A 57,671-nucleotide genomic window follows, 5' to 3' on the forward strand; every position below is an offset into this window, starting at 1 on the left:
GCCCCGCAGAATCCCCAAGAAAAAATGTGGTGGAACACTAGGGCTGTAAATCAACTCTTGGATAGTATCATTGCTACCAATAAAGTGGACGAAAATAGGATTTACCTTACCGGCCTTAGTAGGGGTGGGGGTGCAGCTTGGGAAATGGCGGTCCAATATCCGGATAAATTTGCCGCTTTGGCCGTGGTTTGTGGAATGACTCCTGTGCCCTATGCCTCATGGATAAATAAAAATATGCCCATTAGGGTATTTCATGGTGATCAGGATAAGTCGATCCCCATATCGGAATCCATTGAAATGGTCGCTAAATTAAAGGAAATGGGTTACAATGTAGATTTTACCATTTACAAGGGTGTAGGTCATAATGCTTGGGACAAGGCCTATGAAAACAATGAACTTTACGATTGGTTCTTGGCGCAGAAAAAGCAGGTTCCAGTTGAAAATTAACAGTTTAATAGGCATAGAACTTTGTTTAATTCTAGGATAATTGAAATCAATTGTCGTATTTTTCAAAACTGAACAATTTGCCCAATACTTTAATTGTGGGCAGCAATAAAGATAGTGAAATGCCTTTGTTCAAAGGGCGTTATGCGGATGATGGGACCTATATTTATGTTTGTCAGGATCATACCTGCAAGCTTCCTGTAGCTACGACTAAGGAGGCTTTGGAGCAATTGAAGAATTTTTAAGGATAAGGTTTACTTTAATTAAGGGAAGGACTTAACACAACTGTTCTGGAAATCAGTCTTGGCTCCATGTTTTTCAATTAATGTCCTTGACAATGGTATTTTATCAATTATCCATGGTTTTGTGTCAAATTACATGAATTTTAAGGTTGTTCGGATAAAAAATTTTAATTTAATATCGTTTTAAACTTATATTGAGCTTCAAAATTAATTCTTCAAAGTATGCAGATAAAAGAATCATCAACTATTTATGATGTCATCATAGTTGGGTCCGGTGCCGGTGGTGGTATGGCCACAAAAGTATTGTCCGAGGCGGGGTTAAAAGTGGCCGTAGTAGAAGCGGGTCCATTTTTTGATCCCAAAAACCCGGAACAAATTACACAGTTGAAATGGCCGTATGAATCTCCTCGTAGAGGTGCAAGTACAACTAGGGCATTTGGGGAATATGATGCTGCATATGGCGGTTGGGAAATTGAAGGGGAACCTTATACCCAAAAAAATGGATCAAGATTTAATTGGTTTAGATCGCGTATGTTGGGTGGGAGAACAAATCACTGGGGACGTATCTCCTTGCGTTTCAGCCAACGCGATTTTAAACACAAGGATATTGATGGTCTTGGGGAAAACTGGCCTATAGGCTATGAAGATGTAAAACCGTATTATGATAAGGTAGATAAGTTAATTGGTGTTTTTGGATCTAAAGAAGGTTTGGAAAACGAACCGGATGGATTTTTCCTTCCTGCTCCAAAACCGAGATTGCATGAACTGTATTATATAGATGGAGCCAGGAAATCCAACGTTCCGGTAATTCCTTCCAGGATGTCCATGGTTACAAAAAAGATAAATGAGGATCGCGGGGTATGTTTTTATTGCGGACAATGTAGCAGGTCTTGTCAGATATATGCCGATTTCTCATCAGGGAGTTGCTTAATCTTCCCTGCGCAAAAGAATGGAGGCCAAATAGACCTTTTTGTTAACGCAATGGTGCGGGAGGTAACTACCAATGAGGAAGGTAAGGCCACTGGGGTACTTTATGTAAACAAGGAGGATCGTAAGGAGTATGGATTAAAAGGAAAAATTGTTGTCCTGGCTGCATCTGCCTGTAGTACTGCAAGAATCCTGTTAAATTCAAAGAGTAAGCAACATCCGGCCGGACTGGGCAACAGTAGCGGTGTGGTAGGGAAGTACCTGCACGACTCCACAGGAGGTGGAATGACAGGATTTGTTCCTGAACTAATGAATAGAAAGACATATAATGAAGATGGTGTAGGAGGGATGCATGTTTATACCCCTTGGTGGTTGGACAATAAGAAGCTAGATTTCGCCAGAGGTTATCATATAGAAATATGGGGAGGAATGGGAATGCCAAGCTACGGTTTCGGATTTAACCCAAATGCCTTGAATGAGTTCTTTGGTGAAAAAGTTGGTGGCTATGGCAATGTCCTTAGGGAGGATGTAAAGAAATATTACGGAGCAATGATCGGATTTGCCGGTCGTGGCGAATCTATAGCCTTGGAAAGTAACTATTGTGAAATTGACCCAGGAAAGGTTGATGAATTTGGTATTCCAGTTTTGCGCTTTAATTATAAGTGGTCCGATCACGAACGTTTACAAGCCAAGCATATGCAAGAAACCTTTGCGGAAATAATCCACAATATGGGCGGACAGGTCATAGGTAAACCGGCAGGAAAAGATAGCGATTATGGTTTGCTTAATCCAGGGGAAATAATCCATGAGGTAGGTACCACCAGGATGGGAGATAATCCTAGAACTTCTGTAGTCAATAAATGGGAGCAAATGCACGATGTGGATAATGTTTTTATTGTTGATGCGGGACCCTTTGTTTCCCAAGCGGATAAGAACCCTACTTGGACCATCTTGGCCTTGGCCTGGAGGACTTCAGATTATATAATTGAGCAATTGAAAAAACAAAATATCTAGTATTATGGATAGAAGAAAAAGTATAAAATCCATTATTCTTGGTGGTGTAGCAGGTGGATTGGCAATAAATGGATGTAAGCCCGGAACAGAAGGGGAGGCTGGAGCTGCAGAGGCCCTGGTACAGGAAGAAAAGCATTTCGGGAGGACCCCGGAGGAAAAAGAGTTGCTGAAAAAACTGTACGCAGAACAGTTTTTTAATGAACATGAAATGGCTACTTTGGGTGTTTTATGTGCTTTAATTTTGCCCTCCAACGGAACCTATGGTAGTGCTACCGATGCTGGAGTGCCAGATTTTATTGAATTCATGGCCAAGGATATCCCTGCTTATCAAACTCCGCTGCAAGGTGGTCTAATGTGGTTGGATCATAAAAGCAATAAAGATTACGGAGTGGAGTTTAAAACGGCTACCGAGGCACAGCAGAAAGAGATTTTGGATGCTATTGCGTTTCCGGACAAGGAAAATCCAACATACGAGCAACAATTCTTTTCCCTGATCCGCAATTTAACCGTTACCGGATATTATACCTCCAAGGAAGGTATTGAGGATTTGGGGTATAAAGGTAATTCCCCCAATGTATGGGACGGAGTGCCGGAAGATGTTCTGGCCAAGCATGGAAAATCCTATGATCCGGAATGGATCGCCAAATGTGTGGACCAAAGTAAGCGTAACGATATGGCAGAATGGGATGACGAAGGTAATTTATTGACCTAGAGCCTATTAATTTGCACAAGGAATATAAGTAATTTTATAAAAGATGAAGAAATTACAGCTCCTATGGTTATTTTTAATCGCCATGGTTTTTTTCGGAACTACAAATGTTATGGCCCAAGAGGTGGGGTTACAATTGTACAGCCTGAGAAATCAGTTTAAGGAAGATATTCCAAGTACCTTAAAATTGATAAATGACTGGGGTATTACCATTTTGGAAGGAGGAGATACCTATGGGATGCCGGAGGAGGAGTTTAAAGGCCTGCTTGTCAAAAATAAATTAAAGGTGGTCAGTATTGGCGCTGGGTTCAACGATTTGGCCAATGCGCCTGAGGAGGTTGTGAAAAAGGCCAAAAGTTATGGTGCCACCTATGTGATGTGTGCATGGATCCCACACGATGGCAATAATTTTGGTATCGTGGATACCCAAAAGGCTGTTGAGGTGTTTAATAGGGCTGGAAAGATTTTAAGGGATAACGGATTAAAATTGGCGTATCACGCACATGGGTTTGAATTTAGGCCCTATAAGGATGGGACCCTATTTGATTATATGGCGCAGAATGCCAAATATTTCGATTTTGAAATGGATGTTTATTGGGTGCATCATGGAGGTGAGGACCCCCTTAAATTGCTTAGAAAGTATCCTTCTAAATTCATTTTATTGCATTTGAAAGATATGGAAAAAGGTACCAAAAAAGATGATACCGGCCATGCAGATGTGGAAACCAATGTGGTTTTGGGAACAGGAGAGGTAGATATAGCAGGTGTTGTGGCCGAAGCCAAAAAGTTGGGCATTAAGTATATGTTCATAGAGGACGAGTGTTCCAGGGTTGTGGATCAAGTTCCTAAAAGTTTAAAGTATTTGGAAGGTTTAAAATAATCTAGATTCCATTTATTGATATTGACCTTTAAGGCCTCCATTAGGAGGCCTTTTTGTATTTTCCAAAGGGTACCAGACAAAGGAATGGGACTGTAATTTTAAATGTCCCTTCCAAGGATTTGTCCCTTCTAATGACATATTATCAATTATTGATGGTTTTATATCAAAATACATGAATTTTCAGGTTGTTTGGATAAAAAATTCTAATTTGATTTCGTTTTAAATCTATATTGAAGTTCATAATTAATTCATTCCAATATGCAGATAAAAGAATCCTCAGAAATTTATGATGTAATAATCGTCGGTTCGGGTGCAGGTGGCGGTATGGCCACAAAGCAATTGGCCGATGCCGGCCTTAATGTGGCGGTCGTAGAGGCTGGACCATTTTTTGACCCGGCCGACCCCAAAACCATGAATCAGTTAAAATGGAATTATGAATCTCCCAGAAGAGGAGCCGGAACCACTAGGGCATTTGGGGAATTTGATGCTGCTTATGGCGGTTGGGAAATAGAAGGAGAACCATATACCCGTGAGCCTGGTACCGAATTCGATTGGTTCCGTTCGCATATGTTGGGAGGGCGTACCAACCATTGGGGGAGGATTTCCCTGCGTTTTGGGCCAAAGGATTTTAAAGGGAAGACCAGGGACGGTCATGGTGAGGACTGGCCTATAGGTTATGAGGATGTAAAACCTTATTATGATAAGGTAGATAAACTAATCGGGGTGTTTGGCACCAATGAAGGCCTGGAAAACGATCCGGATGGATTTTTTCTTCCTCCGCCAAAACCAAGATTACATGAAATTTTCTATATAAATGGGGCCAAAAAGGCGGGAATACCTACTATTCCAGGAAGGCTTTCCATGCTTACCAAAAGAATTAATACGGAACGTGGTGTGTGTTTTTACTGCGGACAATGTTCCCGTTCCTGTTCCGTATATGCCGATTTCTCATCAGGAAGTTGTCTTATATTCCCTGCGCAAAAAAGCGGGGGCCGAATTAAATTATTCGTCAATTGTGTAGTGAGGGAAGTAACCACCAATGAAGAGGGAAAGGCAACAGGAGTATCATACATTAGTAAGGACGATAGAAAAGAGTACAAATTAAGGGGCAAGGTTGTGGTTTTGGCGGCTTCCGCCTGTAGTTCTGCCCGTATTCTTTTGAATTCGAAAAGTAAACAACATCCTAACGGATTGGGAAATAGCAGTGACCTCGTCGGTAAATATTTACACGATTCCACTGGGGCCAGCAGAGCTGCCTTTGTTCCGGCATTGATGAACAGAAAAGTATCCTATAATGAAGACGGAGTAGGTAGTAACCATGTGTATTCTCCTTGGTGGGGGGATAACTCCAAGTTGGATTTTCCAAGAGGCTATCATATTGAAGTTGGTGGAGGCATGAAGATGCCTGGTTATGGTTTTAGTTTCAACCCCAATGAGTTCAATAAATTCTTTGGGCTCAAAGTAGGGGGTTATGGGGATAGCTTACGGGACGATGTAAAAAAATATTACGGATCTGTACTAGGTATTGCAGGAAGGGGTGAAGGTATTGCCCGTAAGGAGAACTATTGTGAAATAGACCCTACCACCGTGGATCAATTTGGTATTCCCGTATTGAAGTTCAATTACAAATGGTCCGAATTTGAGAAAAATCAGGCCAAGCATATGCAGGACACCTTTGAGGAGATTTTTCACAATATAGGGGCAGAGCCTTTAGGGGAAAAGCCGGGCAAAGATCGCGATTATGGGTTGGAAGCTCCTGGTCGTATTATCCACGAAGTTGGAACCACTAGAATGGGCAATGATCCCAAAACATCGGTCACAAATAAATTCAATCAATTGCACGATGTGGAGAATGTCTTTATAGTTGATGCGGGACCATTTACCTCCCAAGCTGATAAGAACTGTACTTGGACCATTTTGGCATTGTCTTGGCGCGCCAGTGATTATATTATAGAACAATTAAAAATGCAAAATATCTAGACCATGGATAGAAGAAAGAGTATACAGACAATAATTCTTGGTGCGGGCGCATCTGCATTGGCCTTTCATGGCTGCAAGACAGATGGGCCCGATACAGCAAAGGAGGCCGTAGCTGCTGCAGAAAACACCCATTATTTTGGCCGTACCCCCGAGGAGTTGGAGCTGATTGAAAAATTAAATGCAGAACAGCTCTTTACCGAACATGAGATGGAAACCATAGCAGTATTGAGCACAGTGATACTTCCTCCCAGAGAACCTAATGGAGGACCTATTGAGGCAGAGGTCCCAGAATTTATAGAGTTCATGGGCAAGGACATCCCTGAGTTACAGCTGACACTTAAAGGAGGGTTAATGTGGTTGGACCATAAGAGCAATGCCGATTTCGGAACAGAATTTAAATTGGCCACCTTGGACCAGCAAAAGCAGATATTGGATACTATCTGTTACCATGATCCCAATAAATCCTTGGACGTGCAACCTCTAGAAATACAATTTTTCTATCTGATGCGCGGATTAACGGTTTGTGGCTATTATTCCTCCAAAGTAGGGGTTGCCGAACTGGGTTATAAAGGAAATACACCCAACGTGTGGGATGGGGTTCCGCAGGACGTGCTGGATCAGCATGGGGTGAATTATGATCCCGAATGGGTCGCCAAATGTATCGATCAGAGTACCAGAAACGAAATCGCTACATGGGACGAAAAGGGTAATCTTTTAACATAGGTCCTTTAGAAATTGGTAATAGGGAAGAATCAGTAGTTGTTTGCAATTCCTATTAGATATAAAAAGCCCCTGTTTCGGGGCTTTTTTGTTTATTTGTTGTGGGGAAGCATATTTACCCTGGGGAATAAAAAGAATAACAATTGGCTCTGGAATATATGAATGGGAAACGCACAGTTTATAAGGGAATGGCACTTTTGGCAATGGCTCTTGTTTTTGGTTGTAAGGAAGTAGCTGTAAACAAGAATATAAAGAATGATGTTGAAACCGAATTGGAGGTTGGGGATTCATTAATAATCGATGTCGGAAAGAAAGAAGAAGAAGAGCCAATACCCAAATTAAAATCCCTTGAAGGTTTGGCCGATACCCTATTTGTAAGGTTGGCCGATTATAGTGATGATTTTGTGTACGACCTGCGCTATGCTACCGAAAACAATTTTTTAAAGGCCAAGGTCTACGATTGTGCGGAATGTTACACTAGGGTTAAAACTGCCAGAGCACTGCTTTTGGCCAATAAGGAATTCATGGACAAAGGATTTAAAATAAAGTTTTTCGATTGCTATCGTCCAAATGATGTACAATATAAAATGTGGGCCATAGTCCCCAATCCCCAGTATGTAGCCAATCCTGTTAAGGGGTCCATACATAACAAGGGTGGCGCGGTGGACATTACTTTGGTAACCCTGGAAGGGAAGGAGTTGGATATGGGGACCGATTTTGATTTTTTTGGAAAAAGGGCTTACCATGACAATTTGGATTTGCCCAAGAATATCCTGGATAATAGGCTGTTGTTAAAGGAAACCATGGAAAAACATGGATTTTGGTCCATTAGAACAGAGTGGTGGCATTACAATTTGGGTACTGCCTCCAATGATAAAGTGGCCAATTTTAAATGGGATTGTGATTGAAGGTGTTTCAAGGATTCCTCGATTACTTCCGTATTTCATGTCCTTTGTAAAAAGGGGAGTTGAGATTTGCCTCCAAACCTTGTATATGCATTGACCTGTACTTCATTAGGCTACCAATCCCTTCCGTCTCCTCGGCCCATAGCCGAGTATCCACCTTCCCTTATCCAAGGGAAGGAGCCAAAAATTATTAAACTTATCACAACAATAAATATTAAAAACTGCTCCTTCCCCTATTTAGGCCTGTCCCGCGTTTTCCGCGGGAGGATAAGGTGGCTTCGACAAAGGAGAAGACGGAAGGGGTGAGAAACGCAAACCTTTCTATTCATCGGGATGATTCGTCGCAAAAGCTCTCTTACAAGCCGTTAGGCAGGCCTATCCATTGAAATACGGGCTCACTTTTATATTAGTGATTTTGGACAATTTTTTAAAAACGTGAGTTTAGAATGACTGTTTTGGGTTACTATGAACTGAGTTGTTTTGTTGTAGCTTTCGAATACGTATCACGAGGGAAGTCTCATATTTTGCAACATTCCACTACAATCTTTTCACCCCGAGGATTAGTGGTAAAAAACAGATACGTTTCTCCGCCATCCTTAATTTTAAATTTTTTCCTTATTTCCGCCACGCTTATCGGAAAATTCCGCACGGTAATATTTGCTTTTTTTATCTCTAGTTTTTGTAATTCTTTTTTATTGAAAGGAATGGTCTTTACAACTTTGAACCTCCTGCCCGGAAAATCCAATAATTGATCGTGAGTGTATAAATGTGAGTGATCATGTAATTTATACATATTGAATCTATCTCCAACGGTCTTAAAGGCCCCCGACTTTAGGATGGCCGAATTGGGCTCGTATAAATACTCTAAGGGATCGGAGTAGTTGGAGATCGCTAATTTTTCATTTTCATGGGAAAAGCTGAACTGTTCCATTGCCGAGCCGTTTAGGTTTACCGTTTTTACCAATACCTCTTTTTTATAGCCTTCTTCCAATATCCAAAGGATTTCCTTTACTTCATTTTTAACCGCCACAATATGAATTTCCTTAACAAAGTGCAACTCACTAAGACCGGCGGACAGGTCTAGTAGAGGGGAGGTTTTTATCATTATTTTCCTCGCCTTGGCCAATATGGTTTCTAGATTATCTGGGACACTCGGAATGCAATCCGACAACAAAAAAACCTTTCCTTTGGCATCATGTCTACGGGATGGATCAATAAATACCCAATTGAAATCAATTTCTGAATTTTTTAGAAAATCTATGCCATCCATGGCATGGGTATGGATGTTGGTCCGTCCTAAAACCTTAAAATTATATTCGGCTATTTCAGATAGGTCAGGGTTCATTTCGCAATGATGGACCTGTTCTATACGAAGGCTAAAAAAATAACTGTCAACCCCAAAGCCGCCCGTCATATCCAAAAGTGCTGTTCCACTTATTACTCCAGCTTTATATTGGGCCGTGGTTTCGGAGGAGGTCTGTTCAATATTTAGTTTGTTGGGGTAGTATATATTGCGAGTGCCATACCAAATAGGAAGCTTGTCCTTGCATCTGTTCTTGGCTTCAATTTGTTCCGCGATTTCCTTATTGGTAACACCTTCAATATTTAAAGGTTTTAACAAAAGGGCAATAAGCTCGGTCCTTAAATTTTTAATTATAAAATCCTGAATTTCAGATGTTAGGATATTCTTGTTCAAGGTGGGATTATAAATTTTTTGTAAGGGATTTTACAATTTTATTCTCGTTGAAAAATTCCTTTAAGATTACTTTTATGGCCGTATAGCCAGGTACTGCTATGATCATTCCGGTGACCCCTAGAAGCAGGCCTCCGATGATGATGATCAGAAAAATTTCCAAGGGGTGCGACTTTACACTGTTGGAAAAAATGAAGGGTTGTGAAAAAAAGTTGTCTACCAATTGGCCAATAATGAATCCAATCATTACATAGCCGGTTTTGGGTAAAATAACGGAACTAAAATCGGCTCCCACGTTACTGGTCATGGTTAAAACCGCCATTAATATCCCTCCAATAATAGGGCCTATATAGGGAATAAGGTTGAGAAGGGCACAGAGAAAGGCGATTACTATGGCATTTTCGATTCCAAAAATGAAAAGGACAATGGAATAAATAACAAAGAGGATCAGGATTTGGAACACCAGGCCAACAAAATACCGGGAAAGTAAATTTTTGATGGTTTCCATGGAATGTTGAAATCTATTTTCTTTGTTATCAGGGATCAGGGTAAGTATGGATGCTTCAAAAAGCTTACTGTCCTTTAAGAAGAAGAAAGCTATAAAGAGTACTGAAAACAGTCCTACGCTGAAACTCCCCAATATGCCGATTATGGAGTTCAGGAAATCTGGAAGAATCCCAAAATTAAGGTTAGAAAACAAATGTGAATCCTTAATGCTTTGTTCCAAATCCTCGGATTTAACCCCAATATATTGCAGGAGCTGGCGGTAGAGGTCCTCCAAATTGGTCTGTAAGGCATCTATGTTGAGTAAGGACAGGTTCTGTCCCTGTTGAATAAGCAGGGGTACAAATAAGGCAATAACTCCCGCAACGACCCCAACAAGGAATATCATAGTTATTATAACAGCTACGGTATTATTGAATTTTAACTTCTGACGAAAAAATAAAACAATGGGCCGTCCTATCAAGCTGGCTACTGCCGCTATGGCGATGTATATTAGAACCGCGCTAATTTTATATAAGAAAGCCAGTAGAAGTACAATGGCTACAATAATTCCAAGAGCCCTTAATATACCTTCTGCAATGGTCTTTGATGTCATATCTTAACTTTTAAAAACATAGGAGATTATATTGGCCCCCATTTGTAAAGCCTTTAGGCGTACCTCCTGGGGGTCGTTATGTACCTCGGGGTCTTCCCATCCGTCCCCAAGATCGCTTTCAAATGTAAAAAGAAGGATCAGGCGGTTTTGCTCGAATATGCCAAACGCCTGTGGCCGTTTGCCATCATGTTCATGTATCTTGGGCAATCCTTTTGGAAATTGGAATTGTTGTCTAAATATAGGGTGGTCTGCTCCTAATTCCGTGAGTTCCCTGTCCGGAAATACTTTGGCGAGTTCCTTGCGCAGGTAGGGTTCCATCCCATAATTATCATCTATATGCAAAAATCCGCCTGCCAATAAATAGGTTCTTAGGTTTTCTGCTTCCTCCTTGGAAAAAAAAATGTTTCCATGCCCCGTCATTTGCAAAAAGGGATATTGAAAAATATTGGGGCTGCCCACTTCCACTGTTTGTGGCTTGGGGTCAATGGTAGTCCTAAGTTGTTGATTGCAGAATTTGATTAGGTTAGGGAGTCCTGTTGGGTTGGCATACCAATCACCTCCGCCTCCATATTTTAAAATGGCAATTTCCTGGGCATGTAAATTTTTGGTCAAATAAAAATTGAAAATCAATAATATTACAACTAGCTGCTTCATATGCACTCGGATAATTACGGTATTCAAATTTAAGAATATTAACGGGTTAAAAAACTAAAAGGATTATGTATAACATTCTATGGTTTGGCAAAGAAATTTAATTTTAAATAAAAGTATGCCTTGCCAAGGTATGCCTCAATAGTGCATTACAAGTTAACTAGGGCAATGGTGGTACAGGCCACAATGGCTGCTGTTTCTGTACGCAACCTGGTGTTTCCCAAAGCAACCGCTCTAAATTCGTTGTCCAAGGCCAATTTTATCTCTTCCGGAGAGAAATCGCCTTCCGGGCCAATTAATACGGTTGTGTTTTTTTTGGCAGTGGCACAATGGGACAGTTCCTTTTTTTTATCTTCTTCGCAATGTGCTATGTACAATTCCCCACTCTTGGGTTGGGTCATGAATTCTTTAAAGGAAATGGGAGGATTTAATTGTGGTAGGTAGGCCTGTAAGGATTGTTTCATGGCAGCTTGGATCACCTTCTCCATTCTGTCCATTTTAATGACCTTTCTTTCGGAATGCTCACAGATAATGGGTGTGATTTGATGAACTCCAATTTCTGTAGCTTTTTCCAAAAACCACTCGAAGCGGTCGTTAAGTTTTGTTGGCGCCACTGCCATATGGAGTTCATACGGTTTTGGCGGCATCTGGGTTCGGGAAATTATTTTTGCCTTACATTTTTTATGGTCGGGAACAAGTATTTCGGCTTCAAAAAACATGCCCTTGCCATTGGTGATCTGTAAAATATCGCCCGAATTTTTTCTCAGTACTTTGGATATATGCCGACTTTCATCAGCCGGAAACATAAATTGGTCCGTGTTGTTTTCTAATTCGGGATGGTAGAAAAGTTGCATGGGCTAGTAGTGAGGTTTATAGTTTGTTCAATTTTTGTTTGGCGTGTTCCAGCCCTAATTCAATGTAATTTAATAGCTGTTCCTCGTTGGCAATTCCTTCCTGGGAAACATAGACAAATTCTTTCATGGGGCGTTTTGCAAAATCCATGGGACTTACGTGTTCGGAACTCATAACCCCATCCATTTTGCTAGAAATGACCCTTACCATAAGATTTTCCTTTATAATACCTACGGTCATTTTTCCACAAAACAAAAAGGCAATTCCACCAAACATTTTTTTTTCGGTAATATTCGATCGAACGGACTGGGGCTGCAAATCAAAACTGGCCCTAATTCGTTGTGCAAATTGTTCGTCGTACGCCATAATATTTTAAATTTTCAAGATACGAATCCAAATAAAATGAATTACCCAAGTACTGCACAATCTCGGAATGGAGGAGCAAGTATTCTGTAATCATGCACCTTGTTATTTGATTACATATCTCGCCTTGGCGGTAATACTTTGATCTACAAAGTCCGTTTCTTTGTATTTCAAATATCCTACAATGCCTATCATGGCGGCATTGTCCGTGCAATATTCAAATTTTGGGATATAGGTGGTCCATCCCCATTTTTCCTCTGCTTTTTTAAGGGCCTGTCTAATGCCCGAATTTGCAGAGACTCCACCACCGATAGCTATTTGTGTTATTCCGGTCTGTTTTACGGCCTTCTTTATTTTATCCATTAAAATATTGATGATGGTATATTGGATAGAAGCACAGATATCGTTCAAGTTTTCAGAAATAAAATTTGGGTTGTTTTTTGTTTCCCGCTGAATGAAGTACAGAATACTCGTCTTTAGGCCGCTAAAACTAAAGTTTAGCCCATCTACCTTGGGTTTGGGGAAAGGGAAGGCTTTGGGGTTTCCCAACTGTGCATATTTGTCTACCAAGGGTCCACCTGGATAAGGAAGTCCCAATATTTTTGCGCTCTTGTCATAGGCTTCCCCTACCGCGTCATCCAAGGACTCCCCTAAAATTTCCATGTCAAAGTAATCCTTTACCAGTACTATTTGCGTATGTCCTCCACTAATGGTCATTGCCAAAAAGGGGAAGGAAGGCATTTTGTAATTTTCTTCCTCAATAAAGTGCGATAAAATATGGGCTTGCATATGGTTTACCTCAATTAAAGGAATGTCCAATCCCAAGGATAGGGATTTGGCAAAGGAGGTTCCTACCAATAAAGATCCCATAAGTCCTGGTCCGCGTGTAAAAGCTATGGCGGATAACTGTTTTTTATCGATATTTGCTTTGGCTAATGCTTGGTGCACCACGGGGACAATATTTTGTTGGTGTGCCCTTGAGGCGAGTTCGGGAACAACCCCGCCATACTCCTCATGTATTTTTTGCGTGGCCACAATATTGCTTAGTGTCCTATTGTCGCTCAATACGGCGGCAGAAGTGTCATCGCACGAGGATTCAATGGCTAAAATATAAATAGTTTTATTATCCACTTTGTTTGGAATAAAATTTGAATGTACAAAGGTAAAACATAAAGCCCTATCAAAAAATTAAGAAAAATTCTGGTCAGAGTATTTTTGGTGCTCGTTCTTATTTGCGTTTTGGGCAGTGTTATACTTTCCTTGCCATTTGTCCAGACCCGTTTTGCCAAGTATGCCACTACAGAGATCAATAAGGAATTTGGCACCAATATTAATATTGATCGGCTAAGGATTTCCCTAATCTCCTGGGATACCTCACTTAAGGGTGTTTATATTGAGGATTACAAACAGGATACGCTGTTCTACATAGACAATTTAAGTACTTCTATCCTTAACGTACGTAATTTGGTGAACGGTAAATTGGAGTTTGGCGATATAGCTATTGAGCGACTCAATTTTAAGCTTAGGACCTATCAGGATGACAAGAACACCAATCTAGAGGTGTTTATTGATAAGCTGGACAGTAAAAAACCCCGTGCCCCAGGTACGCCTCCGTTTTATTTTTCTTCCGCTGATGTAGAAATAAGCGATAGTAAATTTAAGCTCATAGACGAAAATAGAGAGACCACGGAGATGTTGAATTTTGTGGATCTTAATATCTCCGCTTCAGATTTTACAATTGTTGGGCCGGACGTTACCTCCAATATTCAGAAGATGTCCTTTAATAGTAAAAGGGGAGTGGTGGTAAATGAAATGGCCACCGAATTCAAATATACAAAACAGCAGATGCGTTTTGATTCCCTGAGTATCAAGACCCCCCAATCCCATTTATTGGGCAAGGTGATATTTAATTATGAACGGGAAGATTTTAAGGACTTTTTGAACAAGGTGAAAATTGATGCCGAATTCGTAGAGTCTACAGTGGCCTTAAATGAAGTGAACTTACTATATAATGAATTTGGAAGTGATATAATTGTTTCATTCTCCACCATTGTTGATGGGGTGCTGAACGATTTGAATACAAACGACCTGTTTTTGACAACAGATAATACGGGAATTCGTGGGGATTTTAATTTCAAGAATCTTTTTACGAAGGATGCCGGTTTTGTGCTAGAGGCGAATATGAAGAATGTCACTTCCAGTTACTATGAACTCAGGGCATTGCTACCTAATATTTTGGATGTCCTGCCTTCCTCGATTCAGAAATTGGGCCAGTTCACGGTAAGGGGTGATGCCCTTATCACGGAATCTTCAATAAATACAAAAGCCAATATTAATACCCTCATTGGAAGTAGCTACGTGGATCTGGAACTTACCGATATTGATCATATAGACGATTCTTCCTATAAGGGTTTTGTCTCCCTCATCGATTTTGACCTTGGAAATCTAATTGATAGAAAAGATGTAGGCATAACAAACCTGGATTTTAATGTGGAAGGCAAAGGAATGGTTATGGAATATTTAAACACCGAGGTAATAGGGCAAGTGTATTCCATAAATTTTAATGGCTACGACTATAAGGATATCAACGTATCTGGTATAATCAAAGAGCAGCTTTTTGATGGTTCCCTATTATGTAGGGATGAAAATATTCAATTTAGTTTTAAGGGCTTGGCCGATTTTGCAGAAAACAGGAATAATTTCAATTTTATCGCCTCGGTAGATTATGCCGACCTTAAAAAAATAAATTTTATAAATGATAGCGTATCCATTTTTAAGGGGGATATAAATATGGACATTACTGGTAATTCCTTGGACAATATTGTAGGGGATATAAAATTTACCAAAACCAATTACCAGAACAAGAACGAAACCTATTACTTTGAGGATTTTAAGGTCTCTTCTACCTTTGAAAATGACAGTACCCGAATTATCGATATTAATTCTCCGGATATTATTACCGGTTATTTGAAGGGTAATTTTAAAGTCAAGGAACTCGGTAGGTTGCTGCAAAATTCCTTGGGAAGTATATACACCAATTATAGACCTTTCAATATATCGGCAAATCAGAGATTGGCATTTAATTTCAAAATCTACAACAAGATTGTGGACGTGTTTTTTCCAGAGGTGAAGTTCGATCCCAATACCTTTATTAGGGGAAACATCATTGCCGATGAAGGAGATTTTAAACTAACCTTTAAATCGCCCAGTATAGTTGCTTATGGTAATGAATTGGATAGTATAGACGTTAAGATAGACAACAAGAACCCCTTATTCAATACCTACGTCTCTATTGGGGATCTGGCAACGCCCTACTATGATGTAAAAGATTTTAATCTGATCAATACTACCTTAAAGGATACCCTGTTCTTTAGAACAGAATTTAAAGGGGGTAGCGAATATAATGATAGTTACAACCTCAATTTCTACCATACCTTTAACAAGGAGAACAAATCCGTTATTGGTCTTAAAACTTCCGATATTAGTTTTAAAGGCAACAAATGGATACTCAACAAGGATGGAAACAGTAAGAACAAGGTAATAATCAACAAAACGCTCGATAGCATTTCCATTGAGGAAGTGGTAATGAACAATAATGAACAGGAACAAATTAGGTTACGGGGGCAACTGGCAGATTCAACCTATAAGGATATCGAGCTGCAGTTTAAGATTGTTACCTTAGGGAAGATTACACCTGCTATAGACAGTCTTAAGTTGCATGGGGAGGTGAACGGTACCTTGAACGTTTTGCAGAAGGATAATGTTTACCTGCCTTCCTCCAATTTAAATATCAAAAATTTTGGAATCAACAATATTACATTGGGAGATTTGGCCATTGGTATAGTGGGCAATAGGGATTTAACCGATTTTGTGGTGAACACTTCCTTGGTGGATAAAGGGTTCGAGAAGCTCAGTGTGGTCGGGAATATCTCCAATAGGGAGGAGATTCCGCAGGCAAATCTCATAGTAGATTTCAATAAGTTTAATTTAGAGCCTTTTAGTCCGTTGGGAGAAGGTATTATTACCAATATAAGGGGCTTGTTACAGGGTAGTGCCATTTTGAAAGGGCCAATAAATAATCCTAATTGGAGCGGCGTACTGTCTTTAAATGATGCCGGTATTGCCATTCCCTATTTAAATGTGGATTATAGTTTTGCGCCATACTCCAGGGTAAAGTTATCGGACCAGACCTTTAATTTTCAGCAGATCAAACTTACCGATGTGGCCATGAATACCAAGGCAACCTTGGATGGTACCATAACACATAGGTTATTTAGGGATTGGAGTTTGGATTTGGATGTAGACACCAATAATGATCGTTTTCTAATTCTTAACACACCATTTAAGGAAGAAGTATTGTACTATGGAGCTGGGTATTTAAATGGTACAGGTAGAATATTTGGACCTACCAATGCTCTTACTATCAATGTGGATGGGGAAACGGCAAGGGGCACTTCCTTAAAAATTCCAATTAGTGATGTAGTCAGCGTTGGGGATTTTTCATTTATCAATTTTGTAGGTAAGAAAGTCGAGGATACGGAAAAGGGGCAACGGGTTTTAAAGGAGGTAGAGGGTCTTGAGTTGGCCTTTAATCTGGATGTTACCCCGGATGCCGAGGTAGAAATTGTTGTAGATACCAAAACAGGCAGTTCCTTAAGGGGTACAGGTGCGGGAATTTTGTTCATAGAGATCAATACCAACGGTAAATTTAATATGTACGGGGATTTCGTGGTAGTTACAGGACAGTTTCGCTATAAGTTTGGCGGTATTGTAGATAAGACCTTTAAAGTTAAACCTGGAGGTAATATTACCTGGGAGAGGGAGCCCTTGGCGGCACAATTAAATATGGAAGCCGTTTATTCCTTAAATGCAAACCCCGCGCCACTCTTGGATAATCCGGGATATACCAGACGTATACCCACCGATGTAGTGGTAAGGCTAACCGGAGAGTTGGAAAGTCCGGTTATAGATTGGAGGATAGAATTTCCAGGTACCAATTCCATTGTTAAATCCGAATTGGAATACAGACTGCAAGATCCTACCATTGCCGAAAAAAATGCCCTTTTTCTACTGGCACAAGGCTCTTTTGTAAATGAACAAACAGGTATAAATCAACAAGCGGTTACAGGGAATCTTCTTCAATCTGCTTCGGGAATACTCAATTCCTTATTGGCGGGCGACAACGACAAATTAAATTTTGGATTGTCTTATGAACAAGGTATTTTGGATAGAACCACAGATATACAGACAGAGAATAGATTAGGGGTAACCTTGTCTACCCAGATCAGCGATAGGGTTTTGCTTAATGGAAGGGTAGGGGTACCGGTAGGGGGAGTGTCGGAAACCGTAGTTGCCGGAGACGTGGAAGTGCAGATCTTACTGAACGAAGAAGGAACCCTTAGTGCCAAAATATTCAATCGGGAAAATGAAATCCAACAATTTCTGGCAGATCGTCAGGGATACACCCAAGGTGTTGGACTTTCCTATCAAGTAGACTTCGACAGTTTTAAAGCGCTATTGCGTAAAATTTTAAGGAAGAATTAGGAGCTTTTTATGGGTCTTTTTAGTTGTTTTGGATAATTTCCAAATAATCACTTTTCCTGAAGAATTGATTATGAATTTAACAATTTCCAAGAAATTATTCAACGAAAACGTTGGAGTGGTCCGTTGTTGTCAAATTAAAGCCAAAGTCGGGTAATTATTGAAATAAGTTTGCTAGTTTTGTTTTTTTAAAATTTTTATGGCTTCAGCAATAAAAAAGATTGGTGTTTTTACATCAGGAGGAGACTCACCGGGAATGAATGCTGCTATTAGGGCAGTAGTGCGTACATGCGCCTATTTAAAGGTTGAATGTGTTGGTATCTATAGAGGATATGAAGGCATGATGGAAGGTGATTTTAAGGTAATGGATGCACGTAGTGTAAACAACATTATAAACAAGGGAGGTACAATACTTAAATCTGCCCGTTGTTTGCCTTTTAGGACCAAGGAAGGACGTCAAGTGGCTTACGATCAATTAAGAAAAGCAGGTATAGATGCATTTGTTGTTATTGGTGGAGATGGTAGCTTTACGGGTGCTTTGACCTTTAATAAGGAATTTGATTTTCCGGTAATCGGAATCCCTGGTACTATAGACAACGATATTTTTGGCACTACCTATACCTTGGGATTTGACACAGCGTTAAATACGGCTGTTGAATGTATCGATAAAATTAGGGATACGGCCAGTTCGCACAATAGACTGTTCTTTGTAGAGGTTATGGGCCGGGATGTTGGTCATATCGCTTTAAATGCAGGTGTTGGCGCGGGAGCGGAAGAGATTTTGATTCCAGAGGAAAACCTGGGTCTGGAAAGATTATTGGAATCTTTGAAGCGCAGTAAGCAATCCGGAAAATCATCAAGTATTGTGGTGGTAGCGGAAGGCGATAAAACAGGTAAAAATGTTTTCGAACTAAAAGAGTACGTAGAAGAGCATCTTCCCATTTATGATGTACGTGTATCCGTTTTGGGACATATGCAAAGAGGTGGGGCACCATCTTGTTTTGATCGTGTTTTGGCAAGTAGAATGGGTGTTAAGGCGGTTGAAGCATTATTGGAAGGAAAAACAAACTTAATGGTGGGTATACAGGATAATACAATTACCCTGACACCGATCAGTAAGGCAATAAAAGGACATACAAAAATTGATAAGGAACTTATGAGGGTTTCCGATATCATGACAACGTAATTTAAACATTAAAAACAAAAGGAAATGTCAAACTTGAAAATAGGGATTAACGGTTTCGGTAGAATTGGGAGATTGGTCTTCAGGGCTACCGTAGAAAGGGATAATGTAGATGTAGTTGCTATTAACGATTTGCTGGATGTAGAACATCTTGCTTATTTGTTGGAATATGATTCGGTTCATGGAAAATTCAATGGTACCGTTGAAGTTAAGGATGGTAATTTGGTAGTAAACGGTAAAACGGTTAGGATTACTGCTGAAAGAGATCCAAAGAATTTGAAGTGGGATGAGGTTGGTGCTGATATCGTTGCTGAATGTACCGGTATTTTCACTACTTTGGAAACTGCACAATATCACATAGATGGCGGTGCCAAGAAAGTGGTTATTTCAGCTCCTTCCAGCAATGCACCTATGTTTGTAATGGGTGTTAACCATAAGGAAGTTAAAGCATCCGATAAGATTGTTTCAAATGCTTCTTGTACAACCAACTGTTTGGCTCCAATGGCAAAAGTATTGAACGATAGTTTTGGTATAGAAGAAGCTTTAATGACTACTGTACATGCAACAACAGCTACTCAAATGACTGTTGATGGTCCTTCCAAAAAAGATTGGAGAGGTGGTAGAAGCGCCCTATTGAACATTATTCCAGCTTCAACAGGTGCTGCCAAGGCGGTAACCAAGGTTATTCCATCATTACTAGGAAAACTAACAGGTATGGCATTTAGAGTGCCAACTGCCGATGTTTCCGTAGTGGATTTAACCGTGCGTTTGCAGAAGGAGACTTCTTATGAGGAGATCAAGAAGGCATTTAAAAAGGCTTCTGAAGGGGAATTGAAAGGAATTTTAGGATATACAGATGAAGCAGTTGTTTCCCAAGATTTTATCGGGGATGCCAGAACTAGTATTTTTGATGCTGGAGCTGGAATTGAATTGAATTCAAAATTCTTCAAGGTTGTTTCTTGGTATGATAACGAGTCCGGATATTCCAATAAATTGGTTGACTTAGCGCAATACATCCATAAATTATAGTCTTATTGGGTAATAATTAAAAGAATCCTGAGATTAAGCAATATTTTGTTTATTTTCAGGATTCTTTATTAATAATCTTGTTATATGATATTGATTGTAGATAGTGGTGCAACAAAATCGGATTGGATTGCTTTGGATAATAAAGGCAACCAATTGTTCATGACCCAAACTTTAGGATTGAGTCCTGAAGTATTGACGCGTCCTGTGATCGAAGACCGTTTGGCCAATAATTTTGAACTTTCTAAGAATAGGGAGGAAGTTACCCACTTGTATTTTTACGGTGCCGGTTGTGGTACCGATAGAATGAAGAAGTTTTTAACAGAGATTTTTAATGATTTTTTTCCCAATGCCAAGGCAGAGGTAAAGGAAGATACCTATGCGGCCATATTTGCCACAACAAAAATAGGGCAGCATGGAATAGTTTGTATTTTAGGTACGGGTTCCAATTGCAGCTATTATGACGGTGAGAAATTGCATCAAAAGGTTACCTCTTTGGGGTATATCCCTATGGATGATGGTAGTGGTAACTTTTTTGGAAGGAAATTGATAAGGGACTATTACTTTAATAAAATTCCAATGGATTTGGCTACCAAGTTTGCAAAGGAATACAATTTGGATGCCGATGTAATCAAGGAAAATCTTTACAAACAACCCAATCCAAACACCTATTTGGCCACTTTTGCCAGATTTATTGTAGAAAATAAAAACCACCCCTATTGCAGAGGGGTAATAGATAAAGGCTTTCAGCAGTTTGTGAACAACTACATTATGCAGTTTGAATTGGCCACAAAGGTACCCGTTAGTTTTGTTGGCAGTATCGCATATTACTTACGTGAAGAACTGGCTACAGTAGTAGAAAGAAACGATCTGATCCTAGGTGTTATAAGGCAAAGACCCATTGAAGGTCTGGTTGAATTTCACAAAAGCTCTATTTAATAGCTATCATAGATATTTCAACGTTTACAAATTTGGGAAGATTGGCAACTTCAACAGTTTCCCTTGCTGGAGCGGTATCCGCATCAAAATAGGCGCCATATACTTCATTTATTTGTGAAAACTGGTGCATATCCTTTACAAAAATCGATGATTTAACAACATTTTCAAAAGTCATTCCTGCCTCGGTAAGAATGGCTTTTAAATTTTGCATGGATTGCTCGGTTTCCTTTTTAATATCTCCTGATACCAAATCCCCAGTTTTTGGGTCTATAGGAATTTGCCCTGAGATATACAGGGTGTTTCCTGCTAGTACTGCTTGGTTGTATGGCCCTATTGGGGCAGGTGCGTTTGTGGTGGTAATTATTTTTTTCATTTGTTTATAATAGGTTTTCGTTTTAAAATTATTTGCCTCCATTGGCTTGTAGATCTATCAGGCACTCGGTACCAAAACTTGGGATTGCCCCGTTTTTGGCCGTTAACATTTTGGCCATCCCCCATCCAAATTGGAGTTCTGCGCGCATAAGGCAATTCTGTTCGCTACAATGACTTTTGGCATCAGGGTCTTCATGTTCGTTTACAGACTCTGTACCTAAGTTTACCAATCCAAACAAATGTCCTGCCTCGTGGTTTAAAGTGGCTGTTTCCACGGTAGAAGTGCTGATCAATGAACTCCTTGAGGCCAAATTTCTAATGGTAGCTTCGTAAATAACCATAGAAGTATTGCGGTAAACGGCGCCAAGGGTTACCAGGTCCTCATCGGGATTGTCATCGCTGGCAGTTGCATCGGTAAAATAAATATAAAGTCCTAAGGTGTCACCATTGTTGTACACAGTTCTATTTTCTTTTTCCAAATCAAATATTTCGTCAATGGATAGGCTATCCTTTTTTGGGGATTCCAATTCCTTGTAAATAATGCTTATGTTATCTTTGTAGGAACGCTCGTTCAGTAAGTCTATAAAATTGGAAACGGCCGTTTCTGTAGGCGCAAAATTTGTTACATAACCAATTTCGATTACCAAGTTTTTAAAATTGGCGTCAGAGAGCAGATCATTGGCACTATCGCCAGGTCCTTTTAGGTTGGCCGTTTTATCGACCTTTACGGTATCGCTTTCGTTGGAGTCCTTGGAACAACCTAGGAACAAGGTAAGGGCCAACAAAAGCACTAATGATAATTTCTTCATTATTGTCAGTTTTTATTAAAGGACAGTCTCTTTTTAGATAACGACAAATATTACGTGGTATTACCCTATTACGGTAAGTTTGGCTAAATAGTCGTAATGTTTTCCTTTGCTTACAAGCTCACAAGCTAAGTTATTTGCATTTGCCGCACGTTGCAAAGTGTTATAATCCAAATATAGCCAATCCAAGGGCTCGCTTTTCTCGCCTTGATATTCCATTTCAAAGGTGACTTCCCCGTAGTAATTTTGGTCATCTGGAATCCAATAACCCCCATCCTCATCTTCATCGTACATATAAATAATATCGCTCGAATCCAGGAGTATCTGGCCCTTAGGTTTTAAGAGCGATTTTAAGTGTGTAAAGAACAGGTCTATGTTCTTTAATTTCCCAACTATCCCAATCCCGTTCATGAGCATCAAAAGGGTATCGTATTTTTGAAGTTCAAAATCCTGTATACCTTGTAATACAGTATGTTCTATGCCCCTTAGTTTACAGGTTTCAATGGCTCCAGGAGATTGGTCCAGGGCTGTAACCGTTAGGCCCTTTTTTTGTAAATAGAGGCTGTGGCTGCCTGCTCCACAGCCAATATCCAGGATATTGCCCTTGCAGAGCTTTAAGGCTTTTTGTTCCAGGTAGGGCATTTTTTTAAAGTCCCTAAATAGGTAGGGGATGGGTATTATATCCTCCTCATCCAATGACGAATAGGTCTTGATGTCTTCAGAATAATTACCGGATTGGTAATCCAAAAGCGCCTTGCCCAGAATGTCCTTAGCCATTTAAATTTGTTATTTACATGCAAATGTGGGACTTTTAACCAACTTTTAAAAGTTTATTCCATAATGGATGAGGTAATAAAGCAACTTCCCAAGCTGGCACAGGAAAAACATAGTGAGAATAAGAAATTCTTTGGTAAACTTCGGAAAAAACCACCAAAGGATTTGGACTATATCATGCAGGACCTGCACGAGGCGGAGTTTAGGAAAACCGATTGTTTAAAATGTGCCAATTGTTGCAAGACTACAGGTCCCCTGTTTACCAATACCGATATAGAGCGTATAGCCAAACATTTTCGAATGAAGCCCCAGAAATTTATCGATCAATTTTTGAGGATGGACGAGGATAATGATTATGTGCTACAAAGTGTTCCCTGTACTTTTTTAGGAGCAGATAATTACTGTTCCATTTATGAGGTTAGGCCCAAGGCTTGCCGTGAATTTCCGCATACTGACAGGAAAAAATTTCAGCAAATAAGTAATCTTACCTTAAAGAATGTAGCTATTTGTCCGGCGGCGTATAATATAGTGGAAGAAATGAAGAAAATAATTAAGTTAAAGTAGCTAAATTCAAAAATAGGCCCTGATTTCCAATAGGTAACTAACAAATTACTTTTTGTCCGGTAATTATATAACTACAACTATTTTGTAAATTTAGACTATGGAAGCCATTTACAATTATTTTGAAACTATCCCTCCCGCACACCGAAGTATCATATTGGTTTCTGGGATTGCCTTTTTTTGGATATTGGAGTATGTTATTCCCCTATTCCAGTTAAAGTATAGTAAGCTGAGACATGCTGGCATCAATATTTTTTTTACCCTGACTACTATCCTTGTAAATTTTCCATTGGCCTTTTTATTGCTGAAAACCAGTGATTGGGCCATAGCAAATAATTTTGGGGTGTTACAATGGTTGCCTGTTATGCCATTATGGCTAAAGGTGGTGTTGGGTGTAATGATGCTGGACTTTCTTAGTGCCTGGTTGGCCCATTGGGTAGAGCATAAGGTAAAGGTGCTTTGGGGCTTTCATTTAATTCATCATACAGATCATGAAGTAGATACTACGACTGCCAACCGGCACCATCCGGGAGAAAGCGTGGTACGTTTTGTGTTTACTTGTTTCGGCACTTTTGTGGTAGGGGCACCGGTTGCCATCATTATGATATATCAGGCCCTTTCGGTTGTTTTGTCACAATTTAACCATGCCAATATTTCACTGCCCAAAAAGGTGGATGAGGTGTTGAGTTGGGTCATTGTTTCTCCAGATATGCACAAAGTACACCACCATTATAAATTACCCTATACGGACAGTAATTATGGCAATATATTCTCCATTTGGGATAGACTTCTTGGAACCTTTATGAAATTGCCAAATAGTGAAATTGTTTATGGCGTGGATACCTACCCCAATGAAAAGGAAAATTCTGATATAGGGGCTTTATTGAAAATTCCGTTTAAACCGTATAAATCCCCGGAAAAAATGGATGTAAAATCCACTGGTCAATTGTAAATTAGATATTTGGCCCTTATTTTCTGGAATTGATCAATATCTTCTTGCCAGGTTTTCTTTATTTCCTCCTGGGAAAGTCCGGCTTCAATCTGTCTTTGTAAGTCTTTAGTACCGGCATGCTTGGTAAAGCCACTTGTGTTAAAAAACAAGCTCTTGTCCTTGGTGTTTTTGTATGCATCCAATATATAATCCAAATTCACAGTATTCATTTTAGGGGTCTCCGATAGGTCCTTGCCATAACATATTTTGCCATTCTGTTTTGGGTCTTTGGATCCAAAATTCGGAGCAGGGGTATATTTGAAATTGTATTTGGTACTGTCCATAAAGGAGGCGCCGTAACGTTGAAACTGAAACTCCGTTCCACGACCTGCATTTATATTGGTCCCTTCAAATAATCCCAAACTGGGGTAGAGATAAATAGAGGTGTTGTTGGGAAGGTTGGGGGAGGGCCTAATGGGCAATATATAATCTTTATGATGATTGTAATTTTCCATCGGGATTACGGTCAGGTCCGCTACAACTTTGTTTTCCAACCATCCTTCTTTGTTGATCATATTGGCATACTCCCCAATGGTCAGGCCATATACCAAGGGAATATTGGTCATTCCCAAAAAGCCTCTGTGTTCGGTTTCCATGGTAGGACCATCCACGTAATGCCCGTTTGGGTTAGGCCTGTCCAATACAATTATGGGAATATTGTTTTCTGCACAAGCCTCCATAACCAATTGCATGGTAGCAATATAGGTATAGAAACGTACCCCTACATCCTGTATGTCGAACAGTATAACATCAATATGCTGCAATTGTTCTTTGGAAGGCTTTCGGTTTTTTCCATATAGCGAAATTATGGGAAGTCCGGTTTTTTCGTCCTTTCCGTCGCTTACCTTTTCCCCGGCATCGGCTTCTCCCCGAAACCCGTGTTCGGGAGCAAATACTTGTTGGATATCTATACTATGCGCCAATAGGGAATCCACAATATGGGTGTAGGTTAGAGGTTGGGTGCCCTTGAAGATAACACTGGTCTGATTGGCCACAATTCCAACTCTTTTTCCTTTTAACAATGGTAAATAAGTTCCAGTTCTGTTGGCTGCAATGATTATAGGCAGGTCAGTAGCAAGGGTATCCTGTTCAACTACGGAATTAAGCTCCTTATTGTGCGTTTTGGTGTGGTTTCCGCAAGAAGAAAGTGTAAAAAACAATAATAAAACTGTATTTTTGAAAATGGAAAAAACTGCCATAAATTGAATTTAGAATTTTTTATTGCCAAACGCCTTGTTACAGGTAAAGAGCATAAAATTAGTATATCTGCACCAATAATAAAAATAGCTATTGCAGCAATTGCATTGGGGGTGATAATGATGTTGGTGGCTATTTCTACGGGGGTTGGTCTAAAACATAAAATACGGGAAAAGATAGCAGCCTTTAACGGCCACATCCAGATATATAACTACGACAACAACACCTCTGATGTGTCCATGGTGCCTGTTTCCCTTGATCAGGAGTTTTATCCGGAATTTAAATCTGTCAGCGGTATACAACATATTCAGGGAGTAGCTACCAAGGCCGGAATAATTAGAACCGAAGAGACTTTTGAAGGTATTTTGGCCAAAGGTGTTGGGGCAGATTATAATTGGGATGTTTTTAAAGAGTTTTTGGTGGATGGCGCCCTGCCCAATTTTGAGGGGGAAATTAATAGTGAAACATTGATATCCCAGGTTTTATCCAAACGTTTAAATTTGAAAACCGGGGATTCCTTCGTTGCCATTTTCTTTAAGGAGGACGATGCATCCAAAATGCCCAATCAAAGGAAATTTACCGTAACAGGTATTTACGACAGTGGTTTTGAAGAGCTGGATGGCTCCTATATTTTTATAGATCTGCGCCATATTCAACATATGAATAAATGGGCCGATAATGAAGTGGGGAATTTTGAGATTTTTGTTGATGATTTTGATGAAATGGACAATAAGGCCAAGGAAATTTATGGGAAGACCTTGTCCAATCTCGATACGCAGACCATAAAGGACAAGTATTACAGGATTTTCGAATGGCTTGGTCTTTTCGATTTTAATATAGCCTTGATCATTGGTATAATGGTTATCGTTGGAGGTATCAATATGATAACCGCCCTGCTCGTTTTAATATTGGAGCGGACCCAAATGATTGGTATCTTAAAGGCCCTGGGGTCGTCCAATTGGAGTATACGGAAGATATTTTTATATAATGCCACCTATTTAATAGGTGTAGGACTCTTGTTGGGCAATATCATAGGTTTGGGCATTATAGGATTACAGTACAAATTCCGTATGTTCAAATTTCCCAACCCCAAGGAGTATTATATAGATTATATTCCTGTACACCTTGATGTGATGACGGTAGTGTTGCTCAATATTGGTGTTTTAATTTTATGTTTGTTGATGTTGCTACTGCCATCCTATATAATAACTAAAATTTCTCCGGTAAAGGCCATACAGTTCGAATAGAATTTTGTAATTTTTTTTTAAGTCTTGAATCAATAACAAAGTGATAACTTCCCTCCTAAAAAGTAAAAGTAGATGGTGAAACTAAAACTACATGATCAAATAGTGAAAATAGATAAAGGGGAATTGGTAGGCTACACCCTTGCCGGCCACGAGTTTATTCACCAAAAAGGTAGCCCAGGATGGCGAAACTCGGATACAGAAATGTTTCCCATAATAGGACCGACCAATAAGGCAAATTTTAGGGTCACGACCCCCAAGGGTGTGGCTGTGCAGGATCAACACGGTTTATTGAGGGAAATGGCCTACCAGATTGTTTCCCAAACAGATACCAAAGCTGTCTTTAGGAAACAGTATGTTTCCGGTACCCCAATTAAGAACTCTAAATATCCCTCCAAATCTACCGAGGAATATTTGTCATGGCCCTATAATTTCGAATTTACAAAGTCCTTTCAGGTTTTAGAAAACGGAATAAAAATTCAATTCAATATAACCGGTGAAGAAGGAATGCCCTTTATGTTGGGATATCATCCTGCATTTAAACTATATTCGGAAAATGTTTCCATAAGAACCTCTGATGGTACCATTGCCCTACAAGAGGTACTGGATGCGGGCAGTAGGGCCTTAGCGGTTATGGACTGTAATTCCGTTACCTTAATGGATAATGGGAAGCTTAGTATAAAAACGGAAGGTTTTGGGAATTTTATGTTGTGGACAGAGGTACCCAATATGCTGTGTATAGAACCAATTTCCTTTTATCCCTATGCGGTAAACCAGGAGGATTTACATAATGGATTTCAGGCTGTAAATACGTCTGAAAAGATTTTTTCCGTAATTATTCAACCTAACATTTGATACAATAAGAATGACAGAAGCATTACAATTACATTATGGTTATCTTTTTGAACCAGAGTTATTAGAGGAAATCAGGACGGTAGGTAGCTATAAAAAAGTTAGTCAAGGCCAAACTTTAATGGAAATCGGTGATAATATTAAGTCCATGCCTTTATTGCTAAGTGGAGCTATTAAGGTATTAAGGGAAGATGATGATGGCAATGAACTGTTGTTGTATTTCGTTGAAAAAGGGGATACTTGCGCTATGACTTTTTCCTGTTGTATGGGCAATAAAACAAGTGGCATTAGGGCTGTGGCCGAAACGGATACCGAATTATTGATGATCCCGGTGAGTTACCTGGAGACATGGATGGGGAAATACAAATCATGGCAGAGGTTTATATTGGACAGTTATAATGCCCGTATGATGGAACTTATGGAGACCATAGATACGCTAGCTTTTCTAAGAATGGATGAGCGGTTATTGAAACACTTGCAGGATAAGGCCAAAGTAACCCATGATGATGTATTGTACGCTACCCATCAAGAAATAGCCTACGACCTTCACACTTCAAGGGTGGTAGTATCCCGGCTATTGAAAAAAATGGAAAATGAAGGTAAGATAGAGCTTTATCGAAATCAAATAAAGGTGTTGGATCTATAGTTTTTTTTGTGTTTAGTACTTGTTATTGAGAAGTTTAAGTGTTAAACTTGTCTTGGTAAAAGTAAGGATTTATGAAGATCGGTTTTAGTAAGTATATCATAGCACTGTCCGTAATAATAGCGGGCTGTGGCAATCCTACCAAGAAAGGGGAGATAGATATACCCCGGCCCAAGGAGATTGCCAAGGTTGCCGCCCTGCCTAAGATTATAAAAACGCCGATAGGAAATCCAAATTCCAAAGAGAAGGAACTTTTGGGGAAACTTCTATTCTATGACCCCATTCTTTCGGGCGGTAAGGATATTGCCTGTGCCAGTTGTCATCATCCAGCTACCGGATATGCCGAGTTCCTGGATTTATCCATTGGTGCAAATGGTCAGGGGTTGGGAAGTAAAAGGGCATTTAAGGAACCCAACGAAATTCCCCAAATGAAGCGCAATTCCCCCACAATTTTGAACACGGCATATAATGGAATACACGGGAAGGATGATTATGATCCTGAAAATGCTCCCATGTTTTGGGACGACCGTGTAAAAAGTTTGGAAAAACAGGCATTGGAGCCCATTAAGACCTTGGAGGAAATGAAGGGTGTCCATTTTTTACAGTCTCAAATTTTGACTGAAGTGGCAGCAAGACTAGAATCCATTCCTGAATACAAAAATCTTTTTGCGGAGGCTTTCGGAGAAGATGCACCAATAGACAGTATTCATATTGGAATGGCCATTGCCTCTTTTGAAAGAACCCTAGTTGCTAATAATTCCCGTTTTGATCAATATATGGCAGGAGATGTAAACGCCATATCCCACTCAGAAAAAGAAGGCTTGGAACTGTTTAAATCGGTAGGTTGTATCAATTGCCATAACGGGCCCATGTTTTCCGATTATAAGTTGCACGTACTGGGAGTACCCGAAAACAAGAAGGTTCCAGAACCTGATAGTGGATTCCAGGAAAGTTTCGCGTTTAGGACCGCTTCCCTTAGGAATCTGCGTTTTACTGCGCCCTATATGCACAATGGTGCCTTTCAAAATTTAAAACAGGTGCTGGAATTCTATGAGGATATTTCTTTTGGGAAAACACGGAATCCGTCGGTATCCAAGGAAATGTTCGATCCGTTTGTAAAGGAGCTTCAACTCAGTGTTAAGGATATGTCCTTGATTATTTCTTTTTTAAATACCCTTAACGATGAAAATTTTGACAAGGAAATCCCCGAAAAGGTCCCTAGTGGATTGCCTGTGGGCGGAAATATTCAATAGTTGGTTGTTACGCGGTAATTAGTTGTATTTACAATCCTCCGGATCGGATTTTATGTAATATTTACGATAATTGGACGCTTTGGGATCCATACAGCCCTTGAGGTTTTTTAATTCTACTTTTCTAAAGTCTATGGGCTGTCCCTCCGCCTGTAAGGCTATAAAACCTTCCTTTAATAATTTACCGTCGATCTTCATGGCCGGATCATATCTGTTGGCAACACCGCCTCCTATTTGTGGTTTTGTGTATTGCAGTACCTCCTCCCCATTTACAATATGGGTCACAATGGAATCTCCCAAAACAATGGCCTCGGCGCGTACCCATTGATCTCCGAAATAGGTCTTGGAAGTGGAATTGATACAGTGTCTCGGGTCAATTTTACCTTCGTATACCACATCGGTTCCCGGGGAACACATGTTTCCGGTGGGCCGTGATTTTCCTTCTTCCAATCCGGCCAAAAACTGCATTTCTACAGAAATGGGCCAATCTTGCTCCTTGGGCATGGTCCTAGGATCTTGGGAATGGAACATTACCCCACTATTTTTTATGGTGTAACTTGGGGCTCCTGGGTGCAATTCCCCTACAAAACGATACTCTACCACTAAATGATAATAGGAGTAGGGGGTGTTGTAATATAGGTGGCCATACCGTTCATTAAAATCGCCCTCATATTTGTCATAGCGTACTTTTATGATACTATCTTCTACCCTAAAGGTGTCGCCATAATTGTCCCCAACTTCATAATGGTGAATTTTGGTGGTCCAATCGTTTATGTCCTTACCATTGAACATGGAAATCCAACCGTCATTTTTTTCTTCTGAAACAGATTTTACTGTGCTGCACTGGCAAAGAATTAAAGCTGCTATAAGACAACTTATGATCGAAGCGATCTTTTGCATATTTTAAGGATTTATTTGAATTGAGAGCACAAGATAAAATATTTAATGTTTATTAGTACCAACTTCAATTGAAGTAATGTGTGTAAAGGCTAAAATTCTGTAACCTTCGTTACAGAGGAATAAGGTATTTAATACTAAATTTGGTGAATGAGGAGATTTTTACCTTTCTTGGATTGGCTTCCAAAATATAACAAAAACCTTTTTGGAAAAGATTTGGTGGCGGGGATAACTGTGGGTATAATTTTAATTCCCCAGGGTATGGCCTACGCTATGATTGCCGGACTACCTCCGGTTTATGGTTTATATGCCTCCTTGTTCCCCATTTTGACCTATGCCTTTTTGGGTACTTCCAGGCAAATTGCCGTAGGGCCCGTGGCCATGGATTCGCTTTTGGTGGCTGCTGGATTGGGGACCCTGGCCATATCAGGAGTGCAAAACTATATTCTAATGGCATTGTTCCTGTCTTTTATGGTAGGGGCATTTCAGTTGATATTTGGTTTTTTACGTATGGGCTTTCTGGTAAATTTTATGTCAAGACCTGTAATTAGTGGATTTACCTCTGCCGCGGCCGTAATCATTATTTTTAGTCAATTAAAACACTTGTTGGGAGCGGATATCATTAACAGCAATAAATTTCACGAACTGGTTATTAATGCATTTCGGCACTTATCGGAAACCAATATTTATGATTTTTCGATTGGGATAATAGGAATTCTGATCATTGTATCATTTAAAAAATGGTTTGAAAGATTTCCGGCCATATTATTGGTTGTTGTGCTAAGTACCTTGGTGGTTTACTTTTTTAATATGGAAGCCTTTGATGTCCAAGTCGTAGGAGAAGTGCCTGTAGGCCTGCCATCTTTTAAAATTCATAGTTTTAGCATGGAAAAAATTAGCCAAATATGGCCTATTGCCTTAACATTGGCATTGGTCGGATATTTGGAGGCTATTTCCATTGGCAGGGCATTTGAAGAAAAAGACAAAGTAGAGACCATAGACCCCAACCAAGAGTTGATAGCATTGGGAGCTTCAAATATGGTAGGTTCATTTTTTCAGTCCTATTCGGTTACCGCAAGTTTTTCCCGTTCGGCAATAAATTACGAATCGGGTGCCAGGACTACAGTAGCCTCGGTGATAAGTGTTGTCATGGTAGCTCTGACACTATTATTTCTTACACCATTGTTTTATTATTTGCCAAAGGCGGCACTGGCCTCCATTATTATGGTTTCTGTTTTTGGATTAATAGATCTTTCCTATCCCAAAAAATTATGGAACCAAAGTAAGGATGAGTTTCTGGTTCTATTGATAACTTTTTTAATTACCCTGGCCGTTGGCATTGTAGAGGGAATTTTGATAGGGGTGTTATTATCCCTGCTTCTGATGGTATACAGGACTTCCAAACCTCATTTTGCAGTTTTGGGAAATATAAAGGGGTCCGATTATTATAAAAATATTAGTCGTTTTGGTGATGAGGCCGAAGTTCGTCCGGACCTGTTGATCGTAAGGTTCGATTCCCAACTTTATTTTGGAAATTCCGGCTATTTTAAAAGTGAACTTTTCAAGTTTATAAATGTCAAAGGCCGTTCTTTGAAAGCCGTGATTTTAAATGCTGAAGCCATTAATTATATAGATGCTAGCGCATCGGCCATGTTGATCAATGTTATTGAGGAAATCCACAACCGGAACATCGAGTTTTATATCGCCGGCGCTACGGGACCCATTCGAGACATAATATTTAGGAGCGGTATTATCAACTGTCTACATAAAGAATATCTTTTTGTCAAGATAAAGGAAGCTGTAGCTTACCATGATGATCCCAATACCATTCCCTTGCTTAGGGAGAGGGTGGCCCATCAGAATCAAAGTAACTAATGTTGCATTCGGGGAGGTCTATATTATTTACCTTTGTAAAGGTGATTTTTAGTTTAAAAATATTTTGATTAATTTTTAATCACCCCATAATAAAAATAAGAGTATTAAATGAGCCATAACAGTTTTTGGTACCTAAGGAAATATTTTAAGGTGAATTGCTCCAGATAGTTATCGGGATGGCTTATTAAAAATCAATAAATTTATACAGATGAAAATAGAACAGATTTATACAGGATGTTTAGCACAGGGTGCGTATTATATAGAAAGTAATGGAGAAGTTGCCATTATTGACCCCTTACGTGAGGTTGAACCATATATAAAGCGGGCCAAAGCGGATAAAGCTACTATTAAATATATTTTTGAAACGCATTTTCACGCTGATTTTGTCAGTGGGCATATTACCCTGTCCAAAGAAACAGGTGCCCCTATAGTGTATGGTCCCACGGCCAATCCTTCTTTTGACGCCATAATAGCCAAAGATGGTCAGGAATTTAAGCTTGGGAATATCACTATCAAGGCATTGCATACCCCTGGGCATACCATGGAAAGTACCACTTATTTGTTAAGGGATGAAAAGGGTAAGGATTATGCTATATTTTCTGGGGATACCCTATTTTTAGGTGATGTAGGTAGGCCAGATTTGGCTCAGAAGGCGGCCAATATGACCCAAGAGGATTTGGCCAGGCTATTGTTTCACAGCCTTAGAAACAAAATTATGCCTTTGGCAGATGATGTGGTGGTTTATCCCGCACATGGTGCTGGTTCGGCCTGTGGAAAGAATATGATGAAGGAAACCGTGGATACCTTGGGCAATCAAAAGAAAATGAATTACGCCCTACGTGCCAATATGACCAAGGAAGAATTTGTTAAGGAGGTTACGGAAGGATTATTACCACCTCCAAAATACTTTCCGCTCAACGTAAAGATGAACAAAGAGGGTTATGAGGATATAGGGGAAGTATTGGAAAGGGGTACTACCGCCTTGTCACCCGATGCATTTGAAGAAGCTGCCAATGCTACGGACGCGGTAATTTTGGATGTAAGGCATCAGGACGAATTTGTAAAGGGATTTGTTCCGAGATCTATATTTATAGGGTTGGATGGCAGTTTTGCCCCATGGGTAGGGGCTCTTATTGCCGATACCAAGCAGTCTATCTTACTCGTGGCCCCGGAAGGTAGGGAGGAAGAAGCAATTATAAGATTATCCAGGGTTGGCTTTGATGCCACGATAGGTTATTTAAAGGGAAGCTTCAAGGCTTGGAAAAATTCAGGAAAGGAATATGATACCATTACTTCCATTTCCGCCAAGGACTTGAAAGATACTCTCGATAATAAAGAAGTTCCTGTTTTTGATGTTAGGAAAGAATCGGAATATCTTTCCGAGCATATGGAAAATGCAAACAACACTCCTTTGGATTTTTTAAATGACCATATGGCCGAATTTCCCAAGGAGGATACTTTTTACGTGCATTGTGCAGGAGGATATAGGTCGGTTATAGCGGCATCCATTTTAAAAAGTAGGGGCATACATAACCTAGTGGATATAGGTGGAGGCTTTGATCAAATAAAAGATTCTGGCTATAAGGTAACCGATTATGTTTGTCCAACTACGCTTTAAAAGTGACATTTATCATATTTTATAGTGCTGTATGTATATATTTTAGCCTACTGAATCCAAAATAAGTACCTATGATTTTACAATACTTACCTTTAGTAAATTGGAGCAACGGAATTATAATGATTTCTGTTTTTGGCGCTGTTTGTGTCGGTCTGGTTACCGCCGTATTGATGTTGATGAACAGTGGTAAGAAAAAATAGGCTGGGTATTTCACTTGTGTGAAAAATCCAGCCCATTTCTTCAAATAGAAAGAGGGGTAAAAGAAATGGCCCTGTTCGGGTATTTTCTTAAATACCATGACAGGATCCGTTTGGTATCCATATTTTCTTTTTGGAGTTCCAAAAAATTTTCCAAGGCCTCAATATTATCTATCTGCTCGTGTCGTGGCAGGAATCCATAGCCCTTGTATTTGTTGTTGAGAACCAACACAAAGGCTTCTTCTTTTGCGTGTCTACCTTTTTCCTTGATTACTAAATTTTGGTTTTTGTCCATCAATGCCTCAATGGCGCTTTTTACTTTGTCATTATAGTCCATGGGCGATTCCGTTCCCCTGCATATTCCTTTGCAATTGGTAATACTGTAATGGGAGCAGCTGCTAATGTTTTCCTGTAAATGACAGAATTTAGGACATAAACCGTAGTTCTTGCATAATTCCTCCAAAAATAGCCTGCAGTCGGTTATGGTATTAAAAGTGGATATGGGGTTGGGTGTCAATTTTAATTTGTTGTATGCCAAGTGTTGTATTCCGTTTCTATCTTCATAGGAAAAAATGGCATATTCTGTAGAAGTGCGTTTCTGACTTTGATTATAAAGAGGGAAATGTTTTTTAATCGCGGCGGATTCCATTAAAAGGGCAATTAGCTCGTTCCCGGATAATTCAAAATCAATGTCGTGCGTGGCCTTGCACATTAAAATTTCTTTGTTGGCCTTGTCATAAAAATGCCCTAGTACCCGCTTTTTGATATTAACGGCTTTGCCCACATAAATTATTGTTCCCTTGGCGTCTTTAAAGTAATAAATACCAGGGGAATTGGGCAATCTTTCAAAGATTTCCTTGGATAACGATGGTGGTAATGTGGCTTCTTGCGAGCGTGCATTAAGAAAGGTTTTAAATACCTTTTCGGCCCCATCGGCCCTTAGTAGTTTTTTAAATAGAATTACCGTGGCCTGGGCATCCCCTTTCGCTCTATGGCGGTCCGTTAAAGGGATATTCAAAGAGCTGCATAATTTTCCCAAACTATAGGAGTTTAGGCCAGGGATAAGTTTTCTGGACAATCGTACCGTGCATAATTTTTTGCGGGAAAAATTAATTCCGATATTCTGAAATTCATTTTTGATGACGTTGTAGTCAAAATTTACGCTATGGGCAACAAATATAGTATCCTGCGTTATTTCCAATACCTTCGAAGCTATTTCGTCCCAAGTGGGGGCATTGCGTACCAAATTATTGTCGATTCCCGTCAATCCCGTAATAAAGTAGGGAATTTCACATTCAGGGTTTACCAGGGAAGTATATTCATCAATGATTTCATGACCGTCGAATTTGAAAATGGAGATTTCGGTAATCTTATTTCCTTTTATTCCGTTTCCGGTAGTTTCTATATCAATGACGGTGTACATGTAATAAGGTGCTGGAGGTAACAGAACCTTAAAGTTATAGGAATTTGATTAAAAAATGGGTCCCAACGGGTTAAATTTATTGAAGGGTGTTTAATTCCTTATGTTAGTCCAAATCCTTGATTACCTCTGTTAAAGCCTTATAAATGATTGGTCCTGTTTCTGGGCCCAAGGAATTTTCTTCCCCATAGGTGTCGCCTTCATCATTGTAGAGATACGGTTTTCCGGTATCCCATTCACTTTTAGGTATAATGTATCCAATTTCATCATTGGAAAGGCCTAAATAAAACTTGTACTTGTCGGGAATCAATTCCTGAAGTGGTGGTATCTCCATAGGCTGTATGTCAAACTCACGCCCTTCGGGAGCTTCTATGCCACCATATACAATTTCTGGGTATATTTCCCCAGGGATACTTAGGAATAGGGCGGGGCCTATGCGAATGGCGCCTACTTCGGTTCTGGATTTAAAATATTCCGGCATACCCATCTTGATCAGGCCAATACCACTGGCAATCTTAAATGTAGTATTGTCCAATGGTGCCAATATAGTTTTCGCCCTCAGCGAAATATTGGAATTGGTCAAGGTATCTCCTTTTTGTTTTAGGGCCGCCAAGGACATCAGTGCAATTTGATCGCCAAGCGCCTTGGTTTTTTCAAAAGTGGGTTCAAAATATTCTTCTCCGGTAAAAGGATCTTGAATGCCCAAGGAGGGATGCGGTGCCATTAGTCCGCCAATGGCTCCCGAAAAATATATGGCCACTCCACCAAGTCCTTCTTCTACCTGTTCCTCTCCGTTGTATACTCCATTTTCCATGGCTTCCCGTATATAATGTGGGAAATCCGAGCTGATCAATAAATTTTGTGACCAAAGTGTTTCAGGGTGGTTGGCCCAATTTATAAGCGTTCCCATTGTTGAATTGTTTTCGGCATCCAGGACCTGCATTAAATGTATTCCAGTGGCCTTAACAATAGGTTTTCGGGTGTCCTTAATGAGTTTGCCATCTTCACCGGAAAGGTCTTCGGCAAAAACTAATTTAGCCGGACGCAAATTGTTGGCGGCCTCTGTAATAGCTGCAACGGTTTGGGATTTTACATATTCCATCATTTCTGGATTTACTCCGGAATTGAAGATATTTTCACCCCAGATGCCCACAAGATCATTGCTCTCGTGGGTATGGGTAGAGGATAATAAGGTGTAATCTATTCCCAGTTCGGCTGGTATCCGTTTTCTGATGTCGATTACATCGCCATGTAAAAAACCAATGGCGTCCATAGAAATCATGGCTATCCTTGTATCGCCATCATCGATTACCATTACCCGGGACCAGACATCATCATGCACTCCCTGGGCAGGTTTGGCATTGCTCATCCCCGCTATCCAATACGCATCAAATTTCCCGTTGTTATTGTTGTCGTTATAGGTGTCACCTTCATCCTTGCTGTATTTGTTGTTTCCATTGGCATCGTTCCAAGTATCCACAATGGTAGGGGTAATGGGTTTTTTGGAAAATCCTGCTGTTATGGGTTGTGGGGTTTTGTTTTCTATTTTAAGATCGATGGAATAATCAGGATGGCGATCACGCCAATTGTACACTACTACGGATGCCCCTACCAACAGTAGTAAAAGGATAAATATCCCAATTATTTTCAACCACTTTTTTAAAGTTTTCATTGTTTATAGTTTTATAGCTTCGTATGCGTTAATTCATTGGCCATTTTAAAATTGAGCTCCATTAGGTAATCGCCCATACTTGGGCCGTACCATCCCATTAACCGGGCTTCATAGGTGTCAAAATAATAATATTTTTGTGGTACAATATAGCCTAGATATTGTCCATTAAAACTGCTGAGTACGGAATTGTACCCCTGAAGTTCCAGAGCATTTTTTAAATCCAAACCGTATTCCCCACTTAATTCATAAGGCAGGGCAAGCCAAATGAGGTTGTTTAGTTTAAGGCCTTGTACCTGGATAGGGTTCGATTTTGGCATAAGTTTACTTCCAAGGTAAGGGGAAAGTCGTAAGCGGTCCGATATGTAAAGAAATTGCAACTTCGGGATTTCTATTTCTGAAGATATGGCGGTCAATTCCACAATGGGGAGATATTCCATTTTGTTCAAGGCCGATCTGGCCGAATCGGCAAGGGTTTCCCCAATGTATTTCGCTTTTTCAAATTTATCTCCTATTCCTTTGTTGGAATGACTTCCTACCGTACCGGCAAAGAATAGGGCCAAATCAACGCCATTTTCTTCCAAATGGCGTTGAAAGTACCCTGGGTAATCTCCGGTATATTGTTCGTTGTCGGTACCTATTACGGTAGCATGTGCGGAAAATGCGCCAATAGTAGCCTTTTTGCCATTTTCCTGAATAAAGGACAAAAGATCTAGTTTGTCATTAAGTCGCCCAGACTCACCTATGATTCTATTTCTAACCAAATTGGGAACTTTAACATATCCTGAAGAAAATTGGGCGGGCTGTTTGTCTGCCAAGGCCTGTAAAATAAGTGCGGAAAACTTTTGACCTAGCCATTCTACTACCTCTGGTTTATATTCCCCACCAAAACTTTTGCCCACATAACCTGGCATACAATTGCCAATGCTGGAATGGGTGTGGGTAGCCCCGAAATAAAGCTGTTTCCTGGATATTTTCCCCTTTAGGTTGTCGATAACCTTATTGACAACGTCTTCCGGTATTGCCACCAGGTCGGCATTGATCAAAACAACGGTTTCACTATCTACTTCAATTGCGATTGCTTTGGCAAAAATGGAATCGTGAACACTGGTCGCAATTTTGCCGCTACCATATCCTGCCATTTTTATATTGTTGAATTCGCCTTTTGCGGGGTCGGGATTATCGTTTATGATTTTTGGGGTGATATTTGTCCTTGCGAATCCAGCAAGCAGCTCGCCTTTGGCCTCTGATTTATTTTTGACAGCCTCCTCTATATTTTCAATAGTATTCCTATAATACGCCGTTTCAAAATATGGCGTGGTATCTATAGTGCTGGTTGCAAAAAAGAAAAGAATAACCAAGAGTACTATCAGCACTCCAAAAAATTTAAGCAATACCCGTAACCATTTTCCCATTATTGTTCTTAATTAAGTTTTTGAGGATCTAAAACGATATATTTTACCGTTTTTCTGTTCCAAGTATATACAATATGAACTTTCCCATCGGGAGCTTGTATCATGGTTGGATAGGAATATTCTTCCCCTTCCTTATCCGTGTTTTTCCTTAAGGGTTCCAAGTCCAGAACGCGTTTCCATTTCTTCCCGTCATTGGACAGGGCCAAGCTCAAAGGCACGCGATCTCCCCAATTTTTACCAGTGGGATTGTAAACTAATAATTGGCGCCCATCTTTAAGACTTACCCCGTCAATGCCAGAATTTGGATTGGGCAAAGCGGTGGCTTTCATTTTGCTCCAGGTGTTTCCGTAGTCGGTAGACCAATTCTCGGCAATGACCTCATTTTCAGTTCTGCTCAAAAGCTGTAATTTTCCGTTTCCATAATTCAGGACCACGGGCTGTATAGCACCTAACTCTTTCCCGTCATTAAGGGGTTGGGTTTTGGACCAAGTCTTTCCGTTGTCAGAACTTAGCTCCAAGTGTACCTGCCAACCTGCCTCATCATCTTCTGTGCTGGATGGAGAGAGAATTTCACCACTTGCCAATTGTATGGGTTGGTTTTTAATGGGGCCTAATATACCCTCTGGTAGATTTACCGGCTTGGACCAGGTTTTTCCATCATCATTGGATGTCATGTATAGTCCCCACCATTCGGTAGGACTTGGTCCTACCTTGTAAAATAAAAATAGTGGTTGATCTTTTGGTTTAAATAATACCGGGTTCCAACATGGGTATCTACTGCCATCTTCCTGCACGCCATTCACTACTTCTATTGGGGTAGACCAAGAACTACCAGTCTTTCGGGATACCCAAATGCCAACATCATCATTTTTTTCTTTGGTACCACCAAACCAAGAGGCTATTACGGTCCCATTGCTTACTTCTACTGTGGAGGCATGGCATTCCGGGGTAAGCGCGTCTTCCAATTCATAAATAAATTCTTGTTCCACAATGGCAGGATGGTCCAATGGAACTACGTCCGGTAATTTTTCCATTTTTCCTTTACACGATACGACTAACAAGGTACACAATAAAAATAAAAGTCTCATAAGGTAGATTTAGATGATTGTTGATTAATTAAAAAGTGTGGCTCTTTGGCCATGACAAAAGTTAGTTGGCCCCCATTGGCAATTTCTTCGTGCCTTATCCAGGTGCGGTCCAAGGGCCGACTGTTTAGCAGTACTTTTTTTACATAGATATTATTGGGGTCATAGTTTTCCGTGTTAATGGTCAATTGATTTACGCCCATTTGGAGAACAGCATTCTTAAATAATGGAGCGCCCAATTGATAAATGTCCGTTCCGGCAATAGGATAAAAACCAAGGGAACTAAAAATATACCAGGCGGATAAGGTACCGGCATCATCATTGCCGTCTATGCCCACATAGGAATTATCGTATTTATTGTCCAGGATCCAACGAACCCATTTTTGGGTCAAGTCGGGCCTATCCACGGCATTGAAAAGATAGGCCGCATGGATGTCCGGTTCATTTCCATGCCAGTAGTAGGAGCCTGGGGTCCAGGTAGCCTTTTTTGGATCGGCTTTGGCGAAAAAGTTGTTCAGTTCACTCACAAAATAATCTTTGTCCTTAAAAAGGGATACCAAACCTTTTGTATCATAGGGTACGGCCCACCGCCATTGCAGGGCACTTCCCTCGGTATAATCTTTGGTATACTCATCGTCCCAATCCGTATAAGTAAGTTGCAAGGGCTTAAATTTTTCCACAAATCGTCCATCCTTATGTCTGGGTTGAAAATATTGAGTGTCGGGATTCCATACATTTTTATAAAATTTGGAATGACTTTCAAAAAGAGCTTGGTCTTCAAGGAGTTGTAGTTCTTTGGCCAAAAGACTTATAGAATGGTCGGCCCAGGCATATTCCAAGGTCTTGCTTACGGCTTCATCCCCAAATTCCGTAGGGCAATAGCCGTAGGTAATGTATCCGTCTATCTCTTCCCGGCCAGCAGCGGAACTGTCTTTCGGAATGGGTTCCAGGGCCACTTGTCTCATTTTTTTATAAGCAAGGTGCACATCAAAATTACGTATGCCCTTTAGGTAAGATTCTGCAATGACCATGTCTGCAGGGGAACCCAGCATGGAGTTGCTATATCCGTATCCCGAGGGCCAACGGGGCAGGCTGCCTCCTTGTTTGGACATTTCCACTAAGGAGACCAACATGTCCCTTTGCTCATCCTTGGCTATTAGATTGAATAATGGATGGACGGTGCGGAAAGTGTCCCATAAGGATAAATCCGTGTAGTAGTTGAAATCGGTAGTTTGGTGTATTTTTTTGTCAAATCCTTTATATTCCCCATTTACATCATTAAAGATGGTAGGCATTTGAAAACTGCGATATAAGGCACTGTAAAAGACTTTTTTTTCCTCCAAGGAGCCGCCTTCGATCTTAATTAAAGCCAGTTTTCTTTCCCATTTGTCCTTGGCCATTTGGAGTATTTCGGCAAAATTAAGATGGCCCGCTTCTGTCTCCAGGTTTAAACGGGCATTTTCAATACTTACATGCGAAATACCAACTTTGGCATTAATACTTTCCTGGGCAAATCCGAGATAAATTTTTAGACTATCACTTTTTTTACTAAGCCCTTTTTTGTGCAATGTTTGTCCATCCCAGATGCCATAGTCGGAAAATGGTTGGTCAAATTTAGCCACGAAGTATACCTGCACTCCCCCGAACCTACTTGCAAAGCTTCCAAATGTCCTAACCGAACCTTCAATTTCATTTTTCTTGGGAAGTATGTTGACAAATCCTTCCTTTGCTCGATGGTTTCCAGTGGTATTGGTAATGTGGACAAGCAAATTCCTGTTGCCTTCTTTTGGAAAGGTATATTGGTGATGGCCACTACGTTCTGTTGCCGTAAGCTCGGCAACAATGCCCTCTTTTTTTAATGCTACACGGTAATAACCCGGAAAAGCGATTTCATCGTTATGGGAAAATTTATGTGCATAATCCAATTGGAAATCAATTTTATCACTGGCGGTAGTTGTTGGTGTAAATAGAAAATGTCCTCCATCGGTAGCACCGGTCCCGGCCAAACGGGTATGGCTAAAGCCAAGTATTTTGTTGTCCCCATAGTAATATCCTGAAGTACTAAAATCTTTGGTGTTATTATAGAAAGACATGGTTTCGGGACTTAGGCGTACCATACCGAAAGGAACAGTGGCGCCCGGAAAGTTAAATCCACATACCCAATAGGGGAAGCCTCCGGTACCAATAAAGGTATTTACATATTTACCTAATTCTCCCGGGCTTGAGTTTTCTGTTTGGTTCTTTGGAGTTGCCTTTACAATACCGTTGTACTTATAGCGAGCAATAAAAATAGCAATAAGCACTAGGCATATTGCCATTCCAATGGCAATGACAGTGATTTTCGCTATTTTTTTAAGCAACTTCATAGGTCTTCCTATATTTTAATTTAATGGGATGTATTTTTCAAAAAACCGATCCATGTGGTATTGGCAATAAGCATTCACTTTTACCGACGCATCCATGGTATGTGGCCACCCTTTTAGTTTGTGGTAATACGAAATGGCACCTGCTTCTTGTAGGGTGGCATGTAATATGTCCGATTGTTCATAGGGCACTAATTCGTCCAAAGTACCTTGGAATGTTATGGTCGGTGGAATGTTTTTTGAAATTAAAAATAAGGGAGAGGCCTTTTTATACAGTTCAGGGGCCTCCTCGTAGGATTTGCCTATTAAATATTGAACCGAAGAGGCATTGATAGCCGTTTCATCGGTTAGGTTGGAAGGGCCGTAAAAATTGACAACTGCCTGCACTGCGGCGGATATTCCTTTTTCATCCACATCTTCCTGTGTATTGGAATAGGCGTTCATTAAGGCCAGATGTCCCCCGGCGGAACCGCCTACCATCGCTACTTTGTAGGGGTTTATATGGTACTGGTCTGCATTTGATTTTAACCACCTTACCGCATCTTCTACATCATGAAGCTGGGCAGGATATTTGGCAACACTGCTTAATCTATATTGTACGGTAGCCGTGATATATCCTTTCCTTGCATAACTAATCAAATAGGCTAAATAATCGTGTTTGTCACCTTTTTTCCAAGCTCCGCCGTGAATAAAAATAATTAATGGAGCATCCTTTTTGATCGCTTTAGCATGGTAAATATCCAATTTGAGTTGAGTGGAGTCCAAAGTCTTATAGACTACATCTTTGTATTCCTCTATATCTTCTGGAATGGGGAAGTCGGTTTCTATTATTTTTAATGCCCCGGTTGCATAGGCTATTTTAAGGGTAGTATTGCTGGAGTATCCTTTTGGGGGTACGGAGACATCATATTGTTTTGCCTTACAGCCCAATAATAAGGCTAGTGAAACTATGGGTATGAATATATTTTTAATCATAATTTTAAATGTTTTTCCAAGAATATATCTGTATGATATTGAATGTATGAGAACACCTTTGCTGAAAGGTCCATGGCATGTGGCCAACCCTGTAATTCATGATAGTAACTGGGCACCCCAAACGCTTTTAGGGTTTCATGGAGTTTTTTGGATTGCCCATAGGGAACCAGTTCATCCAAAGTGCCGTGAAAGGAAATGGTAGGAGGGGAGTTTTTATTTACATACGCAATAGGTGAAGCCTTTTTGTACATTTCCGGGGCTTCTTCATAGGTTTTTCCAAATAATCGATGTACCCGTTTTTCCTTTTTTGCAATCTCGGTCGTTAGATCGGAAGGCCCGTAAATATTTATTACGGCCTGTACATTGGTGGGTATGCCATTGTCATCCACTGAATTGGAAGAATTGGTATAGGCGTACTGCATGGCCAAATGTGCCCCAGCAGAACCACCAGCTATAGCTATTTTTTGAACATTGATGTTGTATTCCTTGGCATGTGATTTCAGCCATTGTACAGCATCCGAAACATCAAGGAGCTGGGCAGGGTACTTTGCCACTCCGCTTAATCTGTATTGTATTGTTGCTGTTATGTATCCCTTCTGGGCATAACTGATTAAATAGTGTAAAACATTGCTTTTCTTTCCTTTCTCCCAAGCACCGCCATGTATGAAAATAATAAGGGGAGCCTCTTTTTTTAAGGCTTTAGGATGGTAGATGTCCAGCTTTAATGATGTGCTGTCGATGGTCTTATAGACTAGATCCTTATGTTCTAGGATGCTTTCCGGTATTGCTACCTTGGTAAGGGTTGGCTCAATGGCTCCTAGCGTGTAGGCTACTTTAAGGCTGATGTTATTTGCAAAACCTTTGGGCGGCACTGAAGGATCGTATTGGTTCGGTTTACAGCCAACAAACAATAAAACCATCCATAAAAAAAACACTATTCTAGCGGCCATAAATGATTATCCTTAAGGTTTGGATTTTTTATTGTTGCCCAAAAAATTTTTCAGATTTATTGTTTTGCTGTTCGCCAGGGGACCTGGAATAAGGCTAAGAAAGGAAATGACAAAAAAGATGAATAAAACAAGGATAACAATAAATAGATTTTTTTCCATCTTCTGTTTGTCAGGATTAATTGGCCGAGTCTTTTTCCAGGCTTAATCCATCTTTTATCCCAAGTGGTTTCCTGATAAAAATAATTACAGTGGCCGTAACGAACATTAATAAGCCGTAAATGGCAGGCACAATAGAGTATTCGGCATTGTTCAAGGCAATTGTGGCCAATGTTATTGCCAGGGTTCCATTTTGGATTCCCGTTTCAATGGATATACTTATAGCCTGTGGTCTTGTTAGTTTAAAAAGTACTGCCATTAAAAATCCTAAGGTCATGGTACTCACATTGAGCAGTATGGCCGGTAGCCCTGCCTCATTTAAGTAGCTCATAAAAACATCCTTGACGCTAATGGTCACCCCAATGATTACCAACACAAATATGATGGCAGAAGCTATTTTTACAGGTTTCTCCATCTTGTTCGCAAAGGCTTCAAATTTACTTTTTATTAGCATGCCAATTCCTACCGGTATGATCACAATGACCAATAATTGTTTTATCATGGTTATAGCATCGACTGAAATGGCCATACTCTCATTGGAGAATTCTTCCATTGCAAATTGAACAATGAAAGGAATGGTTAAAATGGAAATTATACTGGATACAGCCGTTAGGGAAACGGACAGGGCCAAATCACCTTTGGCCAAATAGGTCAGCATATTAGAGGTTGGTCCGCCAGGGCAGGCCGCCAATAACATAATGCCGATAGCAGTAGTCGGGGACAAGCTGAGGGAAATGGCAATAAAATATCCTATCATTGGTAACAACAACATCTGGCAGATAAGACCTATGATCATAGCCTTTGGATAGGTTACCACTCTCTTAAAATCGGAAAGGGTCAATGATAGGCCCATTCCGAACATAATAATGATCAAGGAAATGGCAAGGATAATTCCAGAGGTAGAATTCATGACAACTAGGTTTTAAAGTAAAATATTATCTTTTTTCCCATAAAGGGGATATACACAAATAAAACTTATTAAATATTATTTTCCTTATTATATTTTATTGGATTTGCATTATAATTTACCAGAAAATAGAACATATGTTAATATTTCTGTTAAAAGGGTTAGAATAATTTAGATTTTAGGTTTGTTTTAGTTTCATATTTATAAGAAAAGACCGGTAAGGTCTGTTTGCCTTTTCCGGTCCTAAAATTAACTTGCTGTCAAGTGAATATTTCCTGTTCTTCTATATTGGTGAATATTCTTTATGTGTGTTTATTTCTTGGAATTGAAACGGGTCATAATTTCTTTCCAATTAGTAAAAATTATCCCCTCTTCTTTGAAGAAATTGATGAGGTCTGGATCGCCAAAAATCTGTGATTCCCAAACCCGTTGTTGCCATGATCCCGTAATGCCCCTAAGGTTATCGGTTTCTACGGAGGGGTGAAAAATGATTTCTGTTAGTCCGGGAGGTAAGGACTTAATCAAGGTCTTAAAAGCTTCCACCTTTTCTTCATAGGAATCCGCCTTTGGTGCACTGGAAAAAAAGTCCAATTTGGGCAAGGTGTACTCTTCGGTCATCTTTACCACAGAATCATCCATAGGATACCCCTTTGCTCTAAACTCTGCCAGAACCGATGGTACGGATATATCTATGATATTTGCTGGAATGCCGTATTCCTGGGCCACTTTCATGTAGGCCTTTACATAACTGGGGTCACCGAACAGGGTGCCCATGTGGGTGTCTATATGGTCCGGTCTATAGCCCCAGGCTATGGATTGTTCAATTTGGGCCCGTATTTCTTTTTCCACCTCCTCGGCCGAAGCATGTTGCACTACTTCCGGTACGCTCCTCCATAGTTTGTCTTCAGGATCCAATAGTCCAGGTACTTCTGCATCTGGGGTAATAGGTCCCCAGCGATGTTTTTTCCATTCACTGGTAAGCGTAAGGTGTAGGCCAACATCCATAGCAGGGTTTTCCTTGGCCCAATTGATGAATTCTTCGGCGTTGGGACAGGGTATCATCACGGCAGCGGATTGTATTTCCCCCTTGGTCAATTGTTCCTTGGCGGCAATGTTGGCTTCAGGACACATCCCTATATCATCTGCATGCAACATGATTACCTTTTTTCCGGCAGGCCATCCCAATTTTTCGGCCCAGTTTTTTGCTTCTAAGGTTGTTTCCAGTTCTGCAGGAGTGTTGTTAATGGCCTCTTCGGCATTTTTTTTCTTTTCCCCACAACTAATGAGTAATAGTGCCATAAAAAGGCTCATGAACAAGGAAATTGGATATGACTTTTTCATTTTATTTTTGATGTTTTAATTTATAAATATTTTTTAAACCAGTTGAGCCCGTCTCCGAAAATGATGTCCAACGGGGCATCCCTGTGCTTAGCATCGTACCATATGATCTCTTTTGGCTCTTGTGCTGCTTTAAAAAGCAGGGTGCTCATTAGGGGAGGTACTATTTCATCGTTTTTTGCATTTAACATGAGGAACGGTCGGGGCGCAATCTGCTTTACAAAATTTAATGGCTCAATGATACTTACAAAATCTTTTGCATCCTTGGTCAGGGCTTCTTTTTCGTACAGTAAATTCAATTGTCCACCAGCCAATGCCACAATAGGAACTTTTATGCGATCATCTATTCCGCAAAAAATGGTGCCTGTAATGCCACCCAAACTGATACCGTAATATCCTATTCTATGGGCATCCAGTTCTTCCCTTGTTTCAATAAAGTCGACCGCTCGCCTTAGATCGAATACAGTCTGACTAATAATATCCCTGCTCCAATGTTTGTAATTTCCGGTAAGGCTAAAATCATAAACATCCTCTTTCCGTTCCCCGTGTTCGCTAAAATCGATCCTTAATACCGCATACCCATTTTTAAGGAAGAGATCGTTGCCATAAGATACATAATCTACGTTCTTGTTGTCTCCAAGACCGTGCATTAAAATCACAACCGGTAGGGGACTGGTACCGATTTTGGGCAGGCTCAAAATTCCTGTCACTTTTTTATGGTGTACACTATTGTAAGTTACATGATACAACTTAAAGTCTGTAGTATCTTTTAAAAGGTTCAGGGAATCCTTTAACGGTATGGTCTTGTCATAGGCATAATATTCATTGACCGGTAAAGTTGCACTCGTATCGCTGGCATAAATGATGGTAAATGCCAATAGTAATAGAATGGCGATAATTCCTGAAAACCAATATATACGTTTTTTACTAAAGGATTTCATCGTCATCAGCTACATACATTCTAGTGCTCTTGGTGTATTTTCCACCATTGGGATCAGCATATTCCAAATCGATATAAAAAGCCTTAAAGCCACTTTTAGGGAATTTTACCTGCTGAAAAATGTGGTCATGGTCTTTGGAATCTATTTTCTTTGAAGTCCATTCCTCGTCCCTGAAGTCCCTGTCCGACGAATCTGCAGACCATATGTAGGCGTTTTGAAGTTCATCGGAGGTGGTTTTGACCGTTAGGGTAGCCGATGTTTTATCGGTTGTTAGATCGTAAGCCAAAGTGGCCTGAGATGTCTTGTTCAACGATTTTCCCCAAAAGGCACTTAAAGCCCTTATAGCCTGTTCGCCACCACCCAGATCATGACCGGCATTGGGTACATAGTGAATGTAATTTTCACCAGGAATATCATTGATGTAGTTCTTAATGGCATCTACTGGCCAGTATTCATCATTGGTGCCAATAAAAATTAATTTTGGCATGGTTAAATTGGCCCTGTAAGAATAGGGATCTACCATTTGGGTCAAGGCTTTACCATCCTCTGTACCTACGGTTTGTGGAATTTCCAATTGTATGTAATCATTGATCTGTATACTATATTCGTTCCAAGCCGTAATATGGTAATCCAAACTAACGGGCATATTTAAAACGTCTATTACCATTGGGGCAATTGTTTCCACCCTTTTGTCGTTTGCTCCAGTCAACCATGTAGTCCAGCCCCTTTTAGAGGCTCCGGTTACCGTAAAGCGTGTTACCTCTTTTTGAAGGTTTTTGCTACTAAACTCCTGAACAGCATCCATAGCTCTGACCGCACTTTTTACCATAGGGAATAACAAAGGCCATGTGGGGTCTTTGTCATTTTTGTAATTGTGCAAGGTGAAGGAAATGAGTTCGTCTTCCGTTAGGCCATCGTATAGAGGTTGGTTGGGAACCTGCCTAACAATAGCCACTATGGCCTTGTTCTTTTCGGCTACTTGGGCAAAACTGATGGATTTTTTGTCCTCTTCATTAGACGACCAATTGGGTATTCCCTCTTTTATACTCCCCCCTGTAATCATTAGAAGTGCTCCGTCATGGGTAACTTCTTTAGGGACCAATATGGTGAGTTCATGGGTCCATACATGCTCCCTCCATTTTTGGGAGGTCAGCATAAGTTCATAGGCGGTTACATCCTCTATGGTGTAATTCTCTTTCAGTTCCCATTTATAGGTTTTGTCTTCATTGTTCAAGTAGCTTTGCAATGCGTTGGAAGGAGTTATTTCAGCTGCGGCAGGAGCAACGTTTTCCGCCAGTTTTTTTGGGCTGTCCTTGCAGGAAATAATACATAGTAAGGACATTGATAAAAAAATAGAAGCCAATTTGTTCATTTGGATCTTGTGTTAATAGTTAAGGAATTGTTTTACTTATCAGGTGTTGGACTGTTTTGGATGAGGGTCAATAAATCATTGATGAGGATTTCTCCTGTTTTTTCCCCTAGACTGGTGCGACTTACATACATATATCTTTTAAAACTGTTAAAATCTTCTTTGGTCAATATATACCCAAAGGCATCGTTGGTCAAACCAAAAAGGAAAGGATGTTCCGTGGGCATATTTCTTTTTAAATAGTATCCTATGTTGGGTAGGGCTTCCCCAGGTATGGTCAGGATTTGGGCAGATCCAATATTCAATAGGTTAAGGGTTGTGCTTACATATTGGTCGGAGTTACCCATTTTTAAGGGGGAATTATTTAAGATGTATCGCATCATTTCCGAATCTATTGGGAATTCGGCCTGTGTGGAGGTGCAATAGAGTTTTGGGTCCTCTTGGATTTCGGCCTCAGATAAAATCCTTAAGGCCTCATCTGCCAAAAGGTTCCCAATTCGCTGGCATTCTGCCCAATCATTGGCTTCCTTATCATTGTCCAGCCTATTGTCTGCAGTGACCATTCCGCCTTGGGCACCGTTCATAAACAGGGCCATTCCTCCTGCCTTGGCTTCAATTCTATCGTACAGGGGGCCAATAAGATCCGGACTAAGTATTCCTTGATCACTGCCTATTACCTCTGGATGAATGGCATAGTTTACCAAAGTTACTATGGGTAGGTCTTTGTTTTTGCCTTTGGTGCCTAGTGCCTGTATTATACCGCATCTTGGGTCGTACAATTCAGGGGCATAGTAGTTATAGGCTATTTTGCCTTTGGCTTCGCCAACTGCAATTTTTAATTTGGCGGGTTCCAAGTTTGAAGAAGCTTCATTTACGGCATCCGCAATTTGGGTTACACACCAGTCTAGATACTTTAAATCGGCTGCATAATTACCTTTTTCGTCGGGGAAGGCATATGCATCGGGGGCACTATGGGTATGTGTGGCACCTATTAATATATTGTTGAACGGAATGTCCTTAATTAATTTTCTTGCTCTATTGCCCAGTGCTGCCGGCCATCCCAGATTGTCGATATTAACTATGGCAATTTTTTCTGTCCCCTTTTCCAATACCATGGCCCTAACATAAAGGTCTCCTTTTTTTTCAGTTGCTGGTTGAGGGGTGCCAACTCCCCCGGAAACCGAAATCAACGGGTCAGGGGTAATTATTCGTTTGGCCGCACCCGCCTTTAGTTGTTGGGAATGGACATTAATAGAAACTAAGAAGATAAAGATTTGAAAGGTCAATCTTGACTTACAAGCTTTGTAAGAATTATTTTTCATAAATCTTCACATTTAAATGTTAAAAATGCTCTTATTATGCATGCATAAAACTTAATAAGAATATTGACTTATTTCACAAAAATATATTTAATTTCTTAAATCGAGGGGTAATATTTAATGCATATTTAATAATATATCTGAATTGTATTGAAAAATTTAAATATATTTTTGGTAAATGCGTAATCAAACGGTCTTAATATTAACATATCGTTAACTAGGGGTTATCAAGTTGGTAACACGATTTTGGTAAATGGTAATTTTTGATCTTTGACTGCGAAAAAAACTAACTAAAAACTGTGATTTATGACTAAAAAAAATCTAATACTGTTGTATGGAGTTGTATTTTCGATGGTGCTTTCCCTGTCTTCCTGTAGCTCAGATGATAGTTCCAGTTCGGAAGACATTCCTCTTACCGCTGATATTTTTCAAAGTGTCGTGGGGAAAAAAGTAGCCTTCCAAGGGTTGACCAACAATGCCGCTTCATGGACGTGGGATTTTGGGGATGGAACTACAAGCAGTGAGAAAAACCCGGTACATGTTTATTCTGAAGGTGGATACTACGTTGCCAAGTTAACGGCAACATCTTCGGATGGAAGTTCAGTAAGCACGGAAGTGAATCTGGCCGTAGATTTAACTCCTTATATATTACTTACCGGTGGGCCTACAGCTACCAATGGTAAGACTTGGCGTTTGGCCAATGCACATTCCCCTGGGGATTATTTTGCCAATGCAGATGCAGGCCTTACCCCATTTGATGGTGCTCCATACCCTCTTCCAGGAGGTATATTGGGAGCTGGTTTAGGATTGGGTGAAGTATATCAGGATGAATATACCTTTCATTTTGATGGAAGCTATTCCATGGATTTAAAAGATGGAGCGGCTTTTAGTGGTTTGGTATATCAATTCTTGACCACTGGCGGACAAGGGATCAAAAACCCCAGTTCGGATCAGGATTTTGGTTTGTGTACCGGTTATTACACCCCTGAGCCCGATGCTACCTTTACTTATGAGGAAAGTACAGATTTGACAGTGTCTTCGGTATATGCTCCTCCAACTTTTGCCTTGACTTTTAGTGGTGTAAGTACATTAAGTTTTTCCGGAACTATGTTTTTGGGGCTTTTGGATTATGAACGAAAGGTTATGATTCAGGAAATAAAGGACAACACTATGAAGGTGGTCATGTTTATTTCTGCTTCTCCGGATTATGCTCCGCTTAATACCAATGCGCTAGTATTAACTTTTGAGGCTGTGAAATAGTCTGTAATGTGGAAAATCAAAAAGAAAAATAACTAACTACAATATAATTCTATGAACACATATTTAAAAAATAAAGTACAGAGGATTGGGCAGATATGCTGGATTTTGATGGTGTTGTGCTCGACTTCTGTAATGGCTCAGTCTGTTCAGCATACAGTATCGGGCAATATAACGTCTTCTGAAGATGGAATGCCATTGCCAGGGGTCAGTATCGTGCTAAAAGGAACTACCCAGGGGGTGTCCTCGGATTTTGATGGGAACTACAGTATTAATGTACCCAATGGTAATGGTGTCCTTGTTTTGACCTATATAGGTTTTGAGGCCCAAGAGGTGACAGTGAATGGAAGAACTTCCATTAATGTCACCCTAGAGCCAGGAGCACAGGCCTTGGATGAGGTAGTGGTAACGGCTTTGGGTATTAAACGTGCGGATAAATCTTTGGGATACTCCGTAGAAAATGTAGCTGGGGAAGAACTTACAAGGGTTGCACAAGAAAACGTGTTGAACTCCCTATCCGGTAAGGTAGCTGGGGTTACTCTAAACTCTACCGGTGGTACAGGTTCTTCCGTAAGTATGGTGATTAGGGGTGCAATCTCCTTAAGCTCGGATAACCAGCCATTATTTGTGATAGATGGGGTGCCCATTGCAAACTCGGTAAATAACGTGGGTGGATTCGGTAACGATAACCGTGTGGATTATGGTAATGCCATCTCGGATTTGGACCCAAATAGCATTGAGGATGTAAGTATTCTTAAAGGACCTAGTGCAGCTGCGCTGTATGGTTCACGTGCTGGTAATGGAGTGGTATTGATCACTACAAAAAAAGCAAACGAAAAAGAAAAGATGAAAGTGAATTTCACTTCCAATACCGTCTTTGACGTTCCTTATAAATATTTGGAGCAACAGACGCGATTTGCCTCAGGGTATTTTTCCTTCTCGCCGGAATCACAGGGTGGAAGTTACATAATGCCGGCAATAGCGCTTTCTGGAGGTAACTCGGGACCGGAATTGGATAAGGGGTATTTTGCGGTGCAATGGAATGCGCCCTTGGATGCCAATGGAGTTCCTATTCCTACAGAATTGAAATCTTATCCCAATAATATTAAGAATTTTGTGCAGACAGGAATTACAACCACCAATAGTTTAACGGTAACCAATAGTACAAAAGCGTTGAATTATAGATTGGGGGTAACCAATATGGAAAATACTGGTTTGGTTCCCAACTCTGATGTAAACAGAAATAGTTTTTCATTGTCCGCTACATCCAATCTAAACGATAAATTGGAGATAAGTACCAATGTTAACGTGGTTCATAGTTTTGCCGATAATAGGCCGGCTTCCAACAGGGGAGCAAATCCTTTACAGTGGGCTTATGCCATGCCGGCTAATATTGATATAAGGAGCATTAAGGATTACGATTTGCCTGGCACCGACGTGTTGAGCCTATCCAATGACTATAACAATCCATATTTCTTGGCCAACGAGGTAAATAATAGTTATTCAAGATACAGGGTATTTGGAAATATGGCCTTGGATTGGAAATTATCGCCTTCCTTCAATATAAGGACCAGTTATAATTTGAACAGTTATAACCAGACCCAAGAAACTAAAATGTCTCCAGGTTACAGTGGGGAAACCAATAATGGTACTTACGGTATTTCCAAGACCGATGGAGTGGAGACCAATGTGGATCTTTTGGCCACTTTTACCAAGGAATTTGGAGATTTTGATATGTCAATTTCCGGAGGTGGCAACCTAATGTATCAAAAAAGTTCTGGTATTAGCAATTCTGCAGCCTCAAGGGTTGGTCTTGTTGTACCCGATCTATTTACAATTAGCAACATTGCCCCAACGGCTTTGGTATATTCCAGTTATATGAGTGAACGAGGAATTAACAGTGTGTACGCTTTGGGTAATTTCGGATTTAAGGATATGTTGTATTTGGATGTTACCGCAAGGAACGATTGGTCCAGTACATTGCCTGTAGAAAATAGATCTTATTTTTATCCATCGGCTTCCCTAAGCTTTTTGTTAAGCGAAGTAGTGAATATTCCCAAAGTTGATCTTTTTAAGCTTAGAGGTGGTTGGGCCAGGGTAGGTAACGATACCAGTCCATATCAGTTGGGAGCTTATTACAACAATGCGGGGCAATGGGACAATGCTGTTCTTTATAGCGCTCCTGGAGGTTTGAGTACTCCGACTTTGGAGCCGGAAGAGGCCACTTCAAAAGAATTTGGTGTGGATCTGACCATGTTCAATAATAGATTCCGATTTGAAGGTACATATTACACAGTGGAAAACAGAAATCAAATTGTTCCTAGTGTGCCTATTCCAGGGTCTTCGGGTTATAGCAGTGTAAGTATAAATGCAGGGGTCTTGGAAAGTAAGGGTTATGAATTTTCCTTGGGAATTACTCCCATAAGAACGGATAACTTCAATTGGGATTTAAATTTAAACTATACTACCAATGAGTCAAAAGTTTTGGCCCTAGCCGATGGAGTGGATTATATAGAGTTTTGGAGCGAGAACAAGAGTGTATCCAGAGGTTATGTGGCCAATCCGGCCACGGGCGAGGATGGTTTGGTCGGAAATTTGTATTCTCCGAAGATCCAAAGGGTGACCGATCCAAATTCTCCTTATTTTGGATATCCAATGTTGGGTGAAGGTGAAGATGCAGAATGGTTGGCCGAAGAGGAAAGGGTGAAGGTAGGAAACTACAATCCTGATTTTGTAATGGGGTTACAGTCCAGTTTTTCCTATAAGAACTTAACCTTGAATATGACATTCGACTGGCGATCAGGTGGTCAGTACATGTCACAAACCTCAAGATATATGACAGAGGATGGCTATAGTCAGCAATTGTTGGATAACTTGATCGATCCTGGAATTAATCAGACCGGTCCTGAATTGAAGCAATGGGTATTGGATAATGCCGATCTATTAATCTATGGCGAAAACTTTATCTCTATTGGAGGTCCTCCGGGCAATGGAGGTTTTCCAGAGGCCTTTTCAGGAACAGTTGTTTATGACGGGGTTTTCAATGCGGGGGTAGTAGGTTATCACGATGAAAATGGTAATTTTATTTTGGAAAACGAAAACCTAGGTCTAGATGGAACGAATTTTATTCCTTTCTCTGTTGCCAATGCATGGGATTTCGGAACACCACATATGTTTGACGCGGACTATATTAAATTAAGGGAGATATCATTGGGTTACGATCTGCCCAGTAAGTTTGTGGAAAGAGCAGGCTTGGACAATGTAAACGTATCTGTTTATAGTCGGAATATTATGTTGTGGACCAAGGATTCAGCTTTCGGAGTGGATCCGGAAAGAGCTTACCAAGCAGAATCCGGACAAGATAAGCGGGGAACCCAATTTAAACAAGGTATAGAACGCTATAATGTGGATCCATGGGTTATCCCAGTTGGTTTTAAAATTGGTATAACATTTTAATAAAAAAAACTAAGATCATGATGTATCAGATAAAAAGTAAAATGGCCTTATTGGTATCGGGACTTATAGTTTTGGTCTCTTGTCACGGCTTGGAGGACCTTAATGAAAATCCCAATAGAATTGGTTCGGATAACGTGGATCCCAACCTATTGGTGCCCACGGTAATTAGCGGCGCTGCGAAAAACACCTTGAACCTGGGGTTTGGGGATATCGCGGGGGTCATGCAGCATACCCAGAAAGATGGTTGGTCCGGTGGACATAACTCCTATGATTGGAGCAACGACTCCCATAGTTGGAATGGATATTACAGCTTGTTGACCAATAATAAAACCTTGATTGAAAAGGCAGAAACCGATAATTTGGAATTTCATATAGGGGTAGGTTTGGTAATGAAGGCCTATTTATTTGGAATGATAACCGATTTATGGGGAGATGCCCCCTATTCCGAGGCGCTAAGGGGAGATGAAGGAGCAGAATTTTTTGATGCGGCCTTTGATGATCAAAAGGACATCTATGTGGGAATCCTGGCGGACTTGGCAAGGGCCAATACCCTTTTGTCCAAAAGCCAGAGTGCATATTTTAGTATTCAGGAAGATCAAGATGTACTCTATGGTGGTAATGTTTCCAAATGGAGAAAATTTGCCAATTCATTGGCATTGAGATATTATATGCGATTATCTGCAAAAGAGCCGGGGTTGGCGGAAGAAGGTATTAGAAGGCTTACCTCCAATGCTGCCCAATATCCGTTGATATTGGATGCCTCTGATGATGCCGCCATGTCTTATGTAGGCAACACAGGAAGTGATTCCTGGCCTACCAATACCCAATTCGACAATAGCCCTAACGGAGCCTATTTTAGACTTAAAATGGCAAAAACCTTGGTAGATGCCTTGCAGGAATTGGACGACCCTAGGTTAGGGGTTTGGGCAAATAAAGTTGAGATACCTTTGGTATTGGATCCAGGTGCCCCGGACGGAACGGATGAAATTGTAAACGGAGAGAGACGTATTTCACAGGACATCGTTGACGCTTACGTGGATATAGTAGGGGAACCTGTAGATTATGATAAAGAATATATAGGTCTTCCTACTGCAATGGTATTGGCTGGAGCTTATAATCTTAAAACGGTTGGATCCCTTCAAGGAAGTGCCAACCCACATGCTTCCCAATTGAATGATATTTATAAGGCCGCTAGTGGTCCGTTGTTAAAGGCCCGCTTACTCTCGGCCGCTGAAGTACATTTCATTTTGGCGGAAGCAGCGTTAAAAGGCTGGGTGAGCGGTGGTCCAGAGAGCCATTATAACGAAGGAATTAGACAGTCTTTGGTTACCTGGGGCGTTGGTGGTGAGTATGATGATTATATTGCAGGAGCTGCCTATGGTGGATTGGAAGATATCATGGAGCAAAAGTGGATTGCCAGTTGGTCCGCTGCTACTGAATCCTGGTTCGATTATAGAAGAACCGGTTTACCCGATCTTCAAGTGGGCGTTGCTACTAAAAGGGATGCCTTGCCACTGAGATTTTATTATCATATCAATGAGATAGACACTAATTCCGAAAATGCCGATGCTGCCATTCAGAAATTGGAAACTACGGAATACAAAGGTGAAGATACAAGTAATAACAGTGCATGGTCCAAAATGTGGCTATTGCAGGGTACTGGAAAACCTTACTAAAATTTTTATTTGAGTTAGTTTAGCAGCTATTTAAAGGAGGCATTCCGTAAGGACTGCCTCTTTTTATTACAGAGATTCGTAATTCAAAGGCCATGGGCTCATTGAAATGCCATAGTCTAACAAATCCCCTCTTATTATCGGAGTTAGGGTTTTATTGGTCCGATCCAAGGGTTTAAAACCATTTATTAATATATTTTTTCTAATGTCGGATTAATTATTCCGAAGTTTAAAATTGAAAATCATGCAAAAAGTATTATTCGCATCCCTCTTTTTTATCAGTGTCCTAGCTATTGCACAAGAAAAGGAGAAAATTGCCTTGGGTCCTTATATTCAGCAAATGGGAACCAAGGATGCCACTATTTGTTGGTCAACCCTGGAAAGTTCGCCTACCATTACGGATAAGGACGGAAATGTAACGACTATTAGGGAATACAAACACCACAAAATTCATCTAGGGGATCTGGAGCCCAATACAGAATATCAATATGATGTACTTAACGACGGCTCGGATGAGGGCAAAGGTACTCTGACTACTTACCCCGATGAAATTGTACCCTTTAATTTTGCAGTTACTGGAGATTCTAGGAACAGGCACGATGTGCATGCCAAAATAGTGGCCAAAATCATGGAGACCAATCCAAGGTTTATTATCAATTCAGGGGATTTGGTGGCCAATGGAAGGTCTATTAGCGATTGGGAAGCCTTTTTTGGGGTTAACAAGGAGCTTATGAGAAATACGCCCTACTATCCTGTATTGGGCAACCATGAAAAGGATTCGCCCTATTACTATGATCTGTTCGATTTGCCCAATAACGAAAAATACTACTATTTTACTGTTGGAGATGCCCTTTTTATTGTTTTGGATAGTGAGGGGAAACAAATTTCGGAGCCCGATTTTATTTCCGAAAAAAATAGTGATGCTTTCTGGCA

The 57,671-nt window shown here is 40.3% G+C and carries 47 protein-coding genes and 1 pseudogene (2 of these 48 cut by a window edge); 25 read left to right on the plus strand and 23 right to left on the minus strand.

Annotated elements, in window-relative coordinates; all coding sequences use genetic code 11:
* From MWU82_RS08920 to MWU82_RS08955, 8 genes are all read left to right on the plus strand, one after another.
* Nucleotides 1–447, plus strand: partial view of a prolyl oligopeptidase family serine peptidase gene (locus tag MWU82_RS08920; protein ID WP_247096138.1) — the 3' portion only. The gene continues 285 nt to the left of window position 1, outside the view; 447 of the gene's 732 nt are visible here — the last part of the coding sequence; its start codon lies off the left edge, out of view; the stop codon is at nt 445–447.
* A 77-nt stretch (nt 448–524) separates the two neighbouring features.
* Nucleotides 525–689, plus strand: a complete 165-nt coding sequence (locus MWU82_RS08925; protein ID WP_215945965.1) for a hypothetical protein — start codon at nt 525–527, stop codon at nt 687–689.
* A 219-nt stretch (nt 690–908) separates the two neighbouring features.
* Nucleotides 909–2,627, plus strand: coding sequence for a GMC family oxidoreductase (locus MWU82_RS08930; RefSeq protein WP_247096139.1), 1,719 nt, complete (start codon nt 909–911; stop codon nt 2,625–2,627).
* Nucleotides 2,628–2,631: 4 nt separating this feature from the next.
* Entirely contained in the window at nt 2,632–3,339 is a 708-nt protein-coding gene (locus MWU82_RS08935; protein ID WP_215945963.1) for a gluconate 2-dehydrogenase subunit 3 family protein, read from the plus strand.
* Between the two features lie 43 nt (nt 3,340–3,382).
* The gene (locus MWU82_RS08940; RefSeq protein WP_247096140.1) at nt 3,383–4,216 is read left to right on the plus strand and encodes a sugar phosphate isomerase/epimerase; all 834 of its coding nucleotides are present in this window, start codon (nt 3,383–3,385) and stop codon (nt 4,214–4,216) included.
* Nucleotides 4,217–4,474: 258 nt separating this feature from the next.
* The gene (locus MWU82_RS08945; RefSeq protein ID WP_215945962.1) at nt 4,475–6,196 is read left to right on the plus strand and encodes a GMC family oxidoreductase; all 1,722 of its coding nucleotides are present in this window, start codon (nt 4,475–4,477) and stop codon (nt 6,194–6,196) included.
* Nucleotides 6,197–6,199: 3 nt separating this feature from the next.
* Complete coding sequence (locus MWU82_RS08950) at nt 6,200–6,919, plus strand: gluconate 2-dehydrogenase subunit 3 family protein (RefSeq protein ID WP_215945961.1); 720 nt, start codon at nt 6,200–6,202, stop codon at nt 6,917–6,919.
* Nucleotides 6,920–7,119: 200 nt separating this feature from the next.
* Nucleotides 7,120–7,824, plus strand: coding sequence for a M15 family metallopeptidase (locus MWU82_RS08955; protein ID WP_247096183.1), 705 nt, complete (start codon nt 7,120–7,122; stop codon nt 7,822–7,824).
* Nucleotides 7,825–8,338: 514 nt separating this feature from the next.
* On the opposite strand, the gene MWU82_RS08960 is transcribed toward MWU82_RS08955, so the two are convergent.
* The 6 genes from MWU82_RS08960 to tsaD all read right to left on the minus strand — a co-directional run bounded on the left by MWU82_RS08960 (nt 8,339) and on the right by tsaD (nt 13,610).
* Nucleotides 8,339–9,517, minus strand: a complete 1,179-nt coding sequence (locus tag MWU82_RS08960) for a class I SAM-dependent methyltransferase (RefSeq protein WP_247096141.1) — start codon at nt 9,515–9,517, stop codon at nt 8,339–8,341.
* A 7-nt stretch (nt 9,518–9,524) separates the two neighbouring features.
* Nucleotides 9,525–10,613 (minus strand): AI-2E family transporter, encoded by a 1,089-nt coding sequence (locus MWU82_RS08965; RefSeq protein ID WP_215945959.1) that lies wholly within the window; start codon nt 10,611–10,613, stop codon nt 9,525–9,527.
* A 3-nt stretch (nt 10,614–10,616) separates the two neighbouring features.
* Nucleotides 10,617–11,267, minus strand: a complete 651-nt coding sequence (locus MWU82_RS08970; protein WP_247096142.1) for a DUF4159 domain-containing protein — start codon at nt 11,265–11,267, stop codon at nt 10,617–10,619.
* A 146-nt stretch (nt 11,268–11,413) separates the two neighbouring features.
* On the minus strand, nt 11,414–12,118 hold the full coding sequence (locus tag MWU82_RS08975) for a 16S rRNA (uracil(1498)-N(3))-methyltransferase (protein ID WP_215945957.1): 705 nt from the start codon (nt 12,116–12,118) through the stop codon (nt 11,414–11,416).
* A gap of 16 nt (nt 12,119–12,134) precedes the next feature.
* Complete coding sequence (locus MWU82_RS08980; protein ID WP_247096143.1) at nt 12,135–12,482, minus strand: TfoX/Sxy family protein; 348 nt, start codon at nt 12,480–12,482, stop codon at nt 12,135–12,137.
* Between the two features lie 102 nt (nt 12,483–12,584).
* Nucleotides 12,585–13,610 carry a tRNA (adenosine(37)-N6)-threonylcarbamoyltransferase complex transferase subunit TsaD gene (gene tsaD / locus MWU82_RS08985; protein ID WP_215945955.1) on the minus strand — a complete coding sequence of 342 codons (1,026 nt, stop codon included), beginning with the start codon at nt 13,608–13,610 and terminating at the stop codon, nt 12,585–12,587.
* 87 nt (nt 13,611–13,697) lie between these two features.
* On the opposite strand from tsaD, the gene MWU82_RS08990 reads away from it, so the two are divergent.
* The 4 genes from MWU82_RS08990 (at nt 13,698) to MWU82_RS09005 (ending at nt 21,168) form a co-directional block, all read left to right on the plus strand.
* The gene (locus MWU82_RS08990) at nt 13,698–18,023 is read left to right on the plus strand and encodes a translocation/assembly module TamB domain-containing protein (RefSeq protein WP_348646980.1); all 4,326 of its coding nucleotides are present in this window, start codon (nt 13,698–13,700) and stop codon (nt 18,021–18,023) included.
* A 196-nt stretch (nt 18,024–18,219) separates the two neighbouring features.
* Nucleotides 18,220–19,206: a 6-phosphofructokinase gene (gene pfkA, locus MWU82_RS08995; RefSeq protein ID WP_215945954.1), complete on the plus strand. Its 987-nt coding sequence runs from the start codon at nt 18,220–18,222 to the stop codon at nt 19,204–19,206.
* Nucleotides 19,207–19,230: 24 nt separating this feature from the next.
* Nucleotides 19,231–20,232 carry a type I glyceraldehyde-3-phosphate dehydrogenase gene (gene gap / locus MWU82_RS09000; protein ID WP_247096145.1) on the plus strand — a complete coding sequence of 334 codons (1,002 nt, stop codon included), beginning with the start codon at nt 19,231–19,233 and terminating at the stop codon, nt 20,230–20,232.
* A gap of 84 nt (nt 20,233–20,316) precedes the next feature.
* Nucleotides 20,317–21,168 (plus strand): N-acetylglucosamine kinase, encoded by an 852-nt coding sequence (locus tag MWU82_RS09005; protein WP_215945952.1) that lies wholly within the window; start codon nt 20,317–20,319, stop codon nt 21,166–21,168.
* Here MWU82_RS09005 and MWU82_RS09010 read toward each other — a convergent pair.
* Genes MWU82_RS09010 through MWU82_RS09020 form a run of 3 tightly spaced genes read right to left on the minus strand, consistent with a single transcriptional unit; the run spans nt 21,161 to nt 23,123 of the window.
* Nucleotides 21,161–21,541 carry a RidA family protein gene (locus tag MWU82_RS09010; protein ID WP_072863548.1) on the minus strand — a complete coding sequence of 127 codons (381 nt, stop codon included), beginning with the start codon at nt 21,539–21,541 and terminating at the stop codon, nt 21,161–21,163. The two genes, MWU82_RS09005 and MWU82_RS09010, sit on opposite strands and share 8 nt — an antisense overlap.
* A gap of 28 nt (nt 21,542–21,569) precedes the next feature.
* Nucleotides 21,570–22,349 (minus strand): hypothetical protein, encoded by a 780-nt coding sequence (locus MWU82_RS09015; RefSeq protein WP_215945951.1) that lies wholly within the window; start codon nt 22,347–22,349, stop codon nt 21,570–21,572.
* Between the two features lie 60 nt (nt 22,350–22,409).
* On the minus strand, nt 22,410–23,123 hold the full coding sequence (locus MWU82_RS09020) for a class I SAM-dependent methyltransferase (protein WP_247096146.1): 714 nt from the start codon (nt 23,121–23,123) through the stop codon (nt 22,410–22,412).
* A 63-nt stretch (nt 23,124–23,186) separates the two neighbouring features.
* Between MWU82_RS09020 and MWU82_RS09025 the strand changes: the two genes are divergently transcribed.
* Complete coding sequence (locus MWU82_RS09025; RefSeq protein ID WP_247096147.1) at nt 23,187–23,684, plus strand: YkgJ family cysteine cluster protein; 498 nt, start codon at nt 23,187–23,189, stop codon at nt 23,682–23,684.
* Between the two features lie 97 nt (nt 23,685–23,781).
* Nucleotides 23,782–24,633 (plus strand): sterol desaturase family protein, encoded by an 852-nt coding sequence (locus MWU82_RS09030; RefSeq protein WP_215945948.1) that lies wholly within the window; start codon nt 23,782–23,784, stop codon nt 24,631–24,633.
* Here MWU82_RS09030 and MWU82_RS09035 read toward each other — a convergent pair.
* Nucleotides 24,624–25,894 (minus strand): annotated as a pseudogene (locus MWU82_RS09035) (DUF1343 domain-containing protein). The gene MWU82_RS09030 and the pseudogene MWU82_RS09035 sit on opposite strands and share 10 nt — an antisense overlap.
* On the opposite strand from MWU82_RS09035, the gene MWU82_RS09040 reads away from it, so the two are divergent.
* The 4 genes from MWU82_RS09040 to MWU82_RS09055 all read left to right on the plus strand — a co-directional run bounded on the left by MWU82_RS09040 (nt 25,875) and on the right by MWU82_RS09055 (nt 29,861).
* Nucleotides 25,875–27,116, plus strand: a complete 1,242-nt coding sequence (locus tag MWU82_RS09040) for an FtsX-like permease family protein (protein ID WP_215945946.1) — start codon at nt 25,875–25,877, stop codon at nt 27,114–27,116. The pseudogene MWU82_RS09035 and the gene MWU82_RS09040 overlap by 20 nt on opposite strands.
* Nucleotides 27,117–27,188: 72 nt before the next feature.
* Nucleotides 27,189–27,968 carry an aldose 1-epimerase gene (locus MWU82_RS09045; protein WP_247096148.1) on the plus strand — a complete coding sequence of 260 codons (780 nt, stop codon included), beginning with the start codon at nt 27,189–27,191 and terminating at the stop codon, nt 27,966–27,968.
* A gap of 10 nt (nt 27,969–27,978) precedes the next feature.
* Nucleotides 27,979–28,611, plus strand: coding sequence for a Crp/Fnr family transcriptional regulator (locus MWU82_RS09050; protein WP_247096149.1), 633 nt, complete (start codon nt 27,979–27,981; stop codon nt 28,609–28,611).
* 71 nt (nt 28,612–28,682) lie between these two features.
* Nucleotides 28,683–29,861: a cytochrome-c peroxidase gene (locus MWU82_RS09055; protein ID WP_247096150.1), complete on the plus strand. Its 1,179-nt coding sequence runs from the start codon at nt 28,683–28,685 to the stop codon at nt 29,859–29,861.
* An 18-nt stretch (nt 29,862–29,879) separates the two neighbouring features.
* Here the strand turns inward: MWU82_RS09055 and MWU82_RS09060 are convergent, their stop codons facing one another.
* Nucleotides 29,880–30,758 (minus strand): DUF1080 domain-containing protein, encoded by an 879-nt coding sequence (locus MWU82_RS09060; protein WP_247096151.1) that lies wholly within the window; start codon nt 30,756–30,758, stop codon nt 29,880–29,882.
* Nucleotides 30,759–30,905: 147 nt separating this feature from the next.
* On the opposite strand from MWU82_RS09060, the gene sulP reads away from it, so the two are divergent.
* The 3 genes from sulP to MWU82_RS24250 all read left to right on the plus strand — a co-directional run bounded on the left by sulP (nt 30,906) and on the right by MWU82_RS24250 (nt 34,448).
* On the plus strand, nt 30,906–32,630 hold the full coding sequence (sulP, locus tag MWU82_RS09065) for a sulfate permease (RefSeq protein WP_247096152.1): 1,725 nt from the start codon (nt 30,906–30,908) through the stop codon (nt 32,628–32,630).
* A 208-nt stretch (nt 32,631–32,838) separates the two neighbouring features.
* Complete coding sequence (locus MWU82_RS09070) at nt 32,839–34,248, plus strand: MBL fold metallo-hydrolase (RefSeq protein ID WP_247096153.1); 1,410 nt, start codon at nt 32,839–32,841, stop codon at nt 34,246–34,248.
* Between the two features lie 71 nt (nt 34,249–34,319).
* Entirely contained in the window at nt 34,320–34,448 is a 129-nt protein-coding gene (locus tag MWU82_RS24250) for a hypothetical protein (RefSeq protein WP_262482703.1), read from the plus strand.
* A 40-nt stretch (nt 34,449–34,488) separates the two neighbouring features.
* Here the strand turns inward: MWU82_RS24250 and MWU82_RS09075 are convergent, their stop codons facing one another.
* From MWU82_RS09075 to MWU82_RS09130, 12 genes are all read right to left on the minus strand, one after another.
* On the minus strand, nt 34,489–35,868 hold the full coding sequence (locus MWU82_RS09075; RefSeq protein WP_247096154.1) for an exonuclease domain-containing protein: 1,380 nt from the start codon (nt 35,866–35,868) through the stop codon (nt 34,489–34,491).
* Nucleotides 35,869–35,971: 103 nt separating this feature from the next.
* Nucleotides 35,972–37,537, minus strand: coding sequence for a hypothetical protein (locus tag MWU82_RS09080; protein ID WP_247096155.1), 1,566 nt, complete (start codon nt 37,535–37,537; stop codon nt 35,972–35,974).
* A gap of 11 nt (nt 37,538–37,548) precedes the next feature.
* Entirely contained in the window at nt 37,549–38,949 is a 1,401-nt protein-coding gene (locus tag MWU82_RS09085) for a neutral/alkaline non-lysosomal ceramidase N-terminal domain-containing protein (RefSeq protein ID WP_247096156.1), read from the minus strand.
* An 8-nt stretch (nt 38,950–38,957) separates the two neighbouring features.
* Complete coding sequence (locus tag MWU82_RS09090; protein WP_247096157.1) at nt 38,958–40,037, minus strand: sialidase family protein; 1,080 nt, start codon at nt 40,035–40,037, stop codon at nt 38,958–38,960.
* Nucleotides 40,034–42,400 carry a GH92 family glycosyl hydrolase gene (locus MWU82_RS09095; protein ID WP_247096158.1) on the minus strand — a complete coding sequence of 789 codons (2,367 nt, stop codon included), beginning with the start codon at nt 42,398–42,400 and terminating at the stop codon, nt 40,034–40,036. Before MWU82_RS09095 ends, MWU82_RS09090 begins: the two co-directional genes overlap by 4 nt.
* A gap of 15 nt (nt 42,401–42,415) precedes the next feature.
* Nucleotides 42,416–43,372 carry an alpha/beta hydrolase gene (locus MWU82_RS09100; RefSeq protein WP_247096159.1) on the minus strand — a complete coding sequence of 319 codons (957 nt, stop codon included), beginning with the start codon at nt 43,370–43,372 and terminating at the stop codon, nt 42,416–42,418.
* Complete coding sequence (locus MWU82_RS09105) at nt 43,369–44,322, minus strand: alpha/beta hydrolase (protein WP_247096160.1); 954 nt, start codon at nt 44,320–44,322, stop codon at nt 43,369–43,371. Before MWU82_RS09105 ends, MWU82_RS09100 begins: the two co-directional genes overlap by 4 nt.
* 175 nt (nt 44,323–44,497) lie before the next feature.
* The gene (locus MWU82_RS09110; RefSeq protein WP_215945932.1) at nt 44,498–45,388 is read right to left on the minus strand and encodes a bile acid:sodium symporter family protein; all 891 of its coding nucleotides are present in this window, start codon (nt 45,386–45,388) and stop codon (nt 44,498–44,500) included.
* 309 nt (nt 45,389–45,697) lie between these two features.
* Entirely contained in the window at nt 45,698–46,726 is a 1,029-nt protein-coding gene (locus MWU82_RS09115; RefSeq protein WP_247096161.1) for a polysaccharide deacetylase family protein, read from the minus strand.
* A gap of 20 nt (nt 46,727–46,746) precedes the next feature.
* Complete coding sequence (locus MWU82_RS09120) at nt 46,747–47,670, minus strand: alpha/beta fold hydrolase (protein ID WP_247096162.1); 924 nt, start codon at nt 47,668–47,670, stop codon at nt 46,747–46,749.
* Nucleotides 47,651–49,036, minus strand: coding sequence for a PhoPQ-activated protein PqaA family protein (locus MWU82_RS09125; RefSeq protein WP_247096163.1), 1,386 nt, complete (start codon nt 49,034–49,036; stop codon nt 47,651–47,653). Before MWU82_RS09125 ends, MWU82_RS09120 begins: the two co-directional genes overlap by 20 nt.
* Nucleotides 49,037–49,068: 32 nt before the next feature.
* Nucleotides 49,069–50,355 (minus strand): hypothetical protein, encoded by a 1,287-nt coding sequence (locus tag MWU82_RS09130; RefSeq protein ID WP_247096164.1) that lies wholly within the window; start codon nt 50,353–50,355, stop codon nt 49,069–49,071.
* 303 nt (nt 50,356–50,658) lie between these two features.
* Here MWU82_RS09130 and MWU82_RS24255 point away from each other — a divergent pair, with 303 nt between their 5' ends.
* The 4 genes from MWU82_RS24255 to MWU82_RS09150 form a co-directional block, all read left to right on the plus strand.
* The gene (locus MWU82_RS24255) at nt 50,659–51,612 is read left to right on the plus strand and encodes a PKD domain-containing protein (protein ID WP_215945927.1); all 954 of its coding nucleotides are present in this window, start codon (nt 50,659–50,661) and stop codon (nt 51,610–51,612) included.
* Between the two features lie 51 nt (nt 51,613–51,663).
* Nucleotides 51,664–55,065: a SusC/RagA family TonB-linked outer membrane protein gene (locus MWU82_RS09140; RefSeq protein ID WP_247096165.1), complete on the plus strand. Its 3,402-nt coding sequence runs from the start codon at nt 51,664–51,666 to the stop codon at nt 55,063–55,065.
* Between the two features lie 17 nt (nt 55,066–55,082).
* A complete protein-coding gene (locus MWU82_RS09145) occupies nt 55,083–56,741 on the plus strand; it encodes a SusD/RagB family nutrient-binding outer membrane lipoprotein (protein ID WP_215945925.1) in 1,659 nt (552 codons plus the stop codon).
* Between the two features lie 241 nt (nt 56,742–56,982).
* Nucleotides 56,983–57,671: the 5' portion of a metallophosphoesterase gene (locus MWU82_RS09150; protein ID WP_215945924.1), read on the plus strand. It continues 433 nt past the right edge of the window; the window shows 689 of its 1,122 coding nt (coding positions 1–689); it begins with the start codon at nt 56,983–56,985; its stop codon lies beyond the right edge, outside the window.

Origin of the sequence: Arenibacter sp. S6351L, assembly GCF_023016025.1 — a bacterium.
GTDB classification, from domain to species: domain Bacteria; phylum Bacteroidota; class Bacteroidia; order Flavobacteriales; family Flavobacteriaceae; genus Arenibacter; species Arenibacter algicola_B.

Excerpts from the sequence above, each read along its gene's own strand:
- MWU82_RS24250 (WP_262482703.1), top strand. The coding sequence starts at position 34,320 with ATGATTTTACAATACTTACCTTTAGTAAATTGGAGCAACGGAATTATA.
- MWU82_RS09010 (WP_072863548.1), bottom strand. The coding sequence starts at position 21,541 with ATGAAAAAAATAATTACCACCACAAACGCACCTGCCCCAATAGGGCCA.
- MWU82_RS09020 (WP_247096146.1), bottom strand. The coding sequence starts at position 23,123 with ATGGCTAAGGACATTCTGGGCAAGGCGCTTTTGGATTACCAATCCGGT.
- MWU82_RS09105 (WP_247096160.1), bottom strand. The coding sequence starts at position 44,322 with ATGGCCGCTAGAATAGTGTTTTTTTTATGGATGGTTTTATTGTTTGTT.
- MWU82_RS08940 (WP_247096140.1), top strand. The coding sequence starts at position 3,383 with ATGAAGAAATTACAGCTCCTATGGTTATTTTTAATCGCCATGGTTTTT.
- MWU82_RS09005 (WP_215945952.1), top strand. The coding sequence starts at position 20,317 with ATGATATTGATTGTAGATAGTGGTGCAACAAAATCGGATTGGATTGCT.
- MWU82_RS24255 (WP_215945927.1), top strand. The coding sequence starts at position 50,659 with ATGACTAAAAAAAATCTAATACTGTTGTATGGAGTTGTATTTTCGATG.
- MWU82_RS09100 (WP_247096159.1), bottom strand. The coding sequence starts at position 43,372 with ATGATTAAAAATATATTCATACCCATAGTTTCACTAGCCTTATTATTG.
- MWU82_RS08965 (WP_215945959.1), bottom strand. The coding sequence starts at position 10,613 with ATGACATCAAAGACCATTGCAGAAGGTATATTAAGGGCTCTTGGAATT.
- MWU82_RS09060 (WP_247096151.1), bottom strand. The coding sequence starts at position 30,758 with ATGCAAAAGATCGCTTCGATCATAAGTTGTCTTATAGCAGCTTTAATT.
- MWU82_RS09050 (WP_247096149.1), top strand. The coding sequence starts at position 27,979 with ATGACAGAAGCATTACAATTACATTATGGTTATCTTTTTGAACCAGAG.
- MWU82_RS09095 (WP_247096158.1), bottom strand. The coding sequence starts at position 42,400 with ATGAAGTTGCTTAAAAAAATAGCGAAAATCACTGTCATTGCCATTGGA.
- MWU82_RS08970 (WP_247096142.1), bottom strand. The coding sequence starts at position 11,267 with ATGAAGCAGCTAGTTGTAATATTATTGATTTTCAATTTTTATTTGACC.
- MWU82_RS09140 (WP_247096165.1), top strand. The coding sequence starts at position 51,664 with ATGAACACATATTTAAAAAATAAAGTACAGAGGATTGGGCAGATATGC.
- MWU82_RS09110 (WP_215945932.1), bottom strand. The coding sequence starts at position 45,388 with ATGAATTCTACCTCTGGAATTATCCTTGCCATTTCCTTGATCATTATT.
- MWU82_RS08975 (WP_215945957.1), bottom strand. The coding sequence starts at position 12,118 with ATGCAACTTTTCTACCATCCCGAATTAGAAAACAACACGGACCAATTT.
- MWU82_RS09080 (WP_247096155.1), bottom strand. The coding sequence starts at position 37,537 with ATGAAAACTTTAAAAAAGTGGTTGAAAATAATTGGGATATTTATCCTT.
- MWU82_RS09015 (WP_215945951.1), bottom strand. The coding sequence starts at position 22,349 with ATGAAGAAATTATCATTAGTGCTTTTGTTGGCCCTTACCTTGTTCCTA.
- MWU82_RS09055 (WP_247096150.1), top strand. The coding sequence starts at position 28,683 with ATGAAGATCGGTTTTAGTAAGTATATCATAGCACTGTCCGTAATAATA.
- MWU82_RS08955 (WP_247096183.1), top strand. The coding sequence starts at position 7,120 with ATGGCTCTTGTTTTTGGTTGTAAGGAAGTAGCTGTAAACAAGAATATA.
- gap (WP_247096145.1), top strand. The coding sequence starts at position 19,231 with ATGTCAAACTTGAAAATAGGGATTAACGGTTTCGGTAGAATTGGGAGA.
- MWU82_RS09130 (WP_247096164.1), bottom strand. The coding sequence starts at position 50,355 with ATGAAAAATAATTCTTACAAAGCTTGTAAGTCAAGATTGACCTTTCAA.
- MWU82_RS09145 (WP_215945925.1), top strand. The coding sequence starts at position 55,083 with ATGATGTATCAGATAAAAAGTAAAATGGCCTTATTGGTATCGGGACTT.
- MWU82_RS08935 (WP_215945963.1), top strand. The coding sequence starts at position 2,632 with ATGGATAGAAGAAAAAGTATAAAATCCATTATTCTTGGTGGTGTAGCA.
- MWU82_RS09045 (WP_247096148.1), top strand. The coding sequence starts at position 27,189 with ATGGTGAAACTAAAACTACATGATCAAATAGTGAAAATAGATAAAGGG.
- MWU82_RS09115 (WP_247096161.1), bottom strand. The coding sequence starts at position 46,726 with ATGAAAAAGTCATATCCAATTTCCTTGTTCATGAGCCTTTTTATGGCA.
- MWU82_RS08950 (WP_215945961.1), top strand. The coding sequence starts at position 6,200 with ATGGATAGAAGAAAGAGTATACAGACAATAATTCTTGGTGCGGGCGCA.
- pfkA (WP_215945954.1), top strand. The coding sequence starts at position 18,220 with ATGGCTTCAGCAATAAAAAAGATTGGTGTTTTTACATCAGGAGGAGAC.
- MWU82_RS09070 (WP_247096153.1), top strand. The coding sequence starts at position 32,839 with ATGAAAATAGAACAGATTTATACAGGATGTTTAGCACAGGGTGCGTAT.
- sulP (WP_247096152.1), top strand. The coding sequence starts at position 30,906 with ATGAGGAGATTTTTACCTTTCTTGGATTGGCTTCCAAAATATAACAAA.
- MWU82_RS08945 (WP_215945962.1), top strand. The coding sequence starts at position 4,475 with ATGCAGATAAAAGAATCCTCAGAAATTTATGATGTAATAATCGTCGGT.
- MWU82_RS09075 (WP_247096154.1), bottom strand. The coding sequence starts at position 35,868 with ATGTACACCGTCATTGATATAGAAACTACCGGAAACGGAATAAAAGGA.
- MWU82_RS09125 (WP_247096163.1), bottom strand. The coding sequence starts at position 49,036 with ATGAACAAATTGGCTTCTATTTTTTTATCAATGTCCTTACTATGTATT.
- MWU82_RS09030 (WP_215945948.1), top strand. The coding sequence starts at position 23,782 with ATGGAAGCCATTTACAATTATTTTGAAACTATCCCTCCCGCACACCGA.
- MWU82_RS09120 (WP_247096162.1), bottom strand. The coding sequence starts at position 47,670 with ATGACGATGAAATCCTTTAGTAAAAAACGTATATATTGGTTTTCAGGA.
- MWU82_RS08930 (WP_247096139.1), top strand. The coding sequence starts at position 909 with ATGCAGATAAAAGAATCATCAACTATTTATGATGTCATCATAGTTGGG.
- MWU82_RS08980 (WP_247096143.1), bottom strand. The coding sequence starts at position 12,482 with ATGGCGTACGACGAACAATTTGCACAACGAATTAGGGCCAGTTTTGAT.
- MWU82_RS09085 (WP_247096156.1), bottom strand. The coding sequence starts at position 38,949 with ATGGGAAAATGGTTACGGGTATTGCTTAAATTTTTTGGAGTGCTGATA.
- MWU82_RS09025 (WP_247096147.1), top strand. The coding sequence starts at position 23,187 with ATGGATGAGGTAATAAAGCAACTTCCCAAGCTGGCACAGGAAAAACAT.
- MWU82_RS09090 (WP_247096157.1), bottom strand. The coding sequence starts at position 40,037 with ATGAGACTTTTATTTTTATTGTGTACCTTGTTAGTCGTATCGTGTAAA.